The 57,671-nt window shown below is 70.0% G+C and carries 46 protein-coding genes (1 of these 46 running past the window's edge); 32 read left to right on the top strand and 14 right to left on the bottom strand.

Annotated elements, in window-relative coordinates:
• Both K8638_RS16615 and K8638_RS16620 read right to left on the bottom strand, forming a co-directional pair.
• A partial coding sequence (locus K8638_RS16615) for an amino acid adenylation domain-containing protein (RefSeq protein ID WP_223755519.1) occupies positions 1 to 2,945 on the bottom strand: 2,945 nt, incomplete at its 3' end.
• A gap of 6 nt (positions 2,946 to 2,951) precedes the next feature.
• Positions 2,952 to 4,886 carry a hypothetical protein gene (locus K8638_RS16620; RefSeq protein ID WP_223755520.1) on the bottom strand — a complete coding sequence of 645 codons (1,935 nt, stop codon included), beginning with the start codon at positions 4,884 to 4,886 and terminating at the stop codon, positions 2,952 to 2,954.
• A gap of 185 nt (positions 4,887 to 5,071) precedes the next feature.
• Here K8638_RS16620 and K8638_RS16625 point away from each other — a divergent pair, with 185 nt between their 5' ends.
• The 5 genes from K8638_RS16625 to K8638_RS16645 all read left to right on the top strand — a co-directional run bounded on the left by K8638_RS16625 (position 5,072) and on the right by K8638_RS16645 (position 10,336).
• Entirely contained in the window at positions 5,072 to 5,257 is a 186-nt protein-coding gene (locus K8638_RS16625) for a Xan family putative trans-acting RiPP leader peptide (protein WP_370644004.1), read from the top strand.
• 5 nt (positions 5,258 to 5,262) lie between these two features.
• Positions 5,263 to 6,261 (top strand): aromatic ring-hydroxylating dioxygenase subunit alpha, encoded by a 999-nt coding sequence (locus K8638_RS45215; protein WP_223755521.1) that lies wholly within the window; start codon positions 5,263 to 5,265, stop codon positions 6,259 to 6,261.
• 8 nt (positions 6,262 to 6,269) lie between these two features.
• Positions 6,270 to 7,211 (top strand): c-type cytochrome, encoded by a 942-nt coding sequence (locus K8638_RS16635; protein ID WP_223755522.1) that lies wholly within the window; start codon positions 6,270 to 6,272, stop codon positions 7,209 to 7,211.
• A 110-nt stretch (positions 7,212 to 7,321) separates the two neighbouring features.
• A complete protein-coding gene (locus tag K8638_RS16640) occupies positions 7,322 to 9,214 on the top strand; it encodes a cytochrome c3 family protein (RefSeq protein WP_223755523.1) in 1,893 nt (630 codons plus the stop codon).
• Between the two features lie 18 nt (positions 9,215 to 9,232).
• The gene (locus tag K8638_RS16645) at positions 9,233 to 10,336 is read left to right on the top strand and encodes a hypothetical protein (RefSeq protein WP_223755524.1); all 1,104 of its coding nucleotides are present in this window, start codon (positions 9,233 to 9,235) and stop codon (positions 10,334 to 10,336) included.
• A gap of 12 nt (positions 10,337 to 10,348) precedes the next feature.
• On the opposite strand, the gene K8638_RS16650 is transcribed toward K8638_RS16645, so the two are convergent.
• The gene (locus tag K8638_RS16650) at positions 10,349 to 11,626 is read right to left on the bottom strand and encodes a TldD/PmbA family protein (RefSeq protein WP_223755525.1); all 1,278 of its coding nucleotides are present in this window, start codon (positions 11,624 to 11,626) and stop codon (positions 10,349 to 10,351) included.
• Positions 11,627 to 11,883: 257 nt separating this feature from the next.
• Here K8638_RS16650 and K8638_RS16655 point away from each other — a divergent pair, with 257 nt between their 5' ends.
• Complete coding sequence (locus tag K8638_RS16655; protein ID WP_223755526.1) at positions 11,884 to 13,176, top strand: metallopeptidase TldD-related protein; 1,293 nt, start codon at positions 11,884 to 11,886, stop codon at positions 13,174 to 13,176.
• Between the two features lie 15 nt (positions 13,177 to 13,191).
• Here the strand turns inward: K8638_RS16655 and K8638_RS16660 are convergent, their stop codons facing one another.
• Entirely contained in the window at positions 13,192 to 14,607 is a 1,416-nt protein-coding gene (locus tag K8638_RS16660; RefSeq protein WP_223755527.1) for a cupin-like domain-containing protein, read from the bottom strand.
• Between the two features lie 10 nt (positions 14,608 to 14,617).
• On the opposite strand from K8638_RS16660, the gene K8638_RS16665 reads away from it, so the two are divergent.
• A complete protein-coding gene (locus K8638_RS16665; RefSeq protein ID WP_223755528.1) occupies positions 14,618 to 15,502 on the top strand; it encodes a pirin family protein in 885 nt (294 codons plus the stop codon).
• Between the two features lie 165 nt (positions 15,503 to 15,667).
• Positions 15,668 to 16,312: a hypothetical protein gene (locus tag K8638_RS16670; protein WP_223755529.1), complete on the top strand. Its 645-nt coding sequence runs from the start codon at positions 15,668 to 15,670 to the stop codon at positions 16,310 to 16,312.
• A gap of 24 nt (positions 16,313 to 16,336) precedes the next feature.
• Here the strand turns inward: K8638_RS16670 and K8638_RS16675 are convergent, their stop codons facing one another.
• Positions 16,337 to 16,801, bottom strand: a complete 465-nt coding sequence (locus K8638_RS16675) for a carboxymuconolactone decarboxylase family protein (protein ID WP_223755530.1) — start codon at positions 16,799 to 16,801, stop codon at positions 16,337 to 16,339.
• Positions 16,802 to 16,937: 136 nt separating this feature from the next.
• Complete coding sequence (locus K8638_RS16680) at positions 16,938 to 18,407, bottom strand: PLP-dependent aminotransferase family protein (protein WP_223755531.1); 1,470 nt, start codon at positions 18,405 to 18,407, stop codon at positions 16,938 to 16,940.
• Between the two features lie 238 nt (positions 18,408 to 18,645).
• On the opposite strand from K8638_RS16680, the gene K8638_RS45220 reads away from it, so the two are divergent.
• Positions 18,646 to 19,032 (top strand): TetR/AcrR family transcriptional regulator, encoded by a 387-nt coding sequence (locus tag K8638_RS45220; protein ID WP_223755532.1) that lies wholly within the window; start codon positions 18,646 to 18,648, stop codon positions 19,030 to 19,032.
• Here the strand turns inward: K8638_RS45220 and K8638_RS16690 are convergent.
• Complete coding sequence (locus K8638_RS16690) at positions 18,935 to 19,324, bottom strand: VOC family protein (protein ID WP_223755533.1); 390 nt, start codon at positions 19,322 to 19,324, stop codon at positions 18,935 to 18,937. The two genes, K8638_RS45220 and K8638_RS16690, sit on opposite strands and share 98 nt — an antisense overlap.
• A 266-nt stretch (positions 19,325 to 19,590) precedes the next feature.
• Between K8638_RS16690 and K8638_RS16695 the strand changes: the two genes are divergently transcribed.
• On the top strand, positions 19,591 to 19,797 hold the full coding sequence (locus K8638_RS16695) for a cold-shock protein (protein WP_169345067.1): 207 nt from the start codon (positions 19,591 to 19,593) through the stop codon (positions 19,795 to 19,797).
• 76 nt (positions 19,798 to 19,873) lie between these two features.
• Positions 19,874 to 20,056: a hypothetical protein gene (locus K8638_RS16700; protein ID WP_223755534.1), complete on the top strand. Its 183-nt coding sequence runs from the start codon at positions 19,874 to 19,876 to the stop codon at positions 20,054 to 20,056.
• Positions 20,057 to 20,145: 89 nt separating this feature from the next.
• Here the strand turns inward: K8638_RS16700 and K8638_RS16705 are convergent, their stop codons facing one another.
• Positions 20,146 to 20,787 (bottom strand): YafY family protein, encoded by a 642-nt coding sequence (locus K8638_RS16705; protein ID WP_223755535.1) that lies wholly within the window; start codon positions 20,785 to 20,787, stop codon positions 20,146 to 20,148.
• Between the two features lie 219 nt (positions 20,788 to 21,006).
• On the opposite strand from K8638_RS16705, the gene K8638_RS16710 reads away from it, so the two are divergent.
• The 4 genes from K8638_RS16710 to K8638_RS16725 all read left to right on the top strand — a co-directional run bounded on the left by K8638_RS16710 (position 21,007) and on the right by K8638_RS16725 (position 26,200).
• Positions 21,007 to 23,430 carry a DNA polymerase domain-containing protein gene (locus tag K8638_RS16710; RefSeq protein WP_223755711.1) on the top strand — a complete coding sequence of 808 codons (2,424 nt, stop codon included), beginning with the start codon at positions 21,007 to 21,009 and terminating at the stop codon, positions 23,428 to 23,430.
• 50 nt (positions 23,431 to 23,480) lie between these two features.
• Positions 23,481 to 23,870, top strand: a complete 390-nt coding sequence (locus K8638_RS16715) for a hypothetical protein (protein WP_223755536.1) — start codon at positions 23,481 to 23,483, stop codon at positions 23,868 to 23,870.
• Positions 23,871 to 24,380: 510 nt separating this feature from the next.
• A complete protein-coding gene (locus tag K8638_RS16720) occupies positions 24,381 to 25,724 on the top strand; it encodes an HNH endonuclease (RefSeq protein ID WP_223755537.1) in 1,344 nt (447 codons plus the stop codon).
• Positions 25,724 to 26,200, top strand: a complete 477-nt coding sequence (locus K8638_RS16725; RefSeq protein WP_223755712.1) for an SMI1/KNR4 family protein — start codon at positions 25,724 to 25,726, stop codon at positions 26,198 to 26,200. The genes K8638_RS16720 and K8638_RS16725 overlap by 1 nt, the downstream gene beginning before the upstream one ends.
• Positions 26,201 to 26,273: 73 nt before the next feature.
• Here the strand turns inward: K8638_RS16725 and K8638_RS16730 are convergent, their stop codons facing one another.
• The 3 genes from K8638_RS16730 to K8638_RS16740 form a co-directional block, all read right to left on the bottom strand.
• Positions 26,274 to 28,214, bottom strand: a complete 1,941-nt coding sequence (locus K8638_RS16730; protein ID WP_223755538.1) for a serine protease — start codon at positions 28,212 to 28,214, stop codon at positions 26,274 to 26,276.
• Positions 28,215 to 28,355: 141 nt separating this feature from the next.
• Entirely contained in the window at positions 28,356 to 28,616 is a 261-nt protein-coding gene (locus K8638_RS16735; protein ID WP_223755539.1) for a hypothetical protein, read from the bottom strand.
• Positions 28,617 to 28,648: 32 nt separating this feature from the next.
• Positions 28,649 to 29,074, bottom strand: a complete 426-nt coding sequence (locus tag K8638_RS16740) for a DUF2752 domain-containing protein (RefSeq protein ID WP_223755540.1) — start codon at positions 29,072 to 29,074, stop codon at positions 28,649 to 28,651.
• A gap of 197 nt (positions 29,075 to 29,271) precedes the next feature.
• Between K8638_RS16740 and K8638_RS16745 the strand changes: the two genes are divergently transcribed.
• The 3 genes from K8638_RS16745 (at position 29,272) to K8638_RS16755 (ending at position 30,937) form a co-directional block, all read left to right on the top strand.
• Positions 29,272 to 29,709 carry a GFA family protein gene (locus K8638_RS16745; protein ID WP_223755541.1) on the top strand — a complete coding sequence of 146 codons (438 nt, stop codon included), beginning with the start codon at positions 29,272 to 29,274 and terminating at the stop codon, positions 29,707 to 29,709.
• A gap of 210 nt (positions 29,710 to 29,919) precedes the next feature.
• On the top strand, positions 29,920 to 30,318 hold the full coding sequence (locus K8638_RS16750) for a DUF3224 domain-containing protein (protein WP_223755542.1): 399 nt from the start codon (positions 29,920 to 29,922) through the stop codon (positions 30,316 to 30,318).
• Between the two features lie 82 nt (positions 30,319 to 30,400).
• Positions 30,401 to 30,937: an SET domain-containing protein gene (locus K8638_RS16755; RefSeq protein WP_223755543.1), complete on the top strand. Its 537-nt coding sequence runs from the start codon at positions 30,401 to 30,403 to the stop codon at positions 30,935 to 30,937.
• A 3-nt stretch (positions 30,938 to 30,940) separates the two neighbouring features.
• Here the strand turns inward: K8638_RS16755 and K8638_RS16760 are convergent, their stop codons facing one another.
• Together K8638_RS16760 and K8638_RS16765 are read right to left on the bottom strand one after the other, a co-directional pair.
• The gene (locus tag K8638_RS16760; protein WP_223755544.1) at positions 30,941 to 31,291 is read right to left on the bottom strand and encodes a hypothetical protein; all 351 of its coding nucleotides are present in this window, start codon (positions 31,289 to 31,291) and stop codon (positions 30,941 to 30,943) included.
• Positions 31,288 to 31,743: a DoxX family protein gene (locus K8638_RS16765; RefSeq protein ID WP_223755545.1), complete on the bottom strand. Its 456-nt coding sequence runs from the start codon at positions 31,741 to 31,743 to the stop codon at positions 31,288 to 31,290. Before K8638_RS16765 ends, K8638_RS16760 begins: the two co-directional genes overlap by 4 nt.
• Positions 31,744 to 32,048: 305 nt before the next feature.
• Here K8638_RS16765 and K8638_RS16770 point away from each other — a divergent pair, with 305 nt between their 5' ends.
• A complete protein-coding gene (locus tag K8638_RS16770; protein WP_223755546.1) occupies positions 32,049 to 33,002 on the top strand; it encodes a hypothetical protein in 954 nt (317 codons plus the stop codon).
• A 137-nt stretch (positions 33,003 to 33,139) separates the two neighbouring features.
• Here the strand turns inward: K8638_RS16770 and K8638_RS16775 are convergent, their stop codons facing one another.
• On the bottom strand, positions 33,140 to 34,114 hold the full coding sequence (locus K8638_RS16775; RefSeq protein ID WP_223755547.1) for an NAD(P)-dependent alcohol dehydrogenase: 975 nt from the start codon (positions 34,112 to 34,114) through the stop codon (positions 33,140 to 33,142).
• Positions 34,115 to 34,255: 141 nt separating this feature from the next.
• Between K8638_RS16775 and K8638_RS16780 the strand changes: the two genes are divergently transcribed.
• From K8638_RS16780 to K8638_RS16840, 13 genes are all read left to right on the top strand, one after another.
• The gene (locus K8638_RS16780; RefSeq protein WP_223755548.1) at positions 34,256 to 34,951 is read left to right on the top strand and encodes a TetR/AcrR family transcriptional regulator C-terminal domain-containing protein; all 696 of its coding nucleotides are present in this window, start codon (positions 34,256 to 34,258) and stop codon (positions 34,949 to 34,951) included.
• A 247-nt stretch (positions 34,952 to 35,198) separates the two neighbouring features.
• Positions 35,199 to 36,515, top strand: coding sequence for a S28 family serine protease (locus K8638_RS16785; RefSeq protein ID WP_223755549.1), 1,317 nt, complete (start codon positions 35,199 to 35,201; stop codon positions 36,513 to 36,515).
• A gap of 281 nt (positions 36,516 to 36,796) precedes the next feature.
• Positions 36,797 to 38,695, top strand: a complete 1,899-nt coding sequence (locus tag K8638_RS16790) for a molecular chaperone DnaJ (RefSeq protein WP_223755550.1) — start codon at positions 36,797 to 36,799, stop codon at positions 38,693 to 38,695.
• Positions 38,696 to 39,130: 435 nt separating this feature from the next.
• Positions 39,131 to 44,392, top strand: a complete 5,262-nt coding sequence (locus tag K8638_RS16795) for a DEAD/DEAH box helicase (protein WP_223755551.1) — start codon at positions 39,131 to 39,133, stop codon at positions 44,390 to 44,392.
• A gap of 21 nt (positions 44,393 to 44,413) precedes the next feature.
• Entirely contained in the window at positions 44,414 to 47,197 is a 2,784-nt protein-coding gene (locus K8638_RS16800; RefSeq protein ID WP_223755552.1) for a helicase-related protein, read from the top strand.
• Between the two features lie 92 nt (positions 47,198 to 47,289).
• The gene (locus tag K8638_RS16805) at positions 47,290 to 51,192 is read left to right on the top strand and encodes an N-6 DNA methylase (RefSeq protein WP_223755553.1); all 3,903 of its coding nucleotides are present in this window, start codon (positions 47,290 to 47,292) and stop codon (positions 51,190 to 51,192) included.
• Entirely contained in the window at positions 51,189 to 51,944 is a 756-nt protein-coding gene (locus tag K8638_RS16810) for an HNH endonuclease (RefSeq protein ID WP_223755554.1), read from the top strand. The genes K8638_RS16805 and K8638_RS16810 overlap by 4 nt, the downstream gene beginning before the upstream one ends.
• Positions 51,945 to 52,068: 124 nt before the next feature.
• Complete coding sequence (locus K8638_RS16815; protein ID WP_223755555.1) at positions 52,069 to 53,352, top strand: TIGR02270 family protein; 1,284 nt, start codon at positions 52,069 to 52,071, stop codon at positions 53,350 to 53,352.
• Positions 53,340 to 54,452, top strand: coding sequence for a DUF2169 domain-containing protein (locus K8638_RS16820; protein ID WP_223755556.1), 1,113 nt, complete (start codon positions 53,340 to 53,342; stop codon positions 54,450 to 54,452). The genes K8638_RS16815 and K8638_RS16820 overlap by 13 nt, the downstream gene beginning before the upstream one ends.
• Positions 54,445 to 55,488 carry a hypothetical protein gene (locus tag K8638_RS16825; protein WP_223755557.1) on the top strand — a complete coding sequence of 348 codons (1,044 nt, stop codon included), beginning with the start codon at positions 54,445 to 54,447 and terminating at the stop codon, positions 55,486 to 55,488. The genes K8638_RS16820 and K8638_RS16825 overlap by 8 nt, the downstream gene beginning before the upstream one ends.
• The gene (locus K8638_RS16830; RefSeq protein ID WP_223755558.1) at positions 55,485 to 56,486 is read left to right on the top strand and encodes a DUF4150 domain-containing protein; all 1,002 of its coding nucleotides are present in this window, start codon (positions 55,485 to 55,487) and stop codon (positions 56,484 to 56,486) included. Before K8638_RS16825 ends, K8638_RS16830 begins: the two co-directional genes overlap by 4 nt.
• A 21-nt stretch (positions 56,487 to 56,507) precedes the next feature.
• A complete protein-coding gene (locus K8638_RS16835) occupies positions 56,508 to 57,155 on the top strand; it encodes a hypothetical protein (RefSeq protein ID WP_223755559.1) in 648 nt (215 codons plus the stop codon).
• Positions 57,152 to 57,671: the 5' portion of a hypothetical protein gene (locus tag K8638_RS16840; RefSeq protein WP_223755560.1), read on the top strand. The gene runs 182 nt beyond the window's last position; the window shows 520 of its 702 coding nt (coding positions 1-520); its start codon is at positions 57,152 to 57,154; the stop codon falls past the right edge of the window. The genes K8638_RS16835 and K8638_RS16840 overlap by 4 nt, the downstream gene beginning before the upstream one ends.

Below are 57,671 nucleotides of genomic sequence, written 5' to 3' on the forward strand. Positions count from 1 at the left end.
GCGTGGTGGAGGGAGTCGGTGCGCACGTCCTCGGAGGAGGGCACCACCCAGGCGACGAGCCAGGAGTCAGCGGGCCCGCGGCGCTGGACGGTGACGGCGGCGGAGCGTACGCCGGGCAGGGAGGCCAGGGCGGCCTCCACCTCGCCCAGTTCCACGCGCATGCCTCGCACCTTCACCTGGAGGTCGGCGCGCGAGACGAACTGGAGCACGCCCATAGGCAACCAGCGTCCCAGGTCTCCGGAGCGGTACAGGCGCGCGCCGGGCTCGGAGCTGAAGGGGTGCGGCACGAAGCGCTCGGCGGTGAGGTCCGGCCGGCCCACGTAGCCTCGGGCCACACCCAGGCCGCCCAGGTACAGCTCTCCCACCACACCCGGAGGCACGGGCTGGAGCGCATCATCCAGCACGTACACCTCCATGTTCGCCTTGGGCGTGCCAATGGGCGTGAAGGTCCCGGCCGGGGGGCCGCTCAGGAAGTAGAGGCTCGCGATGTCCGAGCTCTCGGTGGGGCCGTAGGCATCCGCCATGCGGCAGCCAGGGCAGCGCTCCATCCACTCGCGGCACAGCGCGGGCGGCACGGGCTCGCCGCCGAGCACCACCCACCGCATGTGCGGGAAGGTGCTGTCCGGGCTCGCGCCCTCCAGGATGCTCTGGAGCACGGAGGGCACCATCTCCATGACGGTGGCCCGGCTCTCCTCCAGCGCCGCGGCCAGACGCGGCGAGTCCCTCACCACGTCGTCCTCGATGAGGTACGTGGTACCGCCGCCGGCCAGCGCGCCCAGCATCTGCCAGATGGAGATGTCGAAGCTGAGCGCGGCGAGCTGCGCGACGGTGTCCCGCTCTCCCAGCCCCAGCGCCTCGCGCATGCCCAGCAGGTGGTTGAGCATGCCGCGGTGGTCCACCATGACGCCCTTGGGCGTGCCGGTGGAGCCGGAGGTGAACAGCACGTACGCGAGGCACTCCGGTGTGGCGCGCGGAGGCAGGCGCCCGGCGCCCTCCGCCTCCAGCCCGTCGAGCGACAGCACCCGGGGCCGGCGCTGTTCGGGCAGTTGTGCGAGGACCTCGGACAGCAGCGAGTCCACCGGGCCCAGCGGGAGGATGAAGGGCGCGCGGCTCTCCGCCAGCAGCGTGCCCAGTCGCGCGGCGGGAAGCTGCGCGTCCAGCGGGAGGTAGGCGGCGCCGGCCTTGTGCAGCGCCAGCAGCGCGCGCACGGTGGCCTCGCTTCTCCGGCCGAGCACCGCCACCACGGACTCCGGGCCGACGCCCTGGGCCACCAGCCGCCGCGCGGCGCGGTTGGTCCACGCCTCCAGTGCTCCGTACGTCCACCGCACGCCCCCCGCGGCGGCCAACGCCACGGAGTCGGGAGTGCGTGCGGCCTGCGCGGAGAAGTGCTCGTGGAAGGGGGCTTCCAGCGGGAAGGGCCGGCGCGGCGGGCAGGAGTCGCTCAGCACGCCGGCGCGCTCCGCGTCCGACAGCAGCGCCAGCGAGTCGATGCGCGTGCGGGGCGCGCTCAGCGCGTGGCCGAGCAACTGGAGGTAGTGGCCCAGCACCCGCCGGGCGCCGGACGCCTCGAAGAGCTCGGTGCTGTAGCGGGCGAAGAGCTCGAAGCCGGACGCGCTCTCGAAGAGCGTGAGGTGCAGGTCGAACTCACACGCGCCCGTGTCCAGCGGCACGTCGCGAGCGCCCAGGCCCGGGAAGGCGTCCAGGAGTGAGTGCTCCACCCGGTACAGGTCGAACATCACCTGGAACAGGGGCGACTGGCCCGGTCCCCGCTCCACGCCGAGGGACTGGACGAGGCGCTCGAAAGGCAGCTCCTGGTGGGCCAGCGCCTCCAGCGTGGTGCCACGCACCTGGGCCAGCAGCGCCGTGAAGGGCTCGTCCGCCGCCACGCGGGTGCGCAGCACCACGGTGTTGACGAACAGGCCCACCAGCCCCTCGGTGGCTGGGTGGGTGCGGCCGGAGACAGGAGTGCCGACGCAGAAGTCGTCCTGGCGCGAGTAGCGATACAGCAGCGCGGCGAACGCGGCGTACAGCACCATGAACGGCGTGACCTGGTGCTCGCGGCAGAAGGCGCGGAGGGACGCGGCAAGCGCGGGAGACAGCGCGAGCCGCTCCGTCAGCGCGCCCCGGTCCGAACGCAGGGCGGGCCGCGGCAGGTCCGTGGGCAGCTCCAGCCCCTGCGGTGCGCCCTCGAGCTGGCGCTTCCAGTACGCGAGCAGCTCCGGCTCATGCGCCGATGCCGCCGGAGTGTGCTGCCACGCCGCGACATCCGCGTACTCCAGAGGCAGCGGCTCCAGGACGGGGGCCTCGCCACGGGCGAGCGCGGAGTGAAGCACCCGCAGCTCGCGCATCAGCACGTTGTGGGAGGCGCCATCCATGACGAGGTGGTGGAACACCAGCGCCAGCACGTGCCGGCGCGGCGAGGCGCTCAGCAGGCGGAAGCGGTACAGCGGACCGCGCTCCAGGTCGAAGGGGCGCGAGGACTCCTCCCGCAGCCGTTGCTCCAGCCGCGCCATGTCCCCGGCCTCCTCCACCTCCAGCACGCGGGGCGGCACCTCGTGGGTGGAGACCGTGGGACGCCCGTCCACCGGAGGGAAGGCGGAGCGCAGCGCCCCGTGCCGCGCCAGCAGCGCGCGCAGGGCCGAGTCCAGCACTCCGGCGTCCACCGGGCCCTCCAGCTCCACCGCGAAGGGCACGACATAGGTCGCGGTGCCGGGCCGGAGCTGGTGCAGGAACCACATGCGCTCCTGAGCGGGGGACGGGACGGCGGGCGTGCCCGCGGCGCGCCGGGCGGGGCCCGCCAGCACGTTGCGCGGTGCTCCGGCGCCTTCCACGGGGCCAGTGGCGGGAGGCTGCCCGGCGTACGGAGCCTTGCGCTCCAGGAGCTGCCGCAGCAGCTCGCGCTTCGCCGCGGGGTCCTTGGGGTCGAGGTCGGAGCTCGAGGTCATGGTGGGCTAGATGCGCATCAGGAGGCTGAGCCCGGCGCGAAAGACACCGAGCCCGGAGGGCGACGCGGACGGGTCCGCGGGGACGGATTCGAAGCGGAACTCGCTCCCGCGTTCTCCGTAGGGCACTTCGATGAAGGACTGGACGGTGATGGTCCGCGCGTCGAAGGGCGCGGCGCGGAAATCCAGCCGGGACAGATACGAGGCGTCCCGCACGTTGGCGAGCGTGGTGAGCGTCAGCGACAGCTCCGACAGCCCGCGGCGGCCGACGTTGAACTGTCCCATGGCGTAGTAGCGGCCGAAGAACAGGGGCCGGAAGTCGCCCTGTGTGCTCAGCCAGGGGAGGAAGGCCCGGTCGTCATAACCGAGCGGATTGTAGAAACCCTCCAGCCTGACGGTGGCGAGGTAGCGCTCGGCGAACTCGAACTGGGTGGAGACGCCGGCGCTGGCCAGCACCTTGCCGCCGTCGAGCTCGCGCTCCACGAAGCCGTCGCCCTCGCGCGCCCACAGCCGCGTGGAGGAGTCGCTCACCCAGGCCAGCTCGGCATTGAGGTCCAGCGGGCCGGCCCCCGTCGACACGTCCAGGCCGTACCGCGGCCGGCGCGACTGATGGAACACCGCCGAGGCGATGACCTCGCCCGGTCCCACCGCCATCTCCGCCCGCGCGCCGCCGCCGTAGCGCAGGCGGCGCGTGTCCGTGCCCGCGCCCTCCAGGTCCGCCGTGCCAATCAACGACAGGTTGGCGGCCATTGCCTCCCAGGGAAGCGACAGCTCGACCATGTCCACGCCGGTGCGCAGGTCCAGGTTGTTGAGCGGGTCCGGGTTGGGCGGCTGGAGGAAGTCGGTCGGGCTCCAGACCTGGGAGCTGCCCCAGCGGACCTCCTGGCGTCCGGCGGTGACGTACAGGTGGCGCAGGACATCGAACTTCACCCAGAGCTGTCCCAGCACGGTGTCCGGGCCGCCGCCCTCTGTCTGGAGCGGGTCGTACGTGAGCCGCCCGAGGATGAACCCGCGGACGCGCGAGGAGGGCCGGCCGTCCAGGTAGATGTCCGCGAGGGCGGGGAAGCTGGGCTGGAGCGTGGTCTTCCGTTGCGCGCGCAGGCCCGTCACCTCGGCGCGCTGGTAGAAGAGGCCGCCCACCGCCAGCGGGTCCTGCTTCCTGTCGTTCCACGCCTCGTCGTCGCCGGACGCGCTCTCGGGCCCACCCCAGCCAGGAACGAGCGAGCCGTCCGTTCCCGTGGCGCTGGCCGCCGGAGCCTCCACCGGTGTCGCGAGGCCGTCACCCACGGCCACGGGCGCTGGCTGCGGAGCAACCGCCGGCGCGGAGGGCGCGTCCCCGTCCACCACCAGGGCCGTCGCGAGCCCCGAGGCATCCGAGGACGGCGGCACCGCGGCGGGTGTTACATCCGCGTCGCCCGTGGGCGCGGGGCGTGGCTCCTCGTCCACGCGTGGCGTGGCCCGCGTGTCCGGCGGCACCTCCGGCTTCACGTACACCACGCGCTGCACCCGCTGCGTGGAGTCCAGGAGCACGCTCAACCCGCGCGAGCGGTAGTGGAGCCACGTCCGCCGGGCCGGGCCCTTCGCGACCTCGTGACAGTCTCCGCTTCCGGTGGAGGCCGGCGCGCACTCCGGCCCATGCAGGGCCTCGATGCCGGCGCGCCGCATCGGACGCGTGGGCGTCACCTCGATGCGCCGCAGCCGGCCGTCGGCCGCGTCGAAGTGGAACCGGGCGCCACGCGTGCCGTCCGGGGCCTGCTTGCGCTGGTAGGTCAGGACGAACTCACTCTGCTCATGCACCTGCCGGCTGGGAGGGCCGAAGGCCAGGAGGACCTGCTGCAGCGTGGTGACGCCGGGCTCCGCGCCACCCCAGGACTCGGCGCGCGCGGTGTAACTCCAGAGCAGGCAGACCACGGCCGCGGTGCGAGCGAGGGGAGAGGAAGTCATCAGGGGATGTGTCAGCGTATACGACCGGCTTCATCCGGGAAAATGCGTCACCCGGAGTGCCGTTGTCTGGTGGTGCGATGTGTCATTGGCTGTCCGTGATGTCCGACGTTGCCTGGCCGTGCATTGACAGCGCCCCCGGCTTGCCGTGAGCATCGACATCCCCCGCGTTCCTGAGAGGAAGCCTCATGGCATCGGAAGAGAACGTGCAGTCGCAGGCCACGCCGTCCGAGCAGCCCATGTCTTCCGCCCCCCTGGCGACGGCCAGCGAGGCGGCGCCCGCCGCGGCCCCCGAGAAGCTCGACGAGATTGAGGAGATCGACTTCCTCCTCGAGGAAATCGAGAGCAAGATCGCTCCGCTCGCGCTGGCGTGAGCGCCGTGCGCTCCTACGTCGAGACCTTCTCCGCGTACTGGCACCCCGTCGCATTTTCGCGGGAGCTGACGGAGCGTCCGCTGGCCGCGCGCCTGCTGGAGACGGACCTGGTGCTGTGGCGCACGGGGACCGGCGTGGCGGTGACACATCGCCGGTGTGCCCACCGGGGCGCGGACCTCTCCGCGGGTGAGGTCACCCCGGATGGACTCCGTTGCGGCTTTCACGGCTGGGCCTATGGCGCGGACGGGCGGTGCGTGCACGTGCCCTCGCAACCGGGCGTGCCCATCCCCGCGAGGGCGCGTGTCTCCTCCTTCCGCGCCACCGAGCGCTACGGCCTCATCTGGGTGTGTCTGGCGCCCGAGCCCGCGGCCCCGCTGCCGGAGTGGCCGGAGCTGGAGGACGGCAGCGTGGCCACCGTCGCGTTGCCGCACCTGGACTGGGAGGTCTCCGCGGGCCGCATGGTGGAGGTCGTCCTCGACGTGGCGCACCTGTCCTGGGTGCACCGGGGGACGTTCGGCAATCCGGAGCAGCAGGAGGTGCCTCCCTACGAGGTGGAGCGGCGGCCCGACGGCGTCCGGGCGCGCATCGTCTACCCCGCGCTCTCGCCCGCCGTGGACGGCGTGCCCGCCAGGGTGGACCGCACCACGCTCACCTATGACGTGACGTATCCCTTCGCCGCGCGGTTGGCCTTCAAGCCCACGCTCTTCTACGTGCACACCGTCTACGCCATCGCCTCTCCGCTCTCGGAGGAGTCGATGCGCTGCTTCTACTTCTGCTCGTACCACCCGAGGCTGCAGAACCACTTTCCGGCGATGTTCGTGAAGAGCGAGCTGGCCATCCTCGAGCAGGACCGGCGCGTCCTGGAGGGGGTGCGTCCCCGGGCCCACCCGGTGGACTTCGCTGGAGAGGTCCACACGCCCGCGGACCGGCTGCCCGTCGAATACCGGCGGGGCATCATCGCCCTGCGCATGGGCGCACCCGTGGACGCGCCCGCACCGGACTGAGGCCCTTCATGCGCTCCTGGCTGTTCCTCCTGCTGACGCTGTGCGCCTGCAAGCGCGAGGCACCGCCGGCCGCTCCCGCCACGCCTCCGGCCACCGCCACCACCGCGAAGACGGCTCCCACCGCACCCGCCGTGTCCGCCGCGGCGCTGGAGCGCGGGCGCTACCTCGTGGAGCACGTGCTTGCGTGTGGCTCCTGCCACTCCGAGCGCGACTGGTCCCGCTACGGCGGTCCCGTCACGGGGGCCCCGCTGTCCGGCGCCTGCTGGGACGAGAGCTGGGAGCTGCCGGGCCGCGTCTGCGCGCCCAACATCACCTCGGACCCCGAGCACGGCATCGGCCGGTGGACGGACGAGGAGCTGATGCGCGCCCTGCGCGACGGCACCGGCCGGGACGGGAAGACGCTCTTCCCGCTGATGCCCTTCCTCCTCTACCGGGAGCTGTCGGACGCGGACGCCCGCGCGGTGATTGCGTGGCTGCGCCAGGTGCCCCCGTCGCCGCGCTCCGTGCCGCGCTCGGACATCCCTCCGGCCGTGTACGCGGAGTACCAGTCGCTCGCCTCACCGGTGAAGGGCGTCGTCCCGGAGCCCGCGGCGGACGCCGTCTCCCGCGGGCGCTATCTCGCCACCCTCGCGCAGTGCGCCGCGTGCCACGCGGGGGTGGACGAAGCGGGCACGCCCTACGCGGGTGGGCGCTCGCTGCCCACGCCCCGGGGGCCCGAGGTGGTCGCCAACCTGACGCCTCACGCCCGGGGGCTGGGAGGCGTGGACGAGGCGGCGTTCGTCGCCCGCTTCACCGCCTTCAAGGACCTGGCCCCGGCCCCCGCGACGTCCGCGCGCGTCAACAAGCTGTCCATGCCCTGGGTGTTCTTCGCCGGACTCACAGAGGACGACCTGCGAGCCCTATACCGCTACCTGCGCACCGTTCCCGCCGCCGCGCCACCCGGCAGATGACCTGATCTGGCGCCGCACGGGGACGGCCCGGTAGACTGCTCACCCGCTTCTCCTGAGACCCCCTCCGTCCCACCCCATGCCTCCCCGGTGTGGCCTGGACGCGTGTCCCCATGACCCAACTGCCAAAGAGCCTGCTCTTCGCCGTGCTGGTGCTCGCTGCCGGCTGTGACGTCCTCAATACCTCTGACGCCGAGGGGACGCGGGGCCGCGGTGCGCGGGCCTTCGACCCGTACTCCAGCTCCGCCTCGGGAGCCATCGCCCTGTCGCTGCTGTACTTCAACGGCTGCGCGATGCTTCCCAACGGAGAGCCCGTGTCGGCCGGCTCGCTGACGCTGCCGGACTACCCGACCGCGTGCCAGCCGCTCAACGGCGGCATCCCGCTGAAGGCCCCGAGGGTGCCCACCGCGCGCATCCGGGTCACCCCGGGCGTCAGCTACTTCCTGCGCGAGTTCACCGCCGTGGACGCCGTCTTCAACGCGCACATCGACTTCACCAACCGCCACGCCGCGGCTTTCTGGATGCGGAAGGAGTCGCGCTTCAAGGACCTGGACTGGTCGGGCCTGAGCATCGGCCGGGACGAGTGGACGAACGACTCCGACACCACCTTCGATCGCGAGACCTACTACGAGAACGCCGCGTGGATGCTGTCCCTGGATGACACCATCCTCCTGGAGGTGATGGACGCGGACGGCACCGTGCGTGCCTCCACCACCTACAAGCGCACCGACTTCCTCGCGGAGAGCCCCACCACCGGCCGCACCCGCGCGAGCTGGACGGTGGCGGGTATCGGCCGGCCCCGGTTCCCGGGTGACAACCAGGTGAACCTGCTCCCCGACGGCGACGAGCCCACCTACAAGACGCTCGTGAAGGTGTCGTTCTCCGGCTCGACGGACCCCTTCAAGTCCTTCACCATGCCCCAGCTCTCCGGCGAGGGCGTCATCCGCCTCACCTGGAGCCTGCTGCCCGGCAAGCCGTTCCTCTTCCCGGTGACCTTTGCTCCGGAGCAGGAGCGTCAGGCCACCTGCTACCGGCTCGGTGAGGACGGATTCGCCACGGACGAGCAGGTGCCCTGTGGCTTCGGCCTGGAGCAGGCGGTGCGTCTGTCCCGCCCTGCCAACGGCAGCTACTTCATGCCCGGTGAGTCCGTGAGCTTCGCCGTGTCGCTGCGCGACGGGGAGGGCCACGGCCTGCACCCGCGGGCGGTGATGCCCAGCTACAACGCCTTCATCGCGGAGGAGTCGAACGGTCTCGCCTACTTCAACACGAACATGCACGGCACCTACCGCGACGCGAGCGCCACCGAGTCCGGCTTCAAGGTGGTGGGGCCGCTCCAGGAGCTGAGGCCGTCCCGCGGTACGTACGACCTGCCGTACTTCTCCCATCCGCTGCAGAGCGAGCCCCAGTTCTACCTGCCGCCCGGTCTCGACGGGCTCGCGGGCGGCGGTGACGCCATGCCGCCCACGACGTACTCCGTCCAGCTCCCGCCGGACGCGAAGCCGGGCACCTACGCCATCCTGCTCAAGGGCCACCGCTCCTTCATGGGCGAGCGCCTCAACCGGCTGGACCCCTTCTTCTTCCAGGTCGGCCAGGACAAGCCCACCACCTACCCGGGCCGCGTGGGCAACTGCCAGGTGTGCCACAACGGGGTGAACTCGCTCTCCAACGTCTACCACGGCATGTCCGTGGACCACGTGGAGTCCTGCCAGGCGTGTCACGTCGAGGAGGCCTTCGGCTACCTGCCGGACGTCATCCACCGCATGCACTTCAACTCGCGCAAGTACAACCAGAACAAGGGTGACTGCACGCTGTGCCACCTGACGCGCGAGAGCACGCTGTGGCCCAGCCAGATGAACTGCGACGGCTGCCACCTGCAGTCCCACGGCGTCGAGTACTTCGACCTGCGCTTCGAGCCCTTCCAGAACACGCCCAACGCGTACGGCAACTGCGCGCAGGCGTGCCACGTCACCACCCCGCCGGCAGAGCACGTCCTGCCGGCCCGCTGAGCCCTCCCGAGGACCGCCATGAAGGTTCGCTCCCTCGTCGCCAGCACCCTGTCCGCCGCCGTCCTCTCCGCCTGTTCGGAGAGCACCGCGCCGGAGTCCACCCCCGCCAACCAGGCCCCGTACTCGGACTCGCTCCCCGAGGCGCGGGTGCCCGTCTCCGGCGTCGTCTTCGACCCGGAGGCCCTCTTCTATTCGTTCATGACGTGGCCGGTGCCGCCGGACGACCCCGAGGGGCCTCCGCCGCCCGCGCTGCTGTATGGCGTGCCCACCGTGATGCGCGCGGCCGTGTGGGGTGCGCGAATCGACATGGTGGACCCCGGCGGCCAGGTGGTGGACAGCAGCGGCCCCGCCTTGCCGCCGTGGGGCAACTTCCAGACGCGCGGCCTCGCGGCGGACCCGTCCCGGGTCTACTCGATGCGGGCCGAGCCCACGCCGGAGCTGTCGGTGGGCGCAGGCGACTTCTTCCCCGAGGAAGAGGGCTTCGCTCCCATTCCCGCCGTGCCCTACCACGCGACGACGACGCTGCGCCCGGTGGCGCCCACGGGGGCGCAGTGCCTGATTCAGGCTCCGGTGATGGTGGGCGAGGCGGGCGCGCTCGGCGCGCTGGCCCAGACGCTCTCCGTGGAGACGGGGACGGCCACCACGGTGTCCGGCCTGGTGGACCCGTCCAGCGGGCGGTCCGTCGTCCTCATCTGGATGTATGCCCCCAGCCCGGTGCTGGACACGTTCATGTTCCCCAGCGGGGACATCGCCGCGGAGACGACGGTGGGCACCCTCTACGCCATCGAATGGGCCCCGCCCTCGGGCGCGCCCGGTGAGTCGCAGATGGGCTTCACCGCCATCCGCGGCGGGGTGAGCAGCATCGGCTACTACGCGCTGGTGGTGCCGCCCGGGACGTCCGGCGAGGTGGCGGTGAACTTCGTGGACACGCTGACGGACCCCGAGGAGGGGCGGCCCTGGATTGTCCCGCCCTTCAACGCGGCGGGGCTGCTCCCGGGGCTCTCCTTCGCGCGGCTGCACGCGGTTGCACCGGAGGAGGACCCGCCGCCGAACCCCTACGAGGAGGAGTACCCGGCCCCGGACTTCAGCTTCCTCTGCTACCCGCCCTTCCCGGAGGAGTGAGCGGCCCGGGCCCTACCGCCAGGGCCCCACGGTGAGCTGGCGGAAGCGCACGGTGGGCTGCCCGAAGGACACGGGCAGCGGCCCGTGGTCCAGCTTCCGGCAGCCCCGGGTGGCGAAGAGGTTCCTCGCGTCCGCCCCCACCGCGTCGATGGCGGCCAGCGCCTCCAGCCCGTTGCCCCGGAGGATGCCGGGCCCCACGCGGCGTCCCACGCGGCCGTCGCGAATCTCCCGCGCCTCCACGATGTAGAAGCTGAAGTCGCCCGACAGCAGGTCCATCTGCCGCGGGGTGAGGTGCTGCACCAGCAGCCCATGGGAGACGTCCGCCACCAGCGCGTCCAGGTGCCCCTGGTGCGGCTCCACGCGGGTGTGGGCCATGCGGGGCAGGGGCGGGTGCCGGAAGTCCACGCGCCGGCCATGGCCGTTGGGCGCGAGGCCCAGCGCGAGCGCGCTCCGGGCATCCAGCAGGGGCGCGTCCACCACGCCTTCGCGCAGCAGCGCCACCGGGCGGGCGGCGTCGCCCTCGTCATCCCAGGCGAAGCCGAGCGCGCCGTGGCCGTCGGTCGGGTCATCGCGGACGGTGAGGTGCTCCCCGGCCACGCGCTGGCCCAGGCGCCGGGCGAGATAGGAGCCTCCACGCGCCACGACGTCGCCCTCCAGTGGATGGCCGCACACCTCGTGGAAGAAGCAGGCGGAGGCGGCGCCCGGGGGGAAGACGATGGACAGCGCACCGGAGGGACAGGGGAGCGCGGGTGTGGTCTCCCGCAGCTCGCGCACGAGCCCGTCCACCAGGGCCTCCAGTGACGGCAGGGCGGCGCGCAGGTGGGCTACGTCCGGGAAGGCCGCCGAGCGCCACGCGTCGGTGGGAGGGCCGTCCCCGGCATGGAAGGCCTTCACCTCCAGGAGGGCGTAGCGCGCATGGTCCTCCACCTGGCGCCCGCTGCTGGCGAAGAGGGTCCGCCGGTCCACCTCGCGCAGCAGCACGTCCAGGTGCGCGGCACCGGCGGCGCGCGCCACGTCCACCAGCCGCCGGACGGCCTCCGTTGCGGGCTCGCCTCTGTCCGCGAGCACGGGCACGGGGGCGAGGACCTCTCGCGCGCGGGGAGTCACCTCGATGGGAAGCAGGCCGGCCGGGACGGCGTCGCCCGTCACCTCGCTCCAGGAGTGCTCGGTGCCGCCCGCCACCTCGTGGCACCCGGAGACGCCGCGCTCGAGCGAGGGGTCCTGGATGCGGAGCCCGGAGCGGGTGTGGACGACCTCGGTCAGCTCGCGCCGCTCCACGAACCAGTTCAAGGCGAGGGGCTCCTTCCCGTCGGGAGGCCGGCCCGGGGAAGTGGCCCGGGTGGGACGGTCTTCCGGCGGATACTACCCGTTCATCCGGGAGGGCACAGGGAGCCGCCGGGCCCGGCTGTACACGGACCGTGCGTGGCTTGTGGCGTCCGGGCCAGGCGCGATGCTGAAGAGGGTGGGCTCGAAGTGCATGATGGAGCCGCATGAGCGTGGTGCGCGACAGCGGGCCCGGTGAGGGGCGGAGCGGACGGAGCGGCCCGATGACTCCGCACGCGCTGTCCGGCGCGGCGCGAGCCGTACTGGAGGACTTCGGCCGCACCCACCCGTCCTTCACCGCCGAGCTCTTCCTCTCCGCGTGCCCGCGGCTGACGCTGGAGTACGAGGCCGGCGCGGGCACCTTCGCCGCCAGCCACGGCGTGTCCCTCTCCGCCGCGGCACGGGTGTGGGACGGGGCGCGGCACGGCCACGCGGCGGGGGCCGTGGGCGCCGCGGAGGACCTCCGGCCCCTGCTCGAGTCCGCCGTCCGCCGGGCGGGCACGGGCGCTCGAATCCCCATTCCACCCGCCCCGGTGCCGGCCGGACCGCTCCCGCCCTGGGAACCGGAGTTCCCGGTGGAGCACGCGAGGCAGCGGGCCGAGCGCATCGCCCGCGAGGTGGTGCCGCCCGGTGTCGTCGTGCAGGCGCTGGTGCTCACGCGACGCGCGGTGGCGTCCTCGCTGCTGCGGAGTGACGGCGCCGAGGGCACGCTCGTGGAGTCCGGCGAGGAGGTCTTCCTGCGCTGTGAGACCTCGCGCGGCGCCGTGGTGGATGCCGTGGCGCTGCCGCCCGGAGACGACGACACGCGCCTCGCGTCCCTGCGTGAGCGCCTGGCGGAAGCCGTCTCGGCGCTGGAGGGCCCGGCGGAGGCCGCGGACCCGGCCCTGCCGCTCGTGCTTCGCCCCGCGGTGGCGGCCCCGCTCGTCGCCGGCCTGTCCTGGCTGCTGCGAGGGGATGTGGCCTCCGTGACTCCGGCCCTGGCGCGCGCCGTGGGGCGCAAGCCCTTTCCCTCCGTGCTCTCCGTGGAGGATGACCCGCTCCACCCACGGGGCACGCGCCGCCGCGAGATGGACGACGAGGGCCGGCCTGCCCGCGTGGTGCGGCTCATCGACGAGGGCCGGCTGACGGGCTTCCTCCATTCGGGGGAGACGGCGGCCCGGCTGGGCGCGGAGCCCAACGGCCGGGCCCTGCGCGAGGGCACCTCGCCGCCGGCTCCCGCGGCCATCAACCTCTTCATCGTCCCGCGAGGCGACGCGCTGCCCGCGCGCTACACGGAGCTGGTCTCTCGGGTGGAGACCTTCACGACGATGCCCCGCCCCGGCACGGTGTCCCTCGTCGCGGGAGGCTGGGAGGTGCGGGACGGACAGCGGGTGCGCCGCATCGCGCCGCTGGAGCTGGACCTGCCGCTGCTGGAGACGTTCCGGGCGCTGCGAGGGGTGGGGGAGGACCTGACGTTCTTCCCCACCGCGGACGGGTGTGGCACCCCCACGCTCGTCCTGCCGCCGCGGGCGGGGTGAGCGTCCCTCGCGGCCTCAGCGCGCCGCGGGGGTGATGCGCCTCACGGAGCGCCAGCGCACCATGTCCTGCAGGAGCGAGAGGAAGGCGCGGCGGCTGAAGCCCCGGGCCGGCAGCCGGGAGAAGAAGGCGCTCTCCAGGGCCTCCACGTGCTGGGGCTTGCCGCTGTTGAGCGTGGAGACGAGCCACTCGATGCGGCGGCGCACCGCGGGAGAGGGGCGCAGCGACGTGGAGCGGCCGTGGCCGGACACCAGCAGGTGGCCGCCGGGGAGCGGCACGGCGACGAGCGCGTGCTCGCCGTCGCCACGCACCCAATCCTTGGAGGTGAGCCGGGTGTCGGTCTCCTCGGGAGGAGGACCGGACATGGCGCCGCCGGTGAGGTAGCGCACCCACTCCGCGGTGAGCTCACGCTGCGAGGCCTCCACCAGGCCCCCGCGGCCCCGCTTCGCCAGCTCGGACCGCACGCTGGCGGGAAGGCTCCAGCGCCCGTCGCGCGGGAGCTCGTTGAGGCGCAGGCGGCCCGGCCAGACGGGCTGCGGGCCCACGCCGGTGAAGTCCGGAGGACGGAAGGCGATGCCGAGCGACACGCCGATGCTCAGGCCCGGCGTGGGCTCGGCGCGGTGCCAGTAGGAGGCGGGCCAGCAGAGGATGTCGCCCGGGTTCCCCTCGAGGAACATCGCCCGGGCGAGCATCGCGTCCTCGTCCGCCTTGCCATGCAGGTGCACGGAGGCGGTGCGCTCGCGCAGCGTGGGGTCGTTCCGGGGCATCTCCTCGCGAGAGGCCAGCTCCTCGAAGGGCCACAGGCTGATGACCTTCTTGCCTTCCACGATGAAGAGGAAGACATGCATGTCATCCTTGTGGATGCCGAAGGGCGTGTAGCGGTAGTTGCCGAAGAAGATGGCCGGGTCGGCTCCATACAGCGGCACGCCGAGCCCCGCGTACATGCCCTCCAGGAAGGACCGCATCTGCTGCCAGTGCCGCCAGTGGTAGCTCTGGGCGCGGTTGAGCACGATGCCGAAGCGCTTGCCGCCCAGCCACCGGTTGAGCCGCTCCAGGTAGGCCTCGGCGCTTCCGTCCTCGGGCAGCGGCACGTGCTGGCGCGTGAGGGGGAAGAGCAGCGAGTGGTAGGCCACCCCGTCTGGACCATCCTCGTGTTCCAGGTAGAAGCGCATGTTTCGCATGAGCGTGTACGACTGCTCACGCAGCAACTGCTGCCCGGCGTTCGTGAGCGCCTCGAATATCTCCTGCGTCGTGGGGAAGCCCCGCGTGAAGGGCTGCACGAGGACGGTGGGCTTCCGGTCGAGGTGCTCCTTCGCGAAGTTCCTCCAGAAGGAGCGGGGGAGCGTCAGGGAGGTATCGGCGGCCTGGGACGGCGGAGCGGGAACCAGCATGGAGAGGCCCGGCGTGGTGGGGGAGGCGTCACACGCTATCATGGGCGCCATCATGCGAATCCAACCCCCGGGAGCAGCTCCTGAGGCGCCGCCGCGCGAGCGTGCGGCCGCGGCCCTCTGGCCCGCGAAGTCCACGGAGCTGGTGGGCGAGTCCCGCGTGCTGCGCGCGCTGCCCCGGGTGGAGCTGCGGAGGGTGGGCCCCTTCGTCTTTTGTGACCACTTCGGGCCCGCGCCGGCCGTGCGGGACGTGATGGACGTGCCTCCGCACCCTCACGTGGGCTTGCAGACGGTGACGTACCTCTTCTCCGGCGCCATCCGGCACCGCGACTCGCTGGGGACGGTGCAGGACATCCGCCCGGGGGACGTGAACTGGATGACCGCCGGGCGAGGCATCGTCCACGCGGAGCAGGTCCACACCGGCCCCGACGCGGAGCCGCTGCACGGCGTGCAGACCTGGGTGGCCCTGCCCCGCGAACGGCGGCAGGTGGAGCCGGCCTTCACCCACACCCCCGCCGCCTTGCTGCCACTCTGGGAACGGGAGGGCGCCCGGGTGCGCGTCATCGCGGGAGGGCTGGGGGACGCGGTGTCTCCGGTGGCCACCTTCCAGCCGCTCACGTACCTGGACGTGGCGCTCTCCGCGGGCGCGGAGGTGTCGCTGCCCGTGGACGCGGCGCACGCCCTCGCGCTGTACGTGGCCGAAGGCTCGGCGACCGTGGGCGGAACGGCCGTGGAGCGGGGCGTGCTCGCGCACCTGGACGAGGGCGCGCCCACGCTGCCGCTCCGCTCGGAGCAGGGGGCGCGGCTGCTGGTATTCGGAGGCACTCCGCTGCCGGACCCGCTGGTCATCTGGTGGAACTTCGTGGTGGACAGCGTGGCGGAGGGCCGGGCGCGCTTCGCGGACTGGGAGGCCGGCCGCTTCCCGGCGCTCCAGCCCTGACGGCCGCTGGCACCGGGGCGGCGCGGGCGGGGGCTCCCCGCTTCCGTCTCCCGGCAGGCGGCCGGGCCAGCGCGCGCCACGGATTCGGTGCATGCTGCGCCCGGCGCGTCGCGCGAGGGCCCGCGAGAGGCGGGGCGCGCGGCGCCGTCTCATGGGAGGAAGCGGATGTCGGGACAGTCACTGGCGGCGAAGATGCTGGAGGGCGCACGCGAATGGGCGAAGCGGCTGCCCGCGGCGCTCGCCGGCGACGTGGCGGTGGACATGGGCCGCAAGCGGCTGCGCCTGTCGCACGCGCGCGTGGAGCTGGTGGTGCGGCAACTCCTGCTCAAGGCGAAGAACCTGGAGCTGCGCGAGTGGACGGCGCTGCCCGAGGTCTACGACGTGCGGCTCACGGTGAAGGGCTGGAAGCTGCGCGTGCAGGTGACGCTGGAGCGCGTGGAGCTGGCCTCCGGACGCTACAAGCTGTGGCTGCGGACGCCGGGCGTGGTGGAGCTGGAGGAGTCCCGGACGGCCTCGTCGCTGATGATGGGCGTGCTGCGCGCGGGGGCCGGACAGGCGGCGCTGCGCGCGATGGCGGAGCGCCTGCTCCCGCCCGGCATCCGCTGGGACGGCAAGGTCCTCTACGTGGAGGGGAAGCTGCCCGCAGAAGGCGTGGTGTCGGCGAAGCTCTTCGAGAACGCCTCGCTGGCCGTGGCCGTCGAGCACTGCCCCGAGGGGCTGTGGCTGGGGGCCGAGGCGTGGCCCGGCCTGCTGGACCTCCTCCAGGTCCTGTTCGGCACGGAGCTGCCGCGCACGCCGCCGGGCACCTGAGCCCCCAGCCCGCGACGCTCCGGACTACCTCTTCGCCGGAGGCTGGTACGTGCCCGGAGTCGTCCGGGCGGCGATGGCCAGCCGGTTCCACGCGTTGATGGTGGCCACGGCGCCGGTGAGGTCGGCCAGCTCCTTCTCGGAGAAGTGCGGCTGCACGGCGCGGTACACGCTCTCCTGCACATGCCCCTCGGTGAGCAGCGTGACGGCCTCCGTCCACGCCAGCGCCGCGCGCTCGCGCTCCGTGTAGTAGGGGCTCTCCTCCCACGCATCCAGCCCGTACAGCCGCTGCTCCGTCTCACCCGCGGCGCGCAGGTCCTTCCAGTGCATGTCGATGCAGTACGCGCAGCCGTTGAGCTGCGACGCGCGCAGCTTGATGAGGTGGAGGAGGTTCGTTTCCAGCCCACACTCGTGCAGGTACCGCTCCAACCCCAACATCGCCGCGTACACGCCAGGGGCGGCCTTCGCGATGTTCATCCGCTGTGCTTCCATGTCCATCCTCCGATGCACCAGGGGAATGTGGAGGCCCCGGCGCGCAGGCGTGCTCTAACGGTGGGCCTCGCGCCGCACGAGAGCCACTTGCGAGCGAAGGAATGGGGCCACTTCTTCCGGTCAGGCGCGGACCACTTCAGCGCAGGGCCCGCGCGAGCCGCGTGACGGCCTCGGCGATTTCCTCCTCCGGGACGCAGGCATAGCCGAGCAGCAGCCCCCCGCGTCCCCGGCTGTCCAGCCGGGCGGAGGACATGGGGATGACCACGACTCCCGCGCTGGCGGCGCGCTCGACGGCGGCGCCTTCGTCGGCCCCCTCGGGGAGCCAGCCAACCAGGTGCATGCCGGCGGGCAGGGGCGACAGCTCCAGCAGCCCCCGCAGCTCGCGCCGGGCCGCGTCGAGCAGCGCCTCCTGCCGGGCGGCGTAGAGCACCCGCATGCGCCGCACGTGGCGGCTGAAGTGGCCCTGGGTGATGAAGTCCGCGAGCACGGCCTGGTCCAGCACGGGGGAGTGCCGGTCCGCGAGCCGGCGGGCGGCGCGGAAGGCCTCCACCAGGGGCTCCGGCACCACGAGGTAGCCCAGGCGCAGGGCGGGAGACACCACCTTGCTGAAGGTACCGGTGTGGATGACGCGGGCGTCCCCGTCGAGCCCCTGGAGCGAGGGCAGGGGGCCGCCCACGTAGCGCAGCTCGCTGTCGTAGTCGTCCTCCAGAATCCACGCCCCCGAGCGCGCGGCCCACGCCAGGAGCGCCTTCCGCCGGCGCGGGCTCATGGCGGCGCCGAGCGGGAGCTGATGCGACGGCGTGACGATGGCCATCCGCGCGTCCGGGCGCAGCCGGAGCCCGGCCTCCACGTCCAGTCCCTCTCCGTCCACGGGAACGGCGATGGGCGTGGCGCCCGCCGCGATGAGCGCGCCACGAGCGGGGGAATAACCCGGGTCCTCCACCCAGGCCGCGTCGCCAGCGTCCAGCAGCACCTGCGCGGCCAGGCTCATGGCCTGCTGCGTGCCGTTGACGATGAGCACCTGCTCCGGGACACACCGCACGCCGCGCGCGGTAGCGAGGTAGTCCGCGACGGCGCGGCGCAGGGGCGGGTAGCCCTCCGCGGGGACGGGAGACATCATGTCCCGCCACGAGCGCCGCCAGCGCGCGTGCAGCAGCCGGCCCCACAGCTCGCTCGGGAAGGCGTCCAGCGCCGGAAGCCCCACCCGGAAGGCCATGCGGCCCGGAGGGATGTCGGGCCCGGTGGCGGGCAGGGAGGGCACGGCCGCAATCGCCGCGCCGCGCTTCGACAGCGCCGGCGGGGCCCCGCGCGCGGGCGCACGGGCAGGAGCGCGCCGCGCGGCGAGGAGCTTCTCCGGCACCTCGCGGGCCACGTACGTGCCCGAGCCCAGGTGCCCGACGAGATAGCCCTCCGACAGGAGCCGCGCGTAGGCGTTGAGCACGGTGTTGCGAGACACGTCGAGCTGCTCCGCCAGCGCGCGCGTCGACGCCAGGCGCGTGCCCGGAGCCAGCCGGCCCGCGAGGATGGCCGAGCGCAGCGCCTCCGCGACCTGCCCCTGCAGCGGAGCGCCGGTGGAGGCGTCCAGCACGAGTGTGGGGGCCGCCATCACCGCCGGCCGCTTCTGGCGTCTCCGCTTCGAAGTCACTGCCAATTCACCTCGGTGATGACCTGAATCACCAACCATCACTGGGATTAACGCCAGGAATCGAGTCTGGTCTCCGTCGTAGGGCCCTGAGTCCGGGAACACCCGCCCGCGTCGGGTGTCTGGGCTCCGGCGGGACGGGTCCGCCGGGAAACATGGGCCGGGCCAGGGTGGCCCGGAGGACGCGCCAGGGGAGGAAAGCATGTTCGGGCTGCCGTTGTTCGACCTCATCGTCGCGCCGGTGCGCATCAAGGACGAGGAGGGGACGCGCGACAGGTTGTTACGGGCCGCCGGAGGGCTCGTGCGGGAGCAGGGCCCTGGCGCGCTGACGCTCGAGGCGGTCGCCCGGCGCGCACATGTGGGCCGGAGCACGCTGCGCTACCACTTCGGCGGCAAGCAGGGGCTGGTGGAGGCGCTGGTGCGTGAGCAGCGCGGGCACACCGCCGCGCTGCTCGCGACGCTGAAGTGGAAGAAGGGTGGGGGCGGGCGTGTCAGGCGCCTTCCCCGCCCCACTCGTTCGCGCGTCCCTCGAGCGGGCCCCGCTGGGGGCGGACGACGCAGAAGCGGTGACCGGTGGGCGCTTCCATGACCCACCAGCGCTTGATGAACTCCACCCGCTTCGCGCCCAGCGCCTCCAGCCGCTTCACCTCGGCTTCGAGGTCATCCGCTTCGATGTCCAGGTGGATGCGGCTGGGGTGGCTCACCTTCTGCACCAGGAGCATCGCCTCCCCCTCCTGCGTCCGCAGCTCGCGGTAGGTGGGGCTGTCGGCCTCCGGCGGGAGGACGGGCCGACCCAGGGCGCGGCTCCAGAACTCCGTGGCGGCATCCAGGTCGTCCACCTTGCAGTCAATCACGAACGTGCTGAGCCGGCTGCGGTGCATGTTTCCTCCCGGGGGTGATGGAAGGCCGTTGAGCCTTTGTTGAGCCTTCCTTGGGCGGGCTCCGGATTACAGCCAGTGTCGCCTCCCTGGAAGGCAAGGGGCCGGAATTCTTCGGCTCCGTCGCCCGTTCCACCTCACGGCTGACCGCCTGTGGATATTCGGGGCCTTCCACATTCGACATTGGCCCCCTGACAGGCTAGAGCCTGCCCGGTCCCACGTTGGGACAGGTGGCGGCCTCGCGGCCGCATGTAGAAAGAAGAAGCGATATGGCGACTGGTACCGTGAAGTGGTTCAACGACGCGAAGGGCTTTGGCTTCATCGCCCAGGACAATGGCGGCCCTGACGTGTTCTGCCACCACACCGCCATCCAATCGGACGGCTTCCGGACCCTTGCCGAGGGTCAGAAGGTGGAGTTCGAGACCCGGAAGGGCCCCAAGGGCCTCCAGGCCGAGAACGTCCGCGTCGTTGGCTAGAGCGACAGCTCCAGCACCCGTCGGCCCGGTCTCCTCACTTCGAGGCCGGGCTTTTGTTTTCAGTGAGGGAGGCTCAATGCAAGGAAAGTCCACCAAGCGCCAGAAGGAGCAGGCGCGCAAGCAGCACCAGCAGGAGAAGGACGCGAAGCGCGAGGAACGCAAGAAGGCCAAGGCCGAGCGCCCGACGCGCCAGCCCGGCGATATCGATCCCGACATCGCGGACATCGTCCCCGGTCCCCAGCCGCCGCTGGAGTACTGATTCTCTGCCCGGTGCTCGCGCGGAGACGGGCCACGTGCCTGCCCGACACGAGCGCCGGACCCGCCGGGGTGCTGGACGCGGTGGCACGCTCAGAGCGTGCCGCGCAGCACCTCGGCGTGGGTGATGCGGTCGAGCCGGAAGGGGCGGCGCTCGTTCCTGTCCAGCTCGACGGCGTCGATGCGCGTCTCGTGCCGGTCCATGATGACGGACATGATGCGCACGTCGCGCGTCGTCTCCAGGTAGTTCGAGTCCACGTAGGTGATGCGCACCGGCTGCTGCTCGAACCACGCGCGCTCGATGGCCTCGCGGACGGGCTTCTTGCAGGGGAGCGCCGGCACGCCGAGGAATGTCAGCTCCTTGAGGCGCGTGAGCAGCTCACGCTGCGCGGACGTGGACAGGGCGGCGCGCACCTTGTCGAGCGCGGACTCCAGGGTGTCGCTGAAGGGCAGCAGGCGCATGTCGATGGCGAAGCGCCCCAGCGCGACGATGAGCGCCGCCTCGCGAGCGGTGAAGTTCACCGGCGGCAGGCTGTAGCTCCGGTCCAGCGCATAGCCGCCCCCGCGCCCGCGCTCGGCGGCGAGCGGCATGGCCGCGGCGCGCAAGGCGTCCAGATCCCGATAAATCGTCCTCACGGTGACGCCGAAGCGCTCGGCGAGTGTCTCCGCGGTGACTCCCGTGCGGCGGCCGCGAAGGTATTCAGCGAGGGCGAAAAGTCGCTCGGTCCGCTGCATGGTGGGGAAACCTGACATACCACTGTCAGGAGGGTGCCTCAATATGCGCATGACCACTGGCCCGTGAGCGTCCGGTGGGACGGGGCTCGACGGGAGACCCGTGGGGTAGGGAAGGAGCCGCGCTTGCATCGCGACCGTGGAGCGGATTGCATCGTGAGCGTTCTCGACCGTCCCCCGCGGAGGGGCAGCGCCCCCCTGGCCACCACCATGTCCAACCCGATGGAGGATGAGTGGCTCTGGGGCTGGGACCCGACACCGGGCATCGTCTCGGTGTGGGCGGAGCCCGACGGCCGCGCCTTCATCTGGCGGCGCCTGCGCGAGGGTGGCGGGCTCGTGCGGGAGGACGTGCGCTTTCGTCCGTGGCTCCTCCTGTCCTCGCTGGATGACCTGGCGCACCTGGGCACGAGGCTCCGCCCCGAGCGGGAAGGCCCCGCGCCCGACCGCGTGACGTGGGAGGAGCTGGAGGGGCCCGGCGCGCTTCGCTACCTCGTCCGCGCGGATGACGGGCGCGCGCTGGCGGCGGCGGTGCTGCGCGGGGCCTCGCGGCGCCTGGGGCGTCCCTTCGGGCACCTGCGGGACCTGGACGCGAACACGGCGCTGTCGCTGCCGCCCGAGGAGCAGTACCTCATCGCGTCCGGGCGCACGTACTTCCATGATTTGGGCTTCGATGAGCTGCGCCGCCTGCAGTTCGACCTGGAGACCACCGGGCTGGACCCGGACCGCGACCGCATCTTCCTCGTGGCGCTCAGGGCGCCGGATGGAGGGACGGAGGTGCTGGACGCGCGGGGCGGTGATGATGCCGCCGAGGCGGACCTCATCCGGCGGCTGGTGGAGCGCATCCGCGTCCACGACCCCGACGTCATCGAGAACCACAACCTGCATGGCTTCGACCTGCCCTTCCTGGCGCGCAGGGCGAAGGCGCTGGACGTGCCGCTCGCGCTGGGACGCGCCGGCTCACCGGGGTTGCGGCAGCGCCCGGCCTCGCGAGGGGCCGCCGTGGGACGGACGCCGGGGCGCTCCGACTCGATGCGCCGCTCGCGGTACACGGTGCCGGGACGCGAGCTCATCGACACGCTGGACGCCGTGCTGCGGCACGACTTCTCCGCGAGGGACCTGCCGGGCCACGGGCTCAAGGTGGTGGCGAGGCACCTCGGAATCGCGGGGCCGGAGCGTGAGTACATCCCGGGCCCGAAGGTGTACGAGGTCTTCCAGCGCGACCCCGAGCGCGTCCGGCGTTATGCCCGGGACGACGTGAACGAAGCCGCCGGCCTCGCGCACCTGCTGGGAGGAGCCGCCTTCGCGCTCGCCCGCATGGCGCCGCGCCGGTACGAGCGGCTCGCGGATGCGGGGCCCGCCACCGGGGTGCTGGACCCGCTGCTGGTGCGGGCCTACCTCCGGGCGGGAGCGGCGCTGCCCGCGCACGAGGAGGGCGACGGCACGTCGCACAGCGGCGCGGCGCTTCACCTGTTCGCCTCCGGGGTGGCGAGGCACGTGGTGAAGGCGGACGTGGCGAGCCTCTATCCCTCGTTGATGCGGCAGTACCGCATCGGCCCGAAGCGGGACCGGCTGGGCGTGTTGCTGGCGCTGGTGGACCGGCTGGTGGACCAGCGGCTGGCGGCCAAGGCGAAGGCCAGGGCCGCGCCGTCCGGCTCGCCCGAGCGGCACACGCACGAGGCGCTCTCCGCGGCGATGAAGATTGTCGTCAACTCCGCCTACGGCTACCTGGGCGCGGTGGGGCTGACGCGGTTCTCGGACGTCCACGCCGCCAACGAGGTGACGCGGCGGGGGCGCGAGGTGCTGGCGCTGCTGTGCCGCGAGCTGGCGCGGCGGGGCGTCACGCTGCTGGAGGCCGACACGGACGGTGTGTACTTCGCGGTGCCGGAGGACTGGCGCGAGCTGGATGAGCGGCGGGTCGTCTCCGAGGTCGCCGCGCTGCTCCCGCCCCGCGTGAAGCTGGAGTTCGACGGGCGCTACGCGGCCATGCTGTCCCACGAGCCGAAGAACTATGCGCTGCTGCCCTACGAGGGGCCGCTCGTGCTGCGGGGTGTGGCGTTCCGCTCCAGCCGGGCGGAGCCCTTCGGCGAGGCCTTCCTGCGCCGGGCGCTGACCTGCCTCCTCAGGGGCGACATCCCAGGCGTGCGCGAGGCGTATGTCTCGACGGTGATGGCGCTGCGAAGGAGACAGGTCCCCACCTTCGATGTGTCCTCGCGGGTCCGGTTGACCAAGACACCGTCGCAGTACCTGGGCATCCGCGAGCGCCGGCGCGAGCTGCCCTACGAGGCCATGCTGGCGGGTGGGCGGAAGGACTGGGCCCTGGGCGAGCGCGTGCGGGTGTATCGCGCGGTGGGGGGACGCGCGGGCCTGCTGCCCGACCCGGAGGACGACGGTGACACAGCCCTGGCGAGCGACCCGCGCGACTACGACGTCGAGTACTACGTGCGGCTGCTGCGGGAGACCTTCGCGGCCCGGCTGGTGCGCGCGCTGACGCCCGAGGACTACGCGACGGTGTTCGACGACCCGGGACAGCCGTCTCTCTTCGCGCCGCTGTTGTCGAATGCCCGGCCGGTGCTCACCGTGGTGCTCGACCCCTGGACGGTGGAGCCGGCTCCCGGTGACGAGGCGCCGCCGGAGTCTTCCGCCTGAGCCGCTACCCCGCGAGCGAGGTCCGGCGCGGCTGATAGAACGTCGAGGACGTGGGGTTCCAGGAAGGAGTGACGATGCGGGGGCGGCGGATGTTCGGGGCGGTGCTGGCGGGTGCGGTCCTGACGCTCGGGGGCATCGGCGTGCTCGGGCTGACGCGCTCCGCTTCGCCGCCGGCGGTCGTGGTGCGGCTGGAGAACCGGACGGGGCAGGACGTGCGCGAGGTGCGCATCGAGCACGAGGACGGCCAGGTCGTTCACCGGGGGCTGCGAGCCGGAGAGAGCCTCGCGCTGTCGTTCGCCCCGAAGGGCGAGTCGTCGTACCGGCTCACCGCCGTGCTGGCGGATGGAAAGGTCCTGGAAGGCGGCTTCGGCTACGTGGAGCCCGGGTTCGAGACCCGGGAAGTGCTGGAGCCGGGCGGCGTGGTCTCTTCCTGGCAGTGAAGATGCCCGTGGGACCAGTCAACGTCACGCCGGCTGGCGGTGGACGGGAGCCCGGTACGCCGAGGGCGGGCTCGCGGCTTCCACGCCTCGTCCAGGCGTGGACCGCACGCCCTGAAATCAGGTGGCGCGCTCACGCCAGAACGTCGTCCAGCGGCAGCGGTGAGTTCCTATACGAATGCCGGTCCGCTACGCAGGGCGCGAGACGCGTGGGCGTTCACTCATGCGAGGGGAGATGGCGTGATTCCGAGGTTCATCGCGAGCGTGAGCGCAGCTCTGGCAGTGGCCCTGGTCGCTTGCGCTGGCAGCGAGCCGATTACCCGAGGAGGGGCGTCCTCCTGGCACAAATCGGTATTTCTGGGGGCACTACCCGCTGAGAGTGGCCCGCCAGTGTGCGGAGGTCGGGCCGTTCCTCCTGGTTGGCCCGACCTGTCTTCCAGCAAGGAGGTGCTCGCCCCTTTCCTGGCATGTGCCTCCCCCTCGGAATTCATTGAACTGCAGAACAGGGTGGACATGGCCCGGCTGGTGGACGGGCTGGATGACTGGTCCGCCGTTCGGCTCGGTACACAGGGCCCGCTGCGCGCGGGCAGCAGTACGCTCAACCGCAAACGCGCCGCCTTCCTCGTCGCTGCCAGCCAGGAATACGGCATTGCCCGAGCCGAGGTATTCGCCCTCTTCATCATTCACGCGGCCTTTACCGACGACTTGCACGAAGTACTGGTGGTGTTGGCCAGGGATAAACGACTGGCGCAGACAGTGTTGCGGATGGGCGCCGCACGCGAAGCACTCCGACGGAGAGGGCTGGACCTCGCGGGCTACACGGACCGTCCCGAGCGTGCTGGTGACGCCATCAGGGGCTTGACCGACGCAGCCGATGAGGCCCTGGCGACGAGTGAGCTGCGCCGAGGGGCTGTGGCACTGAAGTACGATGCGCAAAGAAGGCAATTGCCTCCGCCCTACCAGCAGGCCCTCGATGTGCTGGAACGAGAGGAAGTGGCAGCCGCCTTCTCCCCTGGAAACGTGACACGAGGGAGCTTCGACGCGCTGACGTTTGGAGTCCCACTGGGCTTCTACAACCTGGTGGCCAGCACATGCCAAGGCGTGTACTCCCTGTCCCAGGGACACTACGAGCAGGCCGCGCGTGAGCTGTCGGCAGCGGCCACGTTGGTGGTCTTGTACGCCGGTAGCAAGGCGGTGCGCCACGCCGCGACCGTCTCTGGAGGTACGCGTGCCAACCGCACCTGGACACGGCGGCTGCAGCTGCCCGAACTGGGGCTCGAGAGACTGGCGGAGGTGGCGGAGCGTTTGGGGGAGAGGCTGGGCGGGGACGGGATGCGTCAACTGGCCCGGTACATCCAGGCCAGCCGGGAGGCCGCCATCCTCGTACACGAGGGCGGAGAGGCCGGCGCTCTGGCCCTGTATGAAGCCCGGGGCAATGTTGCCCGGGCCCAGGCCTGGATGGCGGAAGCGAAGCCTGCCCGTACGAACCAGGCGCATTCGAAGCCCGGGGCCGATGTGTCTCCCGCAGAGGCGAGTGCCCTGGGGGGCCCTCATGCGAGCACGCCCATCCGAAACGTGCACCTCGCGGGAAAGAAGCATCCCATAACAGGTATTCCGTTTGATGCAGAGGGCTATCCTGATTTCCGAGCCGCTGGGGTTGTCAGGGCCGAGGTTCGGATCGTCTATACGGGGTCGCGGGCGGGGGACTTTGCCGCTGCGAACAAGGCCGCGGGTTTGCGAGAGACACCGAAGGGAATGACGTGGCACCACCATCAGGATCGGACGACCATGCAGCTGGTTCCCACGAGCATTCATGCCAGAACGGGCCACACCGGCGGATTCTCGGGAGCTGAGTGATGGTCGCCTTGCTACGAACCGTTGAGGGTGGCCCTCCACTGGATGAAGCGTCTCTCAGTTTCTTCGAGAAGAAGTACGCGCTGGTTCTCCCACAGGCGTATCGGGAGTTCCTGCTGGCGACGAATGGCGGCCGTCCCGAGCGCGACCTGCTGACATTCAATGGCCCTGAGGGTGCTTCGCCTTGCCGGATCCATCTGTTCTTCGGACTGAATGACCCAATCGAATCGTGCCGCCTCGATTGGAACCTCGAGGTGTTTCGAGATCGCATTCCATCCCAGTTCCTCCCAATTGCGACGACGGAGGGCGCTGATGTGATCTGCCTGGCGGTCGCGGGTGAGCAGGCGGGGATGCTCTTCTACTGGGATGGCTATGCGAGGGAGGGAGAGCGCAGGCTCTACTTCCTGGCCAGAGACTTCCCTTCGGTCCTCTCCGCCCTCTACGCCGATGAGCTGTCGCCACGAATCATCAGTGCGTGAGGCCGCGCGCTCCCAGTTGCAGCGGTGAGGCGCGGGCGGCCCATGGGGGCACCGCCCGCGCCCGGGCATGGACCTACTGGAGCGTCCAGGCCACCGTGCCGCTGCAGCTCTTGTTGGCCGCGCAGCCCGCGCGAATCTGGAGCGTACCGCTGGTGGAGACGGTGTAGCTGAAGTTGGAGCCCGTGCCGCCGCACGCGTCGTTGTTCGAGGCCACCTCCGTGGCGCCGTTGAAGAGGCGCAGGTACGTGTTCCCGCTGAAGGTGGCGCCCGTCAGGCCGCAGGTGCCCACGGTGAGGACCTGGCCCGCGGAGACAGTCACATCCCGGTTGGTGGTGTTGCGCGTGGCGTTGTTGGTGCTGCTCGCGCTGAAGGTGAACGAGCCGCTGGTCGGCGGAGGCGGCGGGGGCTCGCCGCCCGTGATTTCCCACACCACGGTGCCGCCGCAGCTCCCGGTGGAGTAGCAGCCGGCGCGGACCTCGTAGTCCCCGCTGGTGGCGGCCGTGAAGGTGATGCTGGAGCCGCGGCCGCTGCAGGCGTCATCGTTGGAGGCCACCTCCGTGGCGCCGTTGAAGAGCCGCAGGTACGTGTCGCCGCTGAACGTGGCGCCCGTCAGGCCGCACGTGGCCACGGTGAGCTTCTGCCCGGCGGTGAGCGTCAGCGTCTTGTTGACGGTGTTCTGCGTGGCGCTCGCGGTGTTGGTGGTGTTGTACGTGAAGGAGTTGGCCGGCGGCGGGGGAGGCGGAGGAGGCGGCTCGCCGTTGCCGTTGGGGTCCGGGCAGCCGGCGGCGGGCAGGGCACACGTGGGCAGGCTGGTGCCCAGGTGGCTGATGACCTCCTGGATGGGCACGCCGCGGTTGGCGCAGTTGGCGCAGTGGTGCAGCGCCACCACCAGGTTGTCGCTGTGGCCGATGACGGGCGAGCCCGAGGAGCCGCCCTGCGTGTCCGCGAAGTAGCCCACGTCGTTGGGGCCACCCGTCTGGCAGGCGGGCTCGTTGAGGCTGTACACCTCGGCGAAGCCGGACTCGTCACGCGTGTCCGTGGACGTGACGGCAATCATCTTGCCCCAGGCGGCCGGGTGCTGCGGGATGTAGATGCGCTCGTTCACCACCGCGCCGCTGGAGCGCAGCTGGAGGTAGCCGTAGCTGTTCGTCGGGTTCACCGGCAGCTGCACCAGCGCGTAGTCGCGCGGCGCGTCGCTCTTCACCAGCGTGGCGGAGGAGGAGATGACGGTGCCGGGGCAGCCGAACCAGCTCTCGCAGTTGGTGGCGCAGGTGGAGCCCTCGGCCATGAACTCGAAGGAGGTGTTCTGCGCGTCGGTCGCCGAGCCGATGCAGTGCTGGTTCGTCAGCACGTGGCCCTGGCTGCCCACGAGCCAGCCGGTGCACGCGCTGGAGCCGTTGATGAGCAGCCGCGCCACGGGCTTGCCGCGGCCGTAGATGACCGGCTCCGAGGTGGTGTAGCAGGCGGCCCGCTGCGAGTCGTCCGCGCCGCACAGGGCCTCGGTGTTCCCGGTGAAGCCCATCTCCGCGTTGGTGTAGCCACGGGCGAAGCGGTCGATGGTGTAGCCGTGCTTGTTCAGGATGCCCTGGCGGCCGGCGTGGTCCCGGCTGTGCAGCTCGACGATGGCCGTCTCACCGGGAATGGCGATGGCCCAGAAGCCGTCCCGCGCCCCGGGCTGGCTGTTGTCGTAGCGCCAGGAGCGCGAGCCGTCCGGCGCGCGGACGACGACGAAGTCCCCGTCCTCCAGCTCCAGGCGCGAGAAGTGGGCGGCGATGTACGCCGCGCCCGGATGGTGGAGCACGTCCGAGTGGATGGGCCCGCCGTCCGCGCGCACCGAGGTGCTGGCGTACGGATGGGGGCTCTCGAACTTCCGCATCACGTCCTCGCCCACCTTGTGGGCGCGCTGCGACGCGGGGGAGGGCTGCGCGGCCTTGCAGACCGGCTCCGAGGCGAGGGCCACGGGCGCACCGAAGGTGAGCGCCGCGGCGATACATGCAAGCTGCATCCGTTTCATCAGGACTCCAGGAGGGAAGGGAAACCGCACAGCCCTTGGCTGTGTTTCACCTTATATCCGGAGTCGCTGACGTTTCTGGATGCCCGGGCTCATGGCGGGCCGCCCCGGAAGGTGAGGCGGCTCCGGCCATCCGCGTCACGTCTACCCGCCGGCGAACACGGCGCTCAGGATGTTGAACACGATGCCGGCGATGATGCAGGCGGTCCAGGCGAGCATGACCTGCCGGTTGTCGTTCCGCTCCACGTTCATCCAGCCCCAGATGAAGGTGTAGATGCTGCAGATGATGCCCAGGATGCCGTGCAGCACGCCCTTCTGCTGGAAGAGCTTGATGACGACCATGATGAAGAGGATGAGGCTGCCCAGGCCGACGAGCGTGCCGAGCAGTCCGAAGATCGTTGCCATGTTGGTTTTCTCCTAGGTGGTGTGTTGGGGGTTCAGCGGGTTGAGTCGATGAAGGCGCTACGGAAGAAGATCAGCCGGGTGAGCCAGTAGCCCACCAGGGTCAGCAGCAGCAGGGCCGTCAGGCCGGTGCGCTGCTCGAAGCGGGCCACCGCGGAGATGCCCCGGCGGCGGGCGGCCTCCGGCAGGAGCGCCATCCCGGTGACGAGCACCAGCCCGGCCAGGATGACCGGAGCGAAGGCGTGCAGGGTCAGCGCGTCCCGCCACTGGCCGTGAACCAGCGCGGTGATGGCCCGCGACAGCCCGCAGCCCGGACAGGGTATCCCCACCGCGTCCCGGACGGTGCACTGCCACGCGGGCAGGTCGAAGCGCATCAGGACCAGGTGGGCGAGGGCCGCGGCTCCAATCACCCAGCCGGTCGCCCGGCGTTCCAGGAGCTGGGCCAGGACGGGAGTGGACAAGCGCGGGAGTGCTGCTGCGAGTCGGTTCATGCACCCACCCCCCCTCGGAGCAGGTGGTCCGGCCGTCCTATCACGACCACTGTTCGGTGTCGAACAGCCGCATGTGCCAGGTGGGGCGGACGAAACCTGACATAAGGCTGTCACGGGCGGGGCCTAGAACTCTCGGAGTTTCATCAACCCACTCTGGAGAACGAGAAATGAACGAAACCGCCTCGAAGACCCCGACCGCCAGCACCGTGAAGACCTACGCGGGGGGCTGCCTCTGTGGCGCCGTGCGCTTCGAGGCGGAGCTCGACCTCGCGAGCCCGGTGGGCCGCTGCAACTGCACCATCTGCACGAAGCTTTCGTCCGCGGGCCTCATCGTGAAGCCGAGCGCCTTCCGGCTCGTGTCGGGCGAGGAGAGCCTCAGCCGGTTCTCGGCGAGGGCGGGGAGCCCCAACCACCGCGCCTTCTGCAAGCACTGCGGCGTCCTGTGCTACGGCGCGGGGGACGTGCCGGAACTCGGGGGCGCCTTCCGCTCGGTCAGCGTCAACTGCCTGGAGGGTGTCGACCCGTCGAAGCTGACCTACCAGTACTGGGACGGCCGCCACGACAACTGGGCCGCGGGCCCGCGGAGCACGCCCTGGCCCGTGTAGCGGGCGGCGTCGCGTTTTTCCAATCCCCGCGCCGGCCGTGGGGCGTATCGAGCGGCCCACTCAACTCGTGACGAGGAGCGGCCGATGGCGGATTCAGGTGTGAAGGCGTCGATGCGGGGACTCATTCTCTTCGGGCTCTGCGCCCTGTTCCCCGTAGGGTGCGCGGGAACATCCGCGGCGGTTCCTGATTCAGCCCGGAGAGAGGCGACCATGACGAAGCGAGCGAGCGGGACCTTCGACGTCAAGCTGACCCCCATGGCTCCGGACGTGGGGGCCGGCGACACGGGGACAGGCCGGATGCGCATCGACAAGCAGTTCCACGGCGAGCTGGAGGGGCCGAGCCAGGGGCAGATGCTGGCCGTGATGGCGGCCAGCAAGACCTCGGGCGGGTACGTGGCGATGGAGCACGTCAGCGGGACGCTGCACGGCCGCAGCGGCACCTTCGCCTTGCAGCACTCGGGCACGATGACGCGGGGCGCGCAGCAGCTCTCCGTCACCGTGGTCCCGGACTCCGGCACCGGGCAGCTGGTGGGGCTCACCGGCTCGATGCGCATCATCATCGATGAAGGGAAGCACTCGTACGAGTTCGACTACGCGCTCGCCGAGTGACGGGTGACGCCGGGCGGGACGTTGCACGAGTCACCCACCTCGGCTAGAACAGGATTCTAGAATTTGATTCTAGGAGCCTGTCATGCAGCCGTTCGCCCACCAGGACATCCAGGGATGGCTGAGGCCCGGCCTCTACGTGGCCGCTTCCTCCATCCAGGGGCAGGGGCTCTTCACCGAGCGCCCCATCGACGCGGGGGAGCTGGTGGTCCGGTGGGGCGGCCGCATCCTCCCTGCCTCCACGCGCGACGCGGGCGGCGTCCGGGACCACACCTCGGTGGCCATCGCGGAGGGAGTCGTCATCGCGGCGCTCCCGGACCAGGAGTGCAGCCCCGACGACTTCATGAATCACTCCTGTGATTCGAACCTCTGGATGCACGATGCGCTCACCCTCTGCGCGAGGCGGCGCATCGAGGCGGGCGAGGAGCTCACGGCGGACTACGCGCTCTGGATGGACGCGGAGACGTACGTCATGCGCCGCGAATGCAACTGCGGCGCCCCGGCGTGCCGCCGCATCGTCACCGGCCGGGACTGGAGGCTCACCGCGCTGCGGGAGCGCTACTCCGGCCATTTCTCGCCCTTCCTCCAGCGGAGGATTGCGGGCGAGAGGGCGGCCTCGTGAGTCTCACTTCCCCGGGCGGAAGCGCATGGCGCTCCAGACGTCGTCGATGGCGACCTGGCGCACGCCCTGGATGTCCTGCTCGAGCAGGTGCTTCCAGAGCACGTCCCGGTTGAGGTCGGTGCCCAACTGCCCCGCCTTGGGGTAGGCCACCCAGGCGATGCGGTCCTCCTTCGCGGCCTCGATGAGGGGCGCGCACTTCGCGTCCACCTCTTCGAGCGTCTTGACGAAGACGAGGAGGGCCTCCGCCTTGGCGGAGGTCGTGGTCTCGACGTCGCCGAGGTCGATGCCCCTGGGCTTGCCGATGACGCGGACCTTCATGCCGTCCTTGAGGTTCAGCTTCTTCGCGAGGCTCATCGAGCGGTCGTCTCCCTGAGGGTGGTGGGGCTCCTGTGCTCGCTTCCTACCGGGGCGGACGAGGATTTGGCAAAGGGGAGGAACGCGCGCAGCCGCGGGTCACGCAGCAGCAGCCCGCCCCACATCATGGCCGCCACGTAGGCCGGGAAGAGCGTGTGGCTGAAGAGGGGATTGCCTACACGCACGTGGGACGCAATCGCGCCGCCCAGGAAGCCCGTCAGGAAGATGGCGCCGAGCACCGAGGTCCTGGGAATGAGGTACAGGGCCACGCCCACCAGCACGAGCGCGCCGATGGTGGGCAGCGAGTCCGCGGAGTAGCCGAGCTGGCCGCTCCCCTCGATGACGGGCGCGGGCGCCAGGAACTTCATGACGCCATCCAGGGTGAGGAACAGCACCACGATGCCGCTCAGGATGCGGCCGGTCCACAGCTGGGTCTTGGTGACGGTCTGCATGGAGGTCTCCTCGTCGTGGACAGGGGGCCGCCGGACGGGAATGTCCGGGGGTGTACCCCGCCTTCAAAGTGGCGACGAACGACGCTCCGGGAGATCGACACGGCATTTTCCCGCGATTTTCCACGCGGGCCCATGACGGGAATCGCCGGGACTCCACCTCAGTGTAGTGTCCCCCTCACAGTCAAGACACGCTCGCCGGCGGAAATGGGCGGGTGAGAGCGCCGTGAGAGGGTCCGGAGCGCGTCTGGACCTTCTGGTGGGAATCCTGCTTGAGCCCGTTGCCTGGGTACGGCAGGTTGTCGCGCATGTCTGTTGACGAACGCACGCTCATTGCCCGGTTGCGAAGTGGTCCCCCGCTCACGGCGCCTTCTCCCGCGGTGCTCGCGTTCGCCGAGCGCGCGGGAGCCCTCGGCCCGCGCGCGTTGGTCAAGGAGGCGGCCGCGCTCTCGAAGGTGAAGGCCGACGCGCCAGGCATCGCCCGCGTGGTGGCGGGCACGCTGCGAGCGATGCTGGGAGACATCGAGGAGCACGCAGCGAACAGCGAGTTCGCCGATGAGCGCCCGTTCATTCGCAAGACGCTGCGCACCTGGAGCCGCCAGGCGGGGGACGCGGCGGAGATTGACGAGGTGCTCCTCAAGCGGGGCGCGACCGGCGCGTTGGTCGGAGCGGTCGAGTACGCGCGCCTTCCCCCGGCGGAGCACGGCGCGTGGATGGCGCTGCGGAGGTCCCGGCGCCTGCCGGTGGCGGTCGGGAAGCTCGTGAAGAAGCCTCTCGCCCCGTGGTTCGCCGAACTGGTTGCCGCATACCTCGCGCGCGAGGTCGAGCAGATCTCCTCCGGCGCGCATGGCTCGTCATGGCAGGCGAACCTCGCCGACGTGCCGGCGATGCTCGCGCTTCTTCGGCCGCTGGGCATGCCTCCACTCTTCACGCCTCGCGTCCTTCGTGCCGCGAACATCGCCGTGGTCCGTCATGGACACGAGCCCACGCGGAGGGCACTCGAAGCCATGGGCGCCCTGTACATCAGCCAGGCCGACCGTGAGGCGGTCCAACGCAGCCAGCGCATGTCCGAGGTGATGAAGCGCGCGGCGGCGGAGAACCGGGTCCGCCAGCGGCCCGTTGCGAAGAAGCCGAAGCCCGCCGCCTCCGCTCCCGGGAAGTCTCCCGTGGCAAAGAAGCCGAAGTCCGCCGCCTCCGCTCCCGGGAAGTCTCGCCGTCCGAGCGCCGCGGCCTCCCGCCGCCGGCCGTCAGGGACACGGTAGGCCCGCCGGACACGCCGGCCACCGTCTCTCCCTCCGACACACAATCCGGGACTCGACCAGAACGGGGCCGGCCCCAGCCCCCATGATCGGCACCGGGAAGTCGCCGAGAACCCCCGGCTTGCTCAACTGGGAGTTGCTCAAGCCATCGTAATCACGACGCTCCCTCGCTTTCTTCCAGCGTCGACGTAGGCGTGTGCGTCGACGATGCGCTCGAGCGGATAGGTGCGGTCGATGAGGGGCCGGTATTGCCCCGCTTCGACCAGCTCCTTGAGGTAGCGGAGGTGCTCCACGCTCTCCGTGGCGTTCCCACTGACGACGCCCTTCTTGCCCCTCCTCGAAGCCCAGCTTGATGCGAGGATTTGAGGCAGGCCCGCCGCGGAGAGCAGCAGGCGCCCGTCTTCCTTCAGTGCCGACTCGCACGCGGAGAACGAGGTGCTCCCGACGGTGTCGAAGATGATGTCGTACTTCTCGCCGCCCTCCAGGAAGCGTGTCTTCGTGTAGTCGATGACCCGGTCGGCTCCGAGCCCGCTCACCCGCTCCAGGTTGGGAGTGCTCGTCACGCCGGTGACCCTGGCGCCGAGGTGCTTCGCGATCTGCACCGCCGCGCTTCCCACCGCCCCGGACGCGCCGATGATCAGCACGTCGTCGCCGGGCTTTGCCTTCGCGCGGTCGCGCAGGTAGTGGAGCGCCGTACTTCCGCCGAACGAGATTGCCGCGGCTTCCTCGAAGCTCACACCGGCCGGCATGGGCATGATGCGCCCGTCCTCGGGCAGGGTCCTGTACTCCGCGTGGCACCCCATGTCGAAGCCGGGGAACGCGAACACGGCGTCACCGGCCTTGAACTTCCTCACGGCGCTGCCGACGGCCTCGATTTCACCGGCGAGCTCGGTACCGAGGACCGCCTTTCTCGGGCCGAACATCCCGAGCACCGGGCGCGCGAAGAGGCCGAACCCCGCGGGCACCTTGAGACTGCGAACTCGCCAGTCCGCGGAGGAAACGGTGCTTGCCCTGACCCTGATCAGGACCTCGTTCTCCCTGGGCTCGGGCCTGGCCAGCTCCTCGATGCGAACCACTTCCGGAGGTCCGTACTGACGGTACACGGCGGCCTTCATGGAATCTGCTCCCCCTACGGCGAGTCGCGGCGGCCCCAACCGGCCGTCGTGGCTTACTTAGTAAGCTTACGTCGTAAGCCTGTCAATGTTACCGTGTCCTCCACCGGCCCGGTGCTACCCCTGGTCGTGTAGGACGAGCGAATGTCGAGAGCTGTGAAGAAGAGGGCCCGCGCCCCGCTCACCCGGGAGAGAGTACTGCTGACGGCGCTGTCCATTGCCGACGCCCGGGGGCTCGATGCAGTGACGATGCGCGAGGTCGCCCAGCGCCTCGGCGTGGAGGCCATGTCGCTGTACAAGCACGTCGCGAACAAGGACGAGATCCTCGATGGGCTCATCGAGCTCGTCATGTCCGAGATGGTGGTTCCGTCGCCGGAGAGCGGCTGGAAGGCGGGCCTTCGCGCGAAGGCGCGCTCCATGCGCGAGGTCCTGCTCCGGCATCGCTGGGCCGCGGTGCTCATCGAGTCACGGGTGAGCCCGGGGCCCGCGCGCCTGCGTCTTCACAACGCGGGGCTTCGCGTCCTGCGCGAAGGCGGTTTCTCCGTGGAGCAGGCGTACAGCGCCTACCTCATGCTCGACAGCTACATCTACGGGTTCGTCCTGCAGGAGGTGTGTTGGCCCTTCGAGCCCGAGGAGCGCCCGGACGTCGCCGAGAGCCTGAGGCCGGCCATCCCGCCGGACGAATATCCCTACCTCGTCGAGGCGATGAACTTCGTCATGACGCGGAGCCTCGAGCAGGCACGGCGTGGGGTGAACAGCGCGGCGTCCTATGCGGCGGAGTTCGAGTTCGGCCTGGATGTGATTCTCGATGGGCTCGAACGCGCATCCAGCGTGAGCTGAAGCGTCTCTCCAGTCCTTTGTCAGAGCGCCCGATATGGGGCCGCCTCCCGCACGTTCGTCCGGAAGCAGCGGAGCAACCCCAACCCGAGGAGCATGAATGAAGCGGACAGGAGGAGCTGGCATTTCCATTGCTGTATGGCTGCTGTCGGCTGCGATGCTGCTGCAAGCATGTGGTGACACCACGCTCACGGAGTCCGGCGCTCGCACATCGCCCCCAGTTCAGGCCGCGGGAGCGCTGGCGGCAGGGGTGGATTCGGAGGACATCCTCGCGCGGCTCCAGTCCATTCCCGGCCTCACGGTGGTGGGCGAGGTGGCTTCACCCTTCCCGGGCACGCGCTTCTTCCGGCTCTACTTCGAGCAACCGGCGGACCACCGCCGTCCCGAGGGCGAGCGTTTCCAGATGCGCGCCACGCTGCTGCACCGCTCGGTGGACGCGCCCGTGGTGCTGTACTCCGGCGGCTACGGCCTGGGCGGGTTCCCCTCGGAGTACGAGCCCACCAGGCTGCTCGGCGCCAACCAGCTCTCGCTGGAGCACCGCTTCTTCGGCTCCTCCCGGCCGGACTCCAACGACTGGAAGCTGCTCGACATCCGGCAGGCCGCAGGCGACTACCACCGCATCATCCAGGCCTTCAAGCCGCTCTACACCGGACGCTGGCTGACCACGGGCGGCAGCAAGGGCGGAATGGCCGCCGTGTACCACCGCTACTTCCATCCGGACGACGTGGACGCCACGCTGGCGTACGTGGCGCCCAACGTTCACGGGCTGGATGACGTGCGCTTCGTCCACTTCCTCAACCAGGTGGGAGATGAGGACTGCCGCGCGAGGCTGCGTGCCTTCCAGCAGGACGCACTGCGCCGCCGCGAGGAGCTGCTCCCCTTCGTGGAGGAGTTGGTCACTTCCGAGGGGGCGAGCTTCGGGCTGATGGGCCTGGATCGCGCCCTGGAGTTCGCCGTTGTCGAGATGCCCTTCTACTTCTGGCAGTACGGCAATGCCTCCCGGTGCGCTGAAATCCCCGCGCCCGGCGCTCCGGCGGAAGAGACCTTCGCCTTCCTCGAGGGCATCGTCGGCCTGGACTACACCTATGGGGACCTGGCGCTCGACTACTTCGCGGCCTACTACTACCAGTCCGCCACGGAGATTGGCTGGAACCGCTACCCCACGCGGCACCTGCACGGCCTGCTGCGCTACCCGCGCGAGGATGTGCCCACCACCTACCTGTCCTTCCCCGTGGAGGAGCGGTTCGACCACGGCCTCATGCTCCGTGTGGAGCAATGGGTCCGCAATCAGGGTGAGCGGATGCTGTTCCTCTACGGGGACCACGACCCCTGGTCCGCCGGTCCCTTCGAGGTGCGGGAGCGCAACGACTCCTTCCGCTTCTACGTGCCGGACGCCAACCACACCAACGCGCGCATTGTCCGCCTGCCCGAGCCCGAGCGCACCCTGGCCCTGTCGCGGCTCTTCACGTGGATGGGCGTGACCCCGCCGGCCGCGGCCGCCCGGGCCCTGGCGGCCGAGGCTGTCGAGGACGCCGCGCCCGTCGTGGAGGGGCGCTCCCGGTTGTAGCCCGCCTCCGCCCACAGCGCCGTCAGCCGCTCCTCGGCGGGGGGCATTTGTCGGGGCCACCCTCACAACGTCATGTGGGCGGCGGGCATCGCAACAAGGGGAGGGCCTGGGTTCAGCAGCGGCCCCGTCCTCGCAGAGACGCACAGGCGCCGAGTGCTCCATGCTCGCACCCAGGGTGTCGAAAGCGGGCTCTCGGAGAAAGGCGTCTGGCTGCCCCGCTCGTCTGGGGAGCGAGCTGGCACGGAGACGGGAGGAGAAAGCTGGTGGTAGAAGGAATAGGGATGAGCGCTTCCGACGCGCTGGTGCGCTCCGTCGCCCTCGCGCGCACCCAGACCGATTCCGACGATGCCGTCGCCGATGCCGAGCGGCGGCTCCGCGCATTGCTCGAAGAGATCTCCACGCTCGACCTGGAGGTGGAGACGCTCGCCTCGGAGCTGGCCGATTTCTCCGCGCGCTACGAGCGTGAGCTGTCGGCCGCCTTCGCCTGCCTCGAGCGCCGTGAGCGCCTGGTCCGGCGGCTCCAGGTGCTGCAGGACGAGCTGGCACGGCTCGACGCGGAGCTGCGCACACCGGCACCCAAGGCGTCCGGCCGCAAGTCGCGAAAGGCCGCGCGGTCGTATCGGGCCGGGCGGGAAGAGGCGGAAGGCGAGCGCCCCTGGACGCCCGGAGCCACGCTCGACGACGACGTGCCCGAGCCGCTCTCGCCCCCTCCCGACCTCGCGTCCGAGGCGCAGACCCTCAAGCGGCTCTATCGGAAGCTCGCGCGACTGATTCACCCGGACCTCGCCCGGACGGAGGAGGAGCGGCAGCGGCTCCACCAGTTGATGATCCAGGTCAACCTCGCCTTCGAGAAGGGAGACCAGACCGCGCTGGAGCTCTTCCTCGTCCGCGTGGACCAGGGCGAGCTGCTCGACACGACCGTGTCCGTGGACGAGCGGCTCGCGCACCTGGAGAAGCGCATCGCCGCGCTGACCTCCATTCGCCGCTCGCTGCTCTCGGACCTCGCCCGCCTGCGCGAGTCGGACACCTTCCGTCTCCATGCCGAATGGAAGGGGCGCGAGGAGCTGGGCCGCGACTACTTCCAGGAGACCCTCACCGAGCTCGCCGAGGACGCCGAGCGCACGATGCGCGACGCCCTGGCGCGCATGGGCCGAATCGAACGAGCGGCCCGGGAGCTGACCGCGTTGAAGAACTCGCTCATCGAGGCGAAACCCGAAGGGGCGCTGCGCACCTTCGACCCCATTCTCGAGAGCCCGCTCGTGCGCAAGGGCGCGGAGCGTCTCGAGCGCCAACGGGCGTCGTCCGAGGCCCGCGCGCTCGCGCAGACGCTGGAGGAGGCGGTGGAGCAGGCCCCCTGGGAGGCCACGCTGGTGCTGATGGCCTTCTTCGCCGAGCGCGCGGGGCGTCCACCCGACGCGCTCTCGAACCAGCAGGGCTGGGCCGAGCGCTACGCCGCAGTGGCCGCGGAGTGGCCGGAGGCCCCGTCCTTCGAGGAGCTCCTCACCCGGTTGCCGCCGCCCCTGGAGCTCGGGCTCCGCTCGCAGGGGGGGAAGGTGCGCTTCGGGCTCCAGCTCAAGTCCGTGGAGCTGCTCGCCGGAGTGCCCATCGCGCTCGAGCGCCGCACGGTCGCGATGCTGGCGCAGCGGGTGCTCGCGCACCTCGGGCCGCGTGAGCAGTGCAAGGGGTGTGGCGCGGACGTCTTCCTCGTCCACCTGCTGCGCACCCGGGGCCTGGATGAGCTCAACGGACTGGTGTGCCCGGCCTGTGGCCACGTCGCCAAGAGCTACTTCCTCTTCAACTGGTCCGAGGGCCAGGAGGCGCTCCTGCCCTTCGCCCTGAAGGTGGGCCTCGTCGACGAGGTGGTGGTGAAGCTCGCGGGCAAGGGCATTGCCTTCCAGCTCGTGCCCGTGTCGCGCGAGGCGCTGACGGTGGGAGCGCTCAAGCAGCTCTTCACGGACCTGTACCTCAAGCCGTACGGCATCGCGGCGGAGCACGCGGACCTGGTGGTGAAGCAGGGGGCACGCGCGCTGAAGGACGAGGCCCCGGTCGAGGCGCCCGTGCTGACGCTCGGCATCCGCAAGGCGGACCGGGACTCGCTCGCGTCCGAGCTGGCCGAGGGCGAGCGCGAGCTGGTGGCGCTGCTGCGCTCACGAATCGAGCGCCGCTTCCGGCCGGGATAGCGCCGCGTGGGGGCCTCTTCAGGGGCTGCGCGTCGGATGTCGGCAATGCCAGTAGAGGTCTGGCCGTAGCGGCTCGCACGTATGGAGCCCATGCAGCGGTGTGCTGTAATGCAGGCCCATGAACACGGGTGGCTGCTTTGTGGCCAGCAAAGGCGACTACTCCAAGGTCTCGGGAGAGCTACTGAAGTACGCGACCTTCCCTCGAAGAAAATGAACGATGCTCGGACTCCCACCATGAGCCACCGCGGCACTGCGTCAGCTCTCGCTGGGCCTGACTCGGCAATGAGGCGGGTATTCCCACATGAGGCCACACTTTCCGTATGATCTGTGGCGTGGGCCAGGGCCAGGTCTCTGGCGACCGCGTCCTTACCTGCTGGGCGGCTTTCGTGACGAAGGATAACCTCCAGCGGCTCTTGAGGGGAGACTGGGGACAGCATGGACGTTTTCGCGCTGCGGGACAGCGTCATCGGCGAGTACGAGCGGTTCGCCACCTCATTCACCACGATTCGCGCCGCTGACCTGCGCACGAAGCTCAAGGCCTTCTATGAGGCTGGGACCTACTGGCCTGAGCCCCTGATCCAGCTGAACCCGCATTTCCAACAGGGTCGCACGCAAGCCGAACTGGTCGAGGGCGGCGTCCTGCACCCGAAGTGTCCAGAGCTGTTCCGGGGGGCGTCCGGCGTCCCCCTGCCGCTGCACAAGCACCAGGAGTTCGCGGCGATCCTCGCCAAGACGGGGGCAAGCTACGTCGTCACCACCGGCACGGGCTCGGGCAAGTCCCTGTGCTTCTTCGTGCCCATTGTCAGCGCCGTGCTGAAGGAGCGCGACGCCGGTGCCCCCCGGAAGACTCGCGCCATCGTCATCTACCCGATGAACGCACTGGCGAACTCGCAGCTCGAGGAGCTCGAGAAGTACCTGGGCAAGCCTGGTGAGGCGCCGGTCACCTACGCCCGCTACACCGGCACGGAGAAGCAGGGAGAGCGGGAGGCCATCGCGCGGAATCCGCCCGACATCCTCCTGACGAACTTCATGATGCTCGAGCTGCTGATGACGCGGCAGGATCCCGTAGATCGGCAGGTGATGGCGAACTGCGAGGGATTGCGCTTCCTCGTCCTGGATGAGCTCCACACGTACCGCGGTCGCCAGGGCGCGGATGTGGCGCTCCTCGTTCGCCGCGTACGGGAGCGCCTGGCGCCGCGGGGACTCCAGTGCATCGGCACTTCGGCCACGATGGCAAGCGCCGACGCCCAGCAGCCAGGCAAGAGCACCAGCGCCGTCGTGAGCCGCGTCGCCTCGCAGCTCTTCGGCGCGCCGGTGCCGGAGACGCACGTCATCACCGAGTGGCTGCGCCGCCAGACGACGGGGCCCCACCAGGTGCCCGTGCTGAAGGCGCCGCTCGCGAAGGCACTCGGGCAGCCGCTCGCGCGTGACGTGCGGGACGGGGCGCTGACGACCCATCCGCTCGCCATCTGGGTCGAGACCCGGCTGGGTCTCACAGTCGACCCCGACGACCAGACCTGGCGACGCGCGCGGCCCCTCTCCGTCAGCGCGGCGGTCCAGCTGCTCGCCCAGGAATCTGGCTGCCCCGAGGCGCTCTGCCGGGAGCGCCTGCGTGATTTCCTCCTACTGAGCAGCCAGCCGGAGAAGGAGCGTTGCCGCGACGAGAAGGGCGCGACGAACCCCTTCTTCGCCTTCAAGCTCCACCAGTTCATCTCGGGGGCCGCGAACGCCTACGCCACCCTCGAACCGCCCGGCGTCCGTGAGGTAACGGTCGAGGCTCAGAAGTTCCTCCCAGGAGCGGAGCAGAAGCGGCTCTACGCGGTCCACTTCTGCCGCCAATGCGGTCACGAGTACCACCCGGTGAAGCTCAAGACGGGGGGGGCGGTGCTCGAGTTCATCGACCGGTCGATTGACGATGCCCCACCCGGTCGCGATGACGACGAGGAAGAAGAGCAGTCCGCCGCCGAGACCGAGGAGGGTGAGAAGTTCGGATTCCTCACCCGGCACGCACCGGACGACCCCGAGTGGGATTTCGACGGCAGCGACGCGACCTACCCGGAGTCGTGGCTGGATGGGAAGAACGTACTCAAGGCTTCGCGCAAGCACCGGAGGCTCGAGCGGCACACCGTCACTCCCGCCGGAAAGACGGGCGCCGACGGGCAGGTCATGTGGTTCCTCCCAGGGCGATTCGGCTTCTGCGTGGTGTGCAAGGAGGTCCACGGTGGCACCTCGCGTGACCGCACGCGCCTCGCCTCGCTGACCGCGGAAGGGCGCAGCTCCGCGACAACCGTGCTCACGTTGAGCGCCCTGCGGTGGATGCACGGGGACGGCTCGGACCTGGATGTATTCACCCGGAAGCTGCTCGGCTTCTCGGACAACCGGCAGGATGCCGCGCTGCAGGCGGGCCACTTCAACGACTTCCTCTTCGTCTGCCTCCTGCGCGCGGGGTTTCTCGGTGCGCTCGAGGCCGCGGGTGAGAAGGGACTGTCGAGCGCCGAGCTCGGAGAGGCGCAGCAGCGCGCGCTCGGATTTCACCGCCTCGACGACAGGGTGCTGCGCGGCGAGTGGATGAAGGACCCTGACGCGAAGCCCTTCGCCCGCCTCACGGCGGAGAAAGCTCTTCGCGAGGTGCTCGCCTACCGGGTGTGGTTCGACCAGCGGCGCGGCTGGAGGTACACCAACCCCAACCTCGAGCAGCTCCGCCTCGTCGAAGTCGAGTACGAGCATCTCGACGAGATCGTCTCGGACGAGTCGGCCTTCGCCGATGCGCCGGCCCTGCTCAGGGAGGCCTCAAGGGAGGTGCGCCGCGGCGTCTACCGCGTCCTCTTCGACCACATGCGGCGGTGGATGGCCGTCGAGTCGTCCGTGCTGAATGCCACGGCGGTGGAGCAGCTCCGGGCCAACGCCTTCTCCCAGCTTCGGCCCCCCTGGGCCTTCGGTAGCGACGAGAAGACGCGCCCCTCGCGCTGGTTGATGGTGTCGGCGCCGTCTCGCAAGGGCCTGTCGATGCGCGACGAGGACCTCGTCGTGCGCGGTGGCAGCCGCAGCGCGTTGGGCAAGGCGCTCCGGTCGAGCCAGTGCTGGGGGGGGGACGAACGGGCTCCCACACTGAGCGCCGCGGATCTGGAGAAGCTCATCCGGGTGCTGCTCGAGGCTGCTCGCGGTCTGGTCACCGAGGAGCCCACGCCCTTCGAGGGGCACATGGGCTGGCGCCTCAAGGACGCCCACGTTCGTTTCAAGCTGGGCAGTGGGGAAGACCCGGACCGGCCAGACCGTATCAACCGCTTCTTCCGCGACCTCTACCGTGCACTGGCGAAGCTCCTCGCGTCGCCATCCCATCCCCTGTTCGGGTTCGAGGCGCGCGAACACACCGCGCAGGTCGACGACGCCCGGCGCATCATCCGCGAGAAGCGCTTCCGGTACGGGGACAAGGAACAGCAGGAGCTCGCCGCGGACGCCGCGACGCTCGCGCAACTCGACGAACCGAAGGACTTCCTGCCGGTTCTCTTCTGCAGCCCGACAATGGAGCTGGGCGTCGACATCGCGCAGCTGAATGCCGTCTACCTCCGCAACGTGCCCCCGACGCCGGCCAACTACGCGCAGCGCAGCGGCCGAGCTGGCCGCAGCGGACAGGCGGCCCTCGTCCTCACCTACTGCGCGGCCCAGAGTCCGCACGACCAGTACTTCTTCCGCGACCCACCGGGCATGGTGCACGGCGTCGTGCGCCCGCCGATGCTGGAGCTGGCGAACCAGGACCTGGTGGAAAGCCACCTCCATGCCATCTGGCTCGCCAACACGGAGCGGCCGCTCGACGCCTCCATCGCGAAGCTGGTGAAGCTCGACCAGCGCCCGACCTGGCCTCTGCAGGCCGACCTGGCCAGGGCGCTCTCCGCGCCCGAGGTGACGGCGCGGAGCGCGAAGGCCATGGAGCGCTTCCTGTCGATGCTCGAGGACGAGCTCACGCCCTCGGCGGCGCCCTGGTTCGACGGTGTCGAAGCGCTGGCCCAGCGCACGGCCTCGAAGGCCTTCGAACGGTTCAACGAGGCTTTCTCGCGATGGCGGGGCCTCTACGAGGCCGCTCACCTCCAGAAGGAGGAATCACGCCGTGTCATCGATGCCCACACCAGCCGCGCCGCGGATCGGAAGGCGGCGGAGCGCCGGCACGGCGAGGCGGTCAACCAGCTCAACCTGCTGGACCAGGGCACGGAGTCCGCGCGGAGCGACTTCTACACGTACCGCTATCTCGCGACGGAGGGCTTCCTGCCCGGGTACAACTTCCCCCGGTTGCCGCTCATGGCCTACGTGCCGGCGACCGACGATGGCCGTGGCCGGCAGACCTACCTCCAGCGGCCTCGCTTCCTGGCGCTGTCGGAATTCGGCCCCCGGAGCCTCATCTACCACGAGGGGCGCGCGTACCGCGTCGTGCGGGCGCTGCTCGCGCTCTCCAATCCCACCGGCGGTGCGGACGCCAGGCTGCCCACGCAGTCCGCGAGGCTCTGCCGGAGCTGTGGAGCAGGGCACTTTTCCGTGGACCCGTCGGTCTGCCACGCCTGCCGTCAGCCGCTCGGGGATGCCCTGCACGTGCGGGACGTCTTCCGCATCGACAACGTCGGCACGAAGCGGGCCGAGCGCATCACCGCCAACGACGAGGAGCGGCAGCGCCAGGGCTTCGAGCTGCAGACCACCTTCGAGTGGGCCGAGCGCGAGGGCCGTCCGGACGTGCGCGAAGGCGTGGCGAAGGATGATTCCGGCGAGTTGTTGCGTCTGACGTACGGCCCCAGTGCCACCATTACCCGGTTGAATCTCGGTCTGCGCCGTCGTGCGCGGCGGAACGAGCACGGCTTCCTCATTGACCCGGTGAGCGGGGACTGGGCGAAGGGAGCCGATGAAGAGCAGGGCGAAGGCAACGACGTTGGCAATCCCCGCCAGCGCATCGTGCCGATGGTCAAGGACCGGAAGAACGCGCTCCTCGTGCGGCCCGTCGGTGCCCTCGAAGAGAAGACGATGGCGACGCTCCAGTACGCGCTCCTCCGGGGCCTGCAGGCGCACTTCCAGCTCGAGGAGGCCGAGGTGCTCGGCGAGCCGATGCCAACTCGTGATGATCGGCGCGGTATCTTCTTCTACGAGGCGACCGAGGGCGGTGCGGGCGTGCTGACGCAGGTGCTCGCCCAGCCCGAGGCCCTCGCGCTGGTAGCGCGGCGAGCGCTGGACGTCATGCACTTCGACCTCGAGAAGGGGGTTCCAGCGACGCAGGCCGAGCTGCGGGACAAGGCGGGCACGCGCTGCGTCGCGGCCTGCTACCGCTGCCTGATGTCCTATTACAACCAGCCGGATCACGAGCACATCGACCGCCGTAACGTCCCCGTGCGCGAGCTGCTCCTTCGCCTGGCCAGCAGTGTGACGGAGGGTCGAGAGCCGACCGCCGTCACGCCCTCCGACCTGCTCGGCGGAGGGCCCCGCGTGCGGTTCCTCCATCAGCTCGGTCGGAAGAACCTGCCGCAGCCCGAGGCGACGGGGTGGGAGGGCGCCGACTTCGTATGGAAGCAGGACCGTGTCGTCGTGTGTCTCGCGACACCGGCGCCCTCCGTGCTGGAGCGCTTCGATGCCCTGTCGGTGACAACCATTGTCTTCGGCGAGGACGAGCGGGAGTGGACGGGGCGCTTCGCCGAGCTGGCGAAGGCGCTGGGAAAGGCCTGAGCGAAGGGGTACCCAAGCACCATGAACACCATCACCTGGAGCCCGGGGAGTCTCGTACGGGCTCGCGGCCGCGAGTGGATCGTCCTCAACGGCAGCAGCACGGAGACCCTCCGCGTACGGCCCGTGGCCGGCAGCGAGGACGACGCCATCCTCATCCACGTCCCGCTCGAGGCGGAGCCGGTGTCGGACGCCGCCTTCCCTCCGCCGACGCTGGCCCAGCGCGCCAGTCAGGATGGGGCGCAGCTTCTCCGTGACGCCCTCATGCTTTCGATGCGGCGGGGCGCCGGTCCCTTCCGCGGCTTCGGTCAGATCTCCATCCAGCCCCGCGCCTACCAGCTCGTGCCCTTGATGATGGCGTTGCGCCAGGAGACGGTGCGCCTGCTGGTGGCCGACGACGTGGGTGTCGGCAAGACCATCGAGGCGGCGCTCATCGTCCGCGAGCTCCTCGACCGCGGCGACGTGGACCGGTTCAGCGTCCTGTGTCCTCCGCACCTCGTGGACCAATGGGTGCACGAGCTGGAGGTGGGCTTCCATCTCCGAGCGGTCGCCGTCACGGCGGCCACCGCGTCGCGCCTGGAGAAGGCCATCCCCCAGACGACGAGCCTCTTCGAGGTGCACCCCTTCACCGTCGTCAGCCTCGACTACATCAAGAGCCAGAACCGCCGGGACGAGTTCCTTCGAAGCTGTCCCGACTTCGTCATCGTGGACGAGGCGCACACCTGCGCGGCGACGGGGCAGGGGCGGCATCAGCGCTACGAGCTCCTTCGTGCCCTCTCACAGCGCGCCGACCGCCACCTCGTGCTGTTGACGGCCACGCCCCATAGCGGTGACGAGGCGGGCTTCTACCGGCTGCTCGGCCTGCTGGACCCTGACTTCCAGCGGCTCGAGACGGTGCAGGGGGACGAGCGCAACGCCCTGCGCGAGCGCCTGGCCCGGCACTTCGTGCAGCGGCGGCGCCCCGACCTCGACGAGTGGCGCGAGGGGGAGCTCTTCCCGGACCGTCAGACGAAGGAGCTGACGTACACGCTCTCCGGCTCCTGGGAGCGCTTCTTCGACGCGGTGCTCGACTACTGCGCCACCGCCATCGAGTCCGCCGGCGGCGATGCCCGGCGCCAGCGCTTGAACTTCTGGGGCACGCTGGCTCTCATGCGCTGCGTAGCATCGAGCCCGCGGGCGGCGGTGCAGGCGCTTCGGACCCACGCGACGCCTGGTGACGAGGCCGAGGCTGACCTGGAGGAGCGGCTTTTCGACGGCGGTGATGATGCCCTGCCGGACGATGACGTCGAGCCCCCCGCGGCGACCGGGGACGCCACCCTGGAGCGTCTCATCGCCCAGGCCGAGGAGCTCAGCGGGCAGGCGGGCGATCCGAAGCTCAAGTGCCTCATGGGGCACGTGAAGGAGTTGCTCGACGAGGACTTCGCGCCGGTCGTCTTCTGCCGTTACATCGCCACCGCGCACTACCTCGGGGCACACCTCTCGAAGCAGTTCCCGGACGTGACGATGAAGGTCGTGACGGGTGAACTGACGCAGGACGAGCGCCGTGAGGCCGTGGCGGCGCTGGGAGCGGAGGAAGGGAAGGTGCTCCTCGTCGCGACGGATTGTCTCTCCGAGGGCGTCAACCTGCAGGAGACCTTCAACGCGGTCGTCCACTACGACCTCTCGTGGAACCCGATGCGGCACGAGCAGCGGGAGGGGCGCGTGGACCGCTACGGTCAGCCACGGCGGGTGGTTCGGGCAACGCTCCTCTACGGGAAGAACAACCCCGTCGACGGCGCGGTGCTCGACGTCATCCTGAGGAAGGCCGAGCGGATCCGCCGGGAGCTCGGTGTACCGGTGCCGCTCCCCGACGAGGGCCATACGCTGACGCAGGCGCTCATGCGCGCGGTGCTGCTGAAGCACCGGACGCCAGGCAAGCAGGCGACGCTCGACTTCGGCGGAGACGCGGCGGCCACCATCGAGACGACGTGGCGGAGCGCGGCCGAGCGGGCCCAGAAGAACCGCACGGTCTTCGCGCAGAAGCGCCTGAGGCCCGGTGACGTGCTGCCCGAGTACGAGCGCGTGCGGCAGGCCATTGGCGGGCGGGAGGACGTCGAGCGCTTCGTTTCGCGGGCCATGGCTCGCCTGGGGGCCGCACCGGAGCGCCTGAAGCGCGGCGCGCGGCTGCAGCTCGCCTCGCTCCCGGCAGAGGTCCGCGAACGGCTCGAGAACGAGGGGCTGGCGAGCACGCTGCTGGTGGACTTCGCGCCGCCCGGCGGTGAGCACCGCCGTCTCGTTCAGCGTGCCCATCCTCTCGTGGCGGTGCTGGCCGAGACCCTGCTCGAGCGGACCCTGGCCTCACCCGGGGAGGACACCTCGACGGACCCCGCTGTCCTGGGACGCCTCGGGTGCTGGGTGTCCTCGGGCGTCACGGAGCGCACGACGGTGGTGCTCCTGCGCCTGCGGCACCAGCTCGTCACGGTGAGGGGCCGGCGGACCAACACGCTGCTGGTCGAGGAGTCGACGGCGGTGTCCTGGGTGCCGGGCGGCCCTCCCCGGGAAGGACTGGAGGCGTTGGCGCTCCTGGCGCTCCCCCCCGCTGGAGATCCACCTGCGCACGTGCGCGACCGCGAGCTCGCCAGGGCCCTCGGCCTGGTGGAGTCGGCGCGGGCGCAGCTCGACGTCGTGGCGGAGGGCCGGGCGCAGGCGCTGCTCGCCGACCACCGTCGCGTCCGTGAAGCGGCGGACGCCCGGGGAAGCTACTCGGTCAAGGCACTCCTGCCGGCGGACGTCATCGGCGTCTTCGTGCTCCTCCCGGAGGTGAAGTGATGGCACCGCGACGTCTCCGCCGCGAGTCGCGGCTCGCCTTCGAGGCGCTCTCCATCGAGGGTGGGCTCCTCTCTCCCGAATGGCTCGCCAAGGTGGCCCAGCTGGAGGCGCCTCAACAGGCGCCAGCGGACTACGCCATCGAGAAGGGCCTGCAGATTCGCGACGAGATTGGCCGGTACTGGCGTATCGCCGAGCCCAAGTGGCGGGACTTCGTTGCCGCACGTGCCTCGGGTGCCAATCCGCGGGCCGCGGCCGAGACCTTCGTCACCGAGATCCTGGCCAAGGTGTTCGGGTTCGAGTCGCTGCGGCGGGTGGGCACCGTCACCCTGGGCGAGCGCTCGTATCCCGTGGAGTGGGCGGCGCTCGGCGGCAAGGTGCCGGTGGTCATCGCCGGACCCTTGCCGGCCGACGCGAAGGAGAGCGCTCTCGACAAGCTCGCCGCCGAGTTTGGCGAGGAGACCCGGCGGCGCACGCCCTTTGGTCTGTGCCAGGAGTTCCTCAACGCCAATGACGGCGCGATGTGGGGGCTCGTCACGGACGGGCTGACACTGCGCGTCCTCCGTGACAACGTCAGCCTCACCCGGCCCGCATGGCTGGAGGCGGACCTGCAGGCCATCTTCACGGGCGGCCGGTTCGCGGACTTCGCGGCGCTCTGGCTGCTCGTCCACCAGTCGCGCTTTGGCCGGCCGGGGCAGGCGCCCTCGGAGTGCCCGCTCGAGCAGTGGCGCAACCTGGGGCGCGAGGAGGGCACGCGGGCTCGCGAGCAACTCCGCGACGGCGTGGAAGCGGCGCTGCGGTCGCTGGGGCAGGGGTTCCTTGCTCACCGCGACAATCAGGCGCTGCGTCAGGCGCTCGACAAGGGCAAGGTGACTGAGCGCGACTACTTCCAGCAACTCCTGCGGCTCGTCTACCGGCTCATCTTCCTGCTGACCGTGGAGGAGCGGGGGCTCCTCCACCCGGAGGGGACCCCGGACGCGGCGAAGGCGCTGTATGCCGGCGGCTACTCGCTCCAGGGCATGCGGGAACGGGTGGTGCGTCGCAGCGCGCACGACCGCAACCATGACGCCTGGGAGGCGGTGAAGGTCATCTTCCGGGGGCTGGCCACGGGGCAGCCCGCGCTGGGGCTGCCGGCGCTCGCGGGCATCTTCTCGCCATCGCAGTGCCGGGACCTGGACGCGGGCCGCATCGAGAATCGCTTCTTCCTCCACGCCCTGTACCGGCTTTGCTGGTTGCAGGAAGCCGGCGGCCTGGCGCGCGTGAACTGGCGCGACATGGGGCCCGAGGAGCTGGGCAGCGTCTACGAGAGCCTGCTCGAGCTCACCCCGCGCGTCGTCAAGGCGGGCCGCGAGTTCACCTTCGCCGAGGGCGCGGAGGGGAAGGGACACGCCCGGAAGACGACGGGGAGCTACTACACGCCCGACAGCCTCGTGCAGGTGCTGCTCGACTCGGCCCTCACGCCGGTCATGGATCGTGCTGAAGCTTCTCGCCCCGACGCGAAGGCCGAGGCGCTGCTGGAGCTGACCGTGGTGGACCCGGCGTGCGGGAGCGGCCACTTCCTGCTCGCCGCGGCGCGACGGCTCGCGGCGCGGGTGGCTCAGCACGAGGCGAAGGGCACGGCGTCACCGAAGGAGTACCGACATGCCCTGCGAAGGGTCGTGAGCCGCTGCATCTTCGGCGTCGACCTGAACCCGCTCGCGGTGGAGCTCTGCAAGGTGGGGTTGTGGATGGAGGCCGTCGAGCCCGGTCTGCCCCTCACGTTCCTGGACTCCCACGTGCAGTGTGGAAACGCGCTGCTGGGCACCATGCCGGGGCTCATGGACGACGGCATCCCCGACGAGGCATGGGCGCCTATTGGCGAAGACGACCGGAAGACGGCCAGCGCGCTGAAGAAGCGCAACAAGGCCGCGAAGAAGCAGGCCTCGCTGGCGCTCGGCGTGGCGCGCGAGGAGTCGAAGGTGCTGGAGAAGGCCTTGACGGCCCTCGACTCGGCACAGGACCTGGACGTTGCCGCGTTGGCGAAGAAGGAGGCTGACTGGGGGGCGCTCAGGGAGTCGAAGGCGTACGCGCACCAGAAGCTGGTCGCGGACACCTGGTGCTCGGCCTTCGTGTGGCCGAAGCCCGCTTCGACGGCGAAGGTGGTGGAGGTCGCACCGACGGAAGACGCGTGGCGGCAGCTGCGGGACGGGGAGGTTGAGCCGGCGCCACTGATGGTCGAGACCGTGCAGTTGCTCGTGGCGAGGTACCGATTCTTCCACTGGCAGCTCGCGTTCCCTCAGGTCTTCGGGCGGGGCGGCTTCGACGTCGTGCTGGGCAACCCGCCCTGGGAGCGGGTAAAGCTGCAGGAGCAGGAGTTCTTCGCGTCACGCAGCGAGACGATCGCGACGGCGGAGAACGCGGCGGCGAGGAAGAAGCTCATCGCGAAGCTGCCGGAGGAGGATCCACGTCTGTGGGAGGAGTGGTGCGAGGCCAGCCGCGAGGCCGAGGGGCAGAGCCACTTCGTGCGGAATTCTGGGCGTTACCCACTGTGTGGCAAGGGTGACGTGAACACCTACGCGCTCTTTGCGGAGCACAACCGCACGTTGCTTTCAGGTTTCGGCTGTGCCGGCTTCATCGTGCCGAGTGGGCTCGCCACGGACGACACGACGAAGGAGTTCTTCAGGAGCATACAGGGGCAACTGGCCAGCCTGTATGACTTCAGGAATCACGACGGCCTTTTCTACGACGTCGGACATCGGCGCTTCAAGTTCTGCCTCCTGACCCTCAAGGGGCAAGCATCGGCAGCCACGCGCGGGAGGTACGTCTTCTTCGCAGAGTCGGCCTCCGATCTGCTCGACCCGGAGCGCCAGTTCACACTGAGTCCAGCCGACTTCTCGCTTCTCAATCCGAATACAGAGACTTGTCCGACGTTCCGCACTCGGCGCGACGCGGACCTGAACCTGGCGATGTATCGCCGTGCCGACGTGCTGTGGCGCGAGGCCGACGAGGAGCGAGGCAACCCGTGGGGCCTGCGCTTCATGCGGATGTTTGACATGGCGAACGACTCGGGCCTGTTCAGATCTCGCGCGCAGCTTGATGCTGAGGGGTTCAAGCTGGTCGGCAACCACTTCCAGAAGAAGGCGGAGACGTGGCTGCCTCTCATCGAGGCGAAGATGGTCCACCACTATGACCATCGCTACGGTGACTATAGGGACAAGCCAGCTGACAGCGAGAACACCAGCCTGCCGGACGTTCCGTTGGAGAAGCTCCAGAGCCCAGACTACTCCCCCATGCCCCGCTACTGGGTGGTTTCAACGGAGGTTGATGCCCGGGTTGCAGAGGCTTCGGCACGTAAGTGGTTCATTGGATGGCGCGACATCTGTCGCAGCACCGATGAACGGACGGTGATCAGCGCCATTTTCCCGCACGCTGCGATCGGCCACACGACCCCGCTGATCTTCTCAAGTCAGGCGCCCCGCCTTGTTGCGTCGCTCTACGCCAATCTTGCAGCCTTCGTTTTTGACTACGCTGCTCGCCAGAAGGTCGGTGGAACGCACCTTACATATGGGTATCTGAAGCAGCTACCGGTGGTGCAGCCCGCTGAACTCAGCGCGGATTGCCGGTGGTGCAACGGAGTGTCCATTGCTGAGTGGATTCTTCCGCGCGTGGTCGAACTGACCTATACCGCATGGGACCTTGAGAGATTTGGCACGGACGTCGGCTTCGATGGTCCACCGTTCCGATGGGAGCCCGAGCGTCGGTCGAGCCTGCGCGCTGAACTCGACGCCGCGTTCTTCCTCCTCTACGGCCTCTCGCGTGACGACACCGGCTACATCCTCGACACCTTCCACATCGTGAAGAAGGATGACGAGAAGAAGTACGGTGAGTACCGCACCAAGCGACTCATCCTCGGACGCTATGATGCCCTCGCCGCCGCCAGCCGCACCGGCGCCTACGAGTCCCCACTCGACCCGCCGCCGGCGCACGAGTCGATGCGCCACCCCACGCGTTCCCGATGACGCTCAGCCTCATCCAACGGTCGTTGCTCGAGAAGGTCGCCCAGGACAACGGCTTCGATGTCCCGGGGGCATCCTCCGACCTGTGGCTGTCCTTCTCCAGCACCCAGGTGCCGCTGCGGCTCTGGCTGGGGGCCGAGGGGGAGGTGTGGCTCGTCGCATTCTCGCAGCTGGCTGTCGCGGTCGAGTTACTCCCGTTGACCGGCGAGACGTCCGCCGCGTTGCCGTCAGGGGCCGTAGCAGCTCGGCAGGTCGCGGACCTCATGCAGCTCCACCGCGTGGTCCGCCGCGCGTACCAGCTCTCGGGCACGCTGCCCGACGAGCTGTTCCACGAGTTCGAGCGCGTGACGAAGGACATGCCCCAGACGACCGAGGTCGAGCGCCTCGTGGTGCAGCGGGTGGGGCAGGACCTCTTCCGGGAGGGGCTCCTCCGCTACTGGGAGGGCCGCTGTGCCGTCACCGGACTCTCCGAGCCCGAGCTGCTGCGCGCCAGCCACATCAAGCCGTGGGCGAAGTGCGAGACCGCCCAGGAGCGCCTCAACGTGTTCAACGGCCTCCTGCTGGCGGTGCATCTCGACGCCGCGTTCGACCGCGGGTTCATCACCTTCGATGACGCGGGGCGGCTGGTCGTCTCCTCTCGCCTCTCGCCGGAGGACGCCCAGCGGTTGGGTCTGAAGCCCGGGCTCTCGCTGGCGCGAATCGACTCCTCGCACCGCGAGGCCCTGGCGTGGCACCGGGCGAACTGCTTCCGGTGAGGTTCAAGATGGAGGGGAATGCTGATAACCCCGGCGCACGGTCGCACGCATGACGGGCCAGGTCAGGAAGAGGCCGCAAGTGAGTAGCCTTCGAAAAGGAGAACTCCCCCCGGACGGAGGCCGCGTGTCCCTACGGCGCTGGAGCGGCTTCTCGCCACGAGAGATTTCGGCCCTCTGCAACGAGGAGATGGTGGAGCTGCATGCCGGGGAGGCGGCCTTTCTGTGGACGCGACGTGCCCGGGCCGTGGAGGCGCCGAACTACCGGCTGAAGGACCTCGTTCAACTGGATGGAAGGCTGGAGGCACACCTGGATGGATTGAGGACCGCGGGCGAGAAGGGCTGGGAGAAGTGCGTGAGCGCCTTGGATGTGCCAGGGCCTGGAGAGGTCTTCGCGGCGGGCGTGTTGGCCTGCGAGCGCCGTGACAGCGAACGCATGGGGGCGGTGGTGAATGTGGCCCTCGAGGCTCCCGAATGGCAACGCGCCTGGGTGTCGGCCCTGGGCTGGCTGCCGTTCGCGGACGCCATCCCAGTGTTGGAGTCCTTGCTCGAGGAGAATGCCCCGGAGGTCCGCCGTCTCGGCGTGGCGGGGGCCTGCGCGCAGCGCTGGGAGCTGGGGCCACACCTGGGGCCCGCCCTCGATGACGAGAACGCGCCACTGCGGGCCTGTGCCCTGGAAGCCGTCGGGCTGCTGGCGCGGGGGGACCTGCTGCCGAAAGTGCAGCGCGCGCTGACGGACGAGGACGAGCAGTGCCGCTTCGCCGCCGCATGGACGCTGGTGCGTCTCGGCCTGCGCACCGGGCCCGTTCTTTCATTACTGCAGGCCTTCGCGGACCCAGCAGGCCGGCTGGCACGGCGGGCCATTTCCACGGCCTTGCGCTGCATGCCACAGGTCCAGGCGAAGGCCTGGTACTCCAGGCTTCGCGAGGAGCCCCAGTCCCGCCGGCTCGCGGCCATCGCCGCGGGCGTGCTGGGCGACGCCGAGCACGTGATGGACCTTCTGTCGTGGATGGCCGAGCCGGCTGTCGCGCGAGAGGCAGGCGAGGCCTTCGCCCTCATCACCGGCATCGACCTGGCATGGGAGGGACTGGACGGCGAGGCCCCTCTGGAGGAAGTGACCGTGGAGGACGAAACGGCGGAAAGGGAGTCGGAGGACCTGCCCTGGCCCGCCGTGGAGAAGGTGGCCGCGTGGTGGCACCAGCACCAGCGCGACTTCTCGCGGGGCACCCGCTACCTGATGGGAAAGCCCATTTCGGATGCCCACCTGCGCGACGTATTGCGGCAGGGCGCGCAGCGTCAGCGTGCCGCGGCAGCGCTGGAGTGGGGCCTGCGCAAGCCTCAGGCGCCTCTCTTCGAGGTCCGAGCGCCAGGCGCCGTCCAGGCACGGAGGCTGGCCACATGGACTTCGTGAATGAGACGCCCCTGTCCGCGGGATGGACGGTGGGTTTCCAGCCGGATGGGAGGGAGGTGCTGGTGGTGGTGGTGAAGGGCACCTTCAGCCTGCCAGCGGGCGAGGAAGAAGCCCCATTGGCGCCCACGCAACTTCCCCTGGTGGAGGCGGACACCTTCACAGGGGAGCCGGGCTTCACCGCGCCGCTGCACGAGGCCGACTTCGCCCACCGGAAGCCCCGGTGCGACGTACTCCTCAACGGGAGTGCGTGGGCGCCCGGAGGCAAGCCGGCCCGGGTGGTGCCCGTCTCCCTCTCCCTGGGGGGCATGAAGAAAGCCTTTGCCGTGCATGGCCCGCGCGTCTGGCGGAAGGGCCTCGTAGGGGGCCCGCGCCCCTCGGAGGCGGAGCCCTTCACCCGCCTGCCCATCAGCTACGACAACGCCTTCGGAGGGGTGGACACCAGCCAGAAGGACGCTGCCAGACACAAGGCCTTCCTCCCCAACCCCGTGGGGCGGGGCTTCCGGCACTTCCTCGAGGCGGTGGACGGAGTCCCCATGCCCAACACGGAGGAGATTCGTACGCCCGTCACCTCCCCGCGGGGGCCGTACCGGCCCATGGCATTCGGCGCCCTGGGCCGCAACTGGCAGCCGCGTGCCGCATTCGCGGGGACCTACGACGAACAGTGGCTAAGCGAAGGACTCCCCTTCTTTCCCAGGGACTTCGACGACAGGTACTTCCAGGCCGCACCGGAGGACCAGCAGGTGCCCTACCCGCGTGGGGGAGAAACCGTCACCCTCGTCAACCTCAGCCCCGGTGGGGTGCTGCGCTTCCGCTTGCCGCGGCGCCAGGTTCCCGTGGCCTTCATTCCCTACCAAGGCCCGGCGAAGCAGTTGGACGCAGCACTGGACACGGTATGGGTGGAGCCCGACGCTGGCCGCCTTCTTCTCACATGGCGCCTCACGTGGCCCTTGCGGAGGGATGCCTTCGAGATGAAGCAGGTGGTGGTGGGAGGACGCTCTCGAGGGTGGCTGCGCGCCCACGCGGTCGGAAAGACGTACTATCCCAACCTCGACGTCCTCGCCCGAGCGCGGGGCTCCCGGAAGGTTGGCCGCCATGGTTAGCCTGGCCATCAAGGCGTCTGGGCTGGTGACGGCTGTCGGCTTCAACGCCCCTGCCTCCCTGGCCGCCATTCGCGCCGGCCTCAGTGGTATCAAGGAATCCCACCTGTGGCATGCCCCTTCCGGGACGTACCTGAAAGCGGCCAAGGTGGCGCTGCCACAATGGTGGGAGGGACTCGGCAAGCTGGCGGAGCTGGTAGCCCCCGCCATCGGAGAGTGCATGGAGGCCGCGGCTCCCACGCCCGCCGACAGCATCCCCCTCCTCCTTTGCGTCGCCGAGCCCACCCGGCCCTTCCGGACGGAAGGGCTGGAGCAGTGCCTGGTGGCGGAGGTGGAGAGTCGCCTGGACGTGCGCTTCCACCCCGCCACCCAGGTGATAGCGCGTGGGCAGGCCTCCGTTGCCTTCGCGCTGCAAGAAGCCCAACGTATTCTTTCCACCCAGCGGGTGGCCGGCTGCGTCATTGCTGGGGTGGACAGCCTGTTGAACCCCAGGACGGTGAAGGAGTACGTCAACCGCAGGCGCATCCTCACTCCCGACAACTCCAACGGCTTCATCCCTGGAGAGGCCGGTGGGGCAGTGCTCGTGGTGCCCGCGGGACGTCAGGTAGGGAGCGAGCTGCGCCTCCTGGGCCTTGGAGTTGCCCGGGAGAGGGCCACCATCCACAGCGAGGAGCCGCTTCGTGGCGAGGGGTTGACCGCGGCCGTCAAGGCCGCCCTCCAGGAAGCCGGCCTCACCCTCTTCGAGGTGGCCTGGCGCATGACCGACGTGAATGGCGAGCACTACAAGTTCAAGGAGGCCGCCTTTGTCGCGGCGCGCCTGCAACGTAAGGCGAAGGACGTCCCCTTCGACTTGTGGCACCCCATCGAGTACGTGGGCGAGATCGGCGCCGCGATCGGTCCCTGCGTCCTGGCGTGGGCCCTGCACGCCGGCCAGAAGCGCTACGCTCCCGGCGAGGTGGCCCTGTGCCATTTTGGGAGTGACGAGGGCGAAAGAGCGGCGCTGGTGGTGAAGTACGAGGAGAGGAGCAATCCGCGATGAGCACGAAGGTGTTCGCAAACGGCCGTGAAATCTCCGGCAAGGCCTCGGGTAACAAGTCAGTGGCCGCCATGCCGGACGTGTGCCTCTCCCCACCGGGGCCACCCGCGGGGCCCATTCCCATTCCATACCCCAACACCGCGCAATCGGCGGACACCGGCGATGGAAGCAAGAGCGTCACGGTGAATGGGAAGGAAGTCGGCCTCAAGAACCAGTCCGTCTACAAGTCGAGCAAGGGTGACGAAGCGGCCACGCGCAACTTCGGCGGCGGCGTCGTCAGTCACACCATCTCGGGGAAGACGAAGTTCGCGGCCTGGTCGTTCGACGTCAAGGTGGAGGGGCAGAACGTCGTCCGACACATGGACCTGACGACGCATAACCACCAGAACCCGACCAACGGCGCCATCACGCTCAATACCGGCAGCATGTTTCTCGACGGAGGTGAAGCGCCTGAGAAGTCATGCGATGAGCTCCAGGCCGAGAACGAGGAACTTCGGAAGGATACCGAGTCGGGTAGGGGGCCGACCGAGGACCAATTGGAAGAAGCGACCACGCTGACCACCGGCCAATACTTCAATGCGTCCGATGGAAGGCGCTATGGCATCAAGGGGTTCAGCCGCCAGCTCGACAAGGATGGCTGGGCCCAGGGCGTGGGAACGCTCCAGTACTCCGAAGTCGCGACGCGGAAGCGAATCATCACGTCGTATGACTCGAACATCGAGGGGTTCGCTTACAAGTTCACCGCGAACATGCCGCACTCCAGCCACACGGAGTCGCGCATCATCGAGGACATCTTCGCGGCCACCGATGGGATGCCCAAGGGAAAGCTGCGGATGCGCATCCAGTGGCATCGGAGGTCCAAGGGGACCATGTCGTCGGAGGCATGCAAGCACTGCAAGCGGCTCATCTGTGCCGCGATCAACAAGGGCCTTGAAATCGAACTCTGTAATGACAAGGGCAAGCCAATGGCGCCCGACTGGTGCGACGAGTACTCCGAATAGCGCCCATCTCCGACCAAGACCATGAGCATCACATTTCCGAACTACATCCGAGCAAACGTCTCCCCTTCGGCCCCCGTCACGTATGAATGGGACGATGAGACGACCGACGTCTTCCTCGATGACGCCCGCCTCGCAAAGCGCATCGGGGCAAGCACGGCCCGAGGAATCGCCGCGCTCTCCATCGGGTGCGCCGAGTGGATTGCCTACAGGTTCAGCGGGTTGTCAGATGACCCCATGCCCTACCTGTACCTTGAAGCGGCATGGGCCGGCATCATCGAGTGGAATCTCATGAAGATTCCACATGGGGCAAAGCTCAAGGACTGGAAAGGGCCGGTTCGTCGTCCGCTGTTTCTTGCGATTCGAACACTCAAGGAGAACCTCTCACTCGCAAGCTCCGGGGATTACCCGGCAGAGGAGACGGTGCACCTTGTCTTCCTGGCGCGATACGTCCTTCCAGACCCCAAGCCATTCCTGAAATGGCTCGACTTCGCGATAGGCCGCCTCGAGACCTACTACGCAGGCGATGGAATGGGAGAGCCCGTTCCGCGCGAGGCGCTCGACCCAGACTTCGACTTCAAGCCCGAGCAGGCGAAGGAGTTGCTCGAGCAATACCTGCGGACCGTCTCTCAATCCGCGAACCCCTATCTCAACACGCCTGAAACGCCATGACACTTCCTGTTCCGGCCTATCTCGAAAGATCCGGGGTTCAGGACCGGAACCTGCGGTTCAGCTGGGACGACAATCGATACGAGCGGGCCTACACCCCGCTCGACAAGGCGGCCCGCGCCCGATTGGAACGGCTCTCGCAACGCGCCATTCTCGCGTTCGCGATTGCGTGCGCGGAGTGGCTGTTCCACCGCTTCAGGCCCGTTTCCATTCCGGCATTTCTTGACGACTACATCGAAGCCGCATGGGCCGCGGTCGTCGATGCTCGATATGCCAACTACTACCTGGAGCCCCGCGGGGACGAGTGGCAGGGGCCTGACCGCAAGCCGCTCGCCGTCGCCCTGATGCTTCTGGTGGACACCATTGTCCGGGTTGAAAACGACGACCACCCCGACATCGGCGCGCTGTCTCTCGCCAACCTCGCAGCGCACGTCATGACGGACCCGAAGCCATTCCAGGAATGGCGCGAGCGCGTCATGAGCCGACTGGAGCGCCTGTACCCACTCAATCCACGGGACA

The sequence above is a fragment of the Myxococcus sp. RHSTA-1-4 genome (assembly GCF_020037125.1).
GTDB lineage: Bacteria > Myxococcota > Myxococcia > Myxococcales > Myxococcaceae > Myxococcus.

Bases quoted from the DNA above. Each gene is read 5' to 3' on its own strand.
- K8638_RS16620 (WP_223755520.1), bottom strand. From the start codon at position 4,886: ATGACTTCCTCTCCCCTCGCTCGCACCGCGGCCGTGGTCTGCCTGCTC.
- K8638_RS16625 (WP_370644004.1), top strand. From the start codon at position 5,072: ATGGCATCGGAAGAGAACGTGCAGTCGCAGGCCACGCCGTCCGAGCAG.
- K8638_RS16635 (WP_223755522.1), top strand. From the start codon at position 6,270: ATGCGCTCCTGGCTGTTCCTCCTGCTGACGCTGTGCGCCTGCAAGCGC.
- K8638_RS16640 (WP_223755523.1), top strand. From the start codon at position 7,322: ATGACCCAACTGCCAAAGAGCCTGCTCTTCGCCGTGCTGGTGCTCGCT.
- K8638_RS16645 (WP_223755524.1), top strand. From the start codon at position 9,233: ATGAAGGTTCGCTCCCTCGTCGCCAGCACCCTGTCCGCCGCCGTCCTC.
- K8638_RS16655 (WP_223755526.1), top strand. From the start codon at position 11,884: ATGACTCCGCACGCGCTGTCCGGCGCGGCGCGAGCCGTACTGGAGGAC.
- K8638_RS16660 (WP_223755527.1), bottom strand. From the start codon at position 14,607: ATGATAGCGTGTGACGCCTCCCCCACCACGCCGGGCCTCTCCATGCTG.
- K8638_RS16665 (WP_223755528.1), top strand. From the start codon at position 14,618: ATGCGAATCCAACCCCCGGGAGCAGCTCCTGAGGCGCCGCCGCGCGAG.
- K8638_RS16670 (WP_223755529.1), top strand. From the start codon at position 15,668: ATGTCGGGACAGTCACTGGCGGCGAAGATGCTGGAGGGCGCACGCGAA.
- K8638_RS16675 (WP_223755530.1), bottom strand. From the start codon at position 16,801: ATGGAAGCACAGCGGATGAACATCGCGAAGGCCGCCCCTGGCGTGTAC.
- K8638_RS16680 (WP_223755531.1), bottom strand. From the start codon at position 18,407: ATGGCGGCCCCCACACTCGTGCTGGACGCCTCCACCGGCGCTCCGCTG.
- K8638_RS45220 (WP_223755532.1), top strand. From the start codon at position 18,646: ATGTTCGGGCTGCCGTTGTTCGACCTCATCGTCGCGCCGGTGCGCATC.
- K8638_RS16690 (WP_223755533.1), bottom strand. From the start codon at position 19,324: ATGCACCGCAGCCGGCTCAGCACGTTCGTGATTGACTGCAAGGTGGAC.
- K8638_RS16695 (WP_169345067.1), top strand. From the start codon at position 19,591: ATGGCGACTGGTACCGTGAAGTGGTTCAACGACGCGAAGGGCTTTGGC.
- K8638_RS16700 (WP_223755534.1), top strand. From the start codon at position 19,874: ATGCAAGGAAAGTCCACCAAGCGCCAGAAGGAGCAGGCGCGCAAGCAG.
- K8638_RS16705 (WP_223755535.1), bottom strand. From the start codon at position 20,787: ATGCAGCGGACCGAGCGACTTTTCGCCCTCGCTGAATACCTTCGCGGC.
- K8638_RS16710 (WP_223755711.1), top strand. From the start codon at position 21,007: ATGGAGGATGAGTGGCTCTGGGGCTGGGACCCGACACCGGGCATCGTC.
- K8638_RS16720 (WP_223755537.1), top strand. From the start codon at position 24,381: ATGGCCCGGCTGGTGGACGGGCTGGATGACTGGTCCGCCGTTCGGCTC.
- K8638_RS16725 (WP_223755712.1), top strand. From the start codon at position 25,724: ATGGTCGCCTTGCTACGAACCGTTGAGGGTGGCCCTCCACTGGATGAA.
- K8638_RS16730 (WP_223755538.1), bottom strand. From the start codon at position 28,214: ATGAAACGGATGCAGCTTGCATGTATCGCCGCGGCGCTCACCTTCGGT.
- K8638_RS16735 (WP_223755539.1), bottom strand. From the start codon at position 28,616: ATGGCAACGATCTTCGGACTGCTCGGCACGCTCGTCGGCCTGGGCAGC.
- K8638_RS16745 (WP_223755541.1), top strand. From the start codon at position 29,272: ATGAACGAAACCGCCTCGAAGACCCCGACCGCCAGCACCGTGAAGACC.
- K8638_RS16750 (WP_223755542.1), top strand. From the start codon at position 29,920: ATGACGAAGCGAGCGAGCGGGACCTTCGACGTCAAGCTGACCCCCATG.
- K8638_RS16755 (WP_223755543.1), top strand. From the start codon at position 30,401: ATGCAGCCGTTCGCCCACCAGGACATCCAGGGATGGCTGAGGCCCGGC.
- K8638_RS16760 (WP_223755544.1), bottom strand. From the start codon at position 31,291: ATGAGCCTCGCGAAGAAGCTGAACCTCAAGGACGGCATGAAGGTCCGC.
- K8638_RS16765 (WP_223755545.1), bottom strand. From the start codon at position 31,743: ATGCAGACCGTCACCAAGACCCAGCTGTGGACCGGCCGCATCCTGAGC.
- K8638_RS16770 (WP_223755546.1), top strand. From the start codon at position 32,049: ATGTCTGTTGACGAACGCACGCTCATTGCCCGGTTGCGAAGTGGTCCC.
- K8638_RS16775 (WP_223755547.1), bottom strand. From the start codon at position 34,114: ATGAAGGCCGCCGTGTACCGTCAGTACGGACCTCCGGAAGTGGTTCGC.
- K8638_RS16780 (WP_223755548.1), top strand. From the start codon at position 34,256: ATGTCGAGAGCTGTGAAGAAGAGGGCCCGCGCCCCGCTCACCCGGGAG.
- K8638_RS16790 (WP_223755550.1), top strand. From the start codon at position 36,797: ATGAGCGCTTCCGACGCGCTGGTGCGCTCCGTCGCCCTCGCGCGCACC.
- K8638_RS16795 (WP_223755551.1), top strand. From the start codon at position 39,131: ATGGACGTTTTCGCGCTGCGGGACAGCGTCATCGGCGAGTACGAGCGG.
- K8638_RS16800 (WP_223755552.1), top strand. From the start codon at position 44,414: ATGAACACCATCACCTGGAGCCCGGGGAGTCTCGTACGGGCTCGCGGC.
- K8638_RS16810 (WP_223755554.1), top strand. From the start codon at position 51,189: ATGACGCTCAGCCTCATCCAACGGTCGTTGCTCGAGAAGGTCGCCCAG.
- K8638_RS16820 (WP_223755556.1), top strand. From the start codon at position 53,340: ATGGACTTCGTGAATGAGACGCCCCTGTCCGCGGGATGGACGGTGGGT.
- K8638_RS16825 (WP_223755557.1), top strand. From the start codon at position 54,445: ATGGTTAGCCTGGCCATCAAGGCGTCTGGGCTGGTGACGGCTGTCGGC.
- K8638_RS16830 (WP_223755558.1), top strand. From the start codon at position 55,485: ATGAGCACGAAGGTGTTCGCAAACGGCCGTGAAATCTCCGGCAAGGCC.
- K8638_RS16835 (WP_223755559.1), top strand. From the start codon at position 56,508: ATGAGCATCACATTTCCGAACTACATCCGAGCAAACGTCTCCCCTTCG.